Here is a 44,237-nt window from a genome sequence, read left to right on the forward strand (position 1 = left end):
GACGGCGAGGAGACCTGAAGGATCTCCGAGCACAGGTTGCTCATGGTGATCTTGCCCGCGATCGGGTTGGCCCGGTTCACGGTGTCCTCGAACACGATGTACGGGTAGCCCGATTCGAACTGGATCTCGGCCAGAGTCTGGAAGAACTCGCGGGCGTTGATCTTGGTCTTCTTGATCCGCGCGTCGTCGACCATCTCGTAGTACTTCTCCGTGACGGAGACGTCGGAGAACGGCATCCCGTAGACGCGCTCGACGTCGTACGGCGAGAAGAGGTACATGTCCTCGTTCCGCTTGGCCAGCTCGAACGTGATGTCCGGGACCACGACCCCCAGGGACAGGGTCTTGATGCGGATCTTCTCGTCCGCGTTCTCACGCTTGGTGTCCAGGAATCGGTAGATGTCCGGATGGTGCGCGTGCAGGTACACGGCACCGGCGCCCTGGCGGGCACCGAGCTGGTTCGCGTAGGAGAAGCTGTCCTCGAGGAGCTTCATGACGGGGATGACGCCGGAGGACTGGTTCTCGATCTGCTTGATCGGGGCCCCGTGCTCGCGGATGTTCGTCAGCGACAGGGCAACGCCGCCGCCGCGCTTGGAGAGCTGCAGGGCGGAGTTGATGCCGCGGGCGATGGACTCCATGTTGTCCTCGACGCGGAGGAGGAAGCAGGAGACGAGCTCGCCGCGCTGGGCCTTGCCGGCGTTCAGGAACGTCGGGGTCGCCGGCTGGAAGCGGCCCTCGATGATCTCGTCGACGAGTCGCTCGGCGAGGGACTCGTCGCCGCGGGCCAGGTGCATGGCGACCATGCACACGCGGTCCTCGTAGCGCTCGAGGTAACGCTTGCCGTCGAACGTCTTCAGTGTGTAGCTCGTGTAGAACTTGAACGCGCCGAGGAAGGTCTCGAAGCGGAACTTCTTGGAGTAGGCCCGCTTGTAGAGCCCGCGGATGAAGTTCATGGAGTACTGGTCGAGGGTCTCGCGCTCGTAGTACTCGTTCTTGACCAGGTACTCGAGCTTCTCGTCGAGGTCGTGGAAGAAGACCGTGTTGTTGTTCACGTGCTGCAGGAAGTACTGGCGCGCAGCGGCGCGGTCGGCGCCGAACTGGATCTTCCCCTCGGCGTCGTAGAGGTTCAGCATGGCGTTGAGCTCGTGATAGCCCAGCCCCTGCCAGGCTGCGGGGAGTTCCTTGCCGTCCTGGTTCACGGTCGACTCCGCGACTGGTGTTTCCAAAACTCTTCCAATCCTTGACGTACGTTGGCCACGTCTTCTGGCGTGCCCATCAGTTCGAACCTGTACAGCAGCGGCACATCGCACTTCGCGGAGATCTTGCGTGCCGCGAGGCAGTAGGCCGAGCCGAAGTTCGTGTTGCCGGCGCCGATGACGCCTCGGAGCAGGCTCCGGTTCTCCTGCCGATTCAGGAACCGCATCACCTGCGGCGGGATCGAGTGCCTGCCGTCCTCGCCACCGTAGGTGGGGAGGAGAAGCACGAACGGCTCCGTGGCCACCAGCTCTGGCTCCCACCCGTAGAGGGGGATGCGTGCCGCCTCGACCTCGAGCTTGTCGATGAACTTCGCCGTGTTCTCCGAAGTCGACGAGAAGTAGATCAGGTGGCTCTCGGTCTGCGTCGGCCCGTCAGGCAACGGAGGTTGCGGCCTCGGCCAGCTCCTCGATCTTGTCCGGGCGGAAGCCGGACCAGTGGTCGCTGTCGGTGACGACGACCGGCGCCTGCATGTAGCCCATCGCGCGGACCTGCTCCAGCGCGGAGGGATCCTGGGAGATGTCCACGCTCTGGTAGACGATGCCCTTCTTATCCAGCGCGCGGTAGGTGGCGTTGCACTGCACGCAGGCCGGCTTGGTATACACCGTGACGGTCATGGCTGTAATCCCCTTCGTCCCTGTTGTTGGTGGAGTTGTGGTGAAAGTCTGCTGCGACGCGATTCCGCGGCGATGGCCGGGGGCCTCCCCGCTGCACGCGGCCAGTGGCGCGGATCCGGGTCCGTCCGGGCCGTTTCCCGTGCCCTGGCGCCCGACCGGTCCGCCTCGGCCCCGTCGCGATATCGATACTACATCTAGTGCTGACCCCACGGAACGACCCCTAGATCTTGTCTTACAAGTATGTCATTACCCGGCTCCTCGGTCCACAGGAGGTGTGGAGAAACGAGGCCTCCCCTGCCGCGGGAACTCGGCGTTCGCCTCCCGCTGTCCACATCCTGTGCAGACCCCACCCACAACTTGGAACCGCCGCGTGTCGCCACCGCGTCGGCGTGTCGTCCAGGGGCGCTCATCACTCCTCCTTGCGACCGACCTCACCCGTGGCGTAGGAAGAGGCCATGGACTCCCGCACCGCCCCCGCCCACGACCTCGCGCACGCGACCGTGCGCTCCCTCACCCTCTCCGCGATGGAGAACAACGTGTACCTCGTGACCTCCAAGGCGACCGGCGCCCAGCTCCTCATCGACGCCGCCGACGACGCCGGGGCCATCGAGGACCTGATCCGGCTCGGTGCCGGCGATGCCGCCGCACCGGCCCGGCTCGAGGTCATCGCGACGACGCACCGGCACTGGGATCACGTCCGCGCCCTCTCCGCGCTGGCCGGCTCGACCGGAGCCGAGCTGGCGGCAGGCCGGGACGACGCCGCCGCGATCGAGGAGAGCGAGTCCGTCACGGTCGGGCACCGGCTCGCCCACGGCGACACGCTCTCCGTCGGAGACCTCGAACTGTCCTGCGTGCACCTGCGCGGCCACACCCCCGGTTCCATCGCCCTGGTCCTGCGGGACCGGCCCGCCGGCTCGCCCGAGGACGCCGAGGCCGCCACCCTCGTCTTCTCCGGTGACAGCTTCTTCCCCGGCGGCGTCGGCAACACGGGCGGGGACGCGTCCCGCTTCGCCCAGCTGTACGACGACGTCTCGAGCCGCCTGTTCGACGCGTACGACGACGCCGTCGTCCTGCCCGGGCACGGTGCCCCGACCACGCTGGCCGCCGAGCGGCCGTCCCTGCCCGAGTGGCGCGCCCGCGGGTGGTAGCTGCCCGGGCGCGCCCGGATAGGGTGGAGGCACCATGAATCTCATCGACTTGCTGCCCTCCGGCTCCCACGGTGCCACACCGGAGACGACCTACGAGTCCTTCCTGCGGTGGGTCGAGGACCGCGGCATCGGACTCTACCCCGCACAGGACGAGGCCGTCATGGAGCTCGTCCAGGGGAACAACGTCATCCTGGCCACACCCACGGGGTCGGGGAAGTCGCTCGTGGCGGTCGCCGCGCACTTCTACTCCCTCACGCGCGGTGAGGTCAGCTTCTACACGGCGCCGATCAAGGCGCTCGTCTCCGAGAAGTTCTTCGCCCTCTGCGATATCTTCGGCGCCGATAATGTCGGCCTCATCACGGGGGACTCGTCGGTGAACGCCGATGCGCCGATCATCTGCTGCACGGCCGAGATCCTGGCCAACATGGCCCTGCGCGAGGGCGACCAGGCCGACGTCGGGACCGTGGTCATGGACGAGTTCCACTTCTACTCGGATCCGCAGCGCGGCTGGGCGTGGCAGTTGCCGCTGCTCGAGCTGCCCCAGTCCCAGTTCCTCCTGATGTCCGCCACCCTCGGCGACGTGACGCGGTTCGAGGACGAGCTCACCGCCCGCACGGGACGGCACACGACGACGGTCGCCCACGCCGAGCGTCCGATCCCCCTGCACTTCTACTACTCCGAGCAGCCGGTGCAGGAGCAGGTCGAGGAGCTGCTCAGCACCCGCCAGACCCCGGTCTACATCGTGCACTTCAGCCAGCTCGATGCGATCGAGCGGGCCCAGGGCCTGCTGAGCGTGGCGGTCTGCACGCGGGAGGAGAAGGAGCGCATCGCGGAGCTCGTCGGCGGGTTCCGGTTCTCGGCCGGATTCGGCAAGACGCTGAACAAGCTCGTCCGGCACGGCATCGGCGTCCACCACGCCGGCATGCTGCCCAAGTACCGCCGGCTCGTGGAGCAGCTCGCCCAGGCGGGGCTGCTGAAGGTCATCTGCGGCACCGACACGCTCGGCGTCGGGATCAACGTGCCGATCCGGACCGTTCTCATCACCGCGCTGACCAAGTTCGACGGCACACGCATGCGGGCCCTGAACGCCCGCGAGTTCCACCAGATCGCCGGGCGCGCCGGTCGCGCCGGCTTCGACACCGCCGGCACGGTGGTGGTGCAGGCACCCGAGTACGTGATCGAGAACAAGAAGGCCATGGAGAAGGCCGTCGCCAAGTTCGGGGACGACTCCAAGAAGCTCCGGCAGATCCCGAAGAAGAAGGCGCCCCAGGGGTTCGTCTCCTGGAGCGACAAGACCTTCGACCGGCTGGTCTCCGCGTCGCCGGAGCCGCTCACCTCGAGCTTCAAGATCACGCACGCGATGATCATGAATCTCCTCGAGCGCCCCGGCGACTCGTTCGCCGCGGCCCGGCGGCTGCTCACCGAGAACCACGAGACGCCGACGCGCCAGCGGGTCCTGCAGCGCCAGGCGCTGGGCATCCTGCGGGAGCTGCTCGCCACCGGCGTCGTCGTGCGGCGGCCCGAACCGGACGAGTACGGCAACATGCTCGCCCTCACCGTGGACCTGCCGCAGAACTTCGCCCTCAACCAGCCCCTCTCCCCCTTCGCCCTGGCGGCCTTCGAGCTGCTGGACCGGGAGGCGCCGTCGTACGCGCTCGACGTGGTCTCCATCGTCGAGGCGACCCTCGACGATCCGCGCCAGGTGCTCTCGCTGCAGGAGAAGAAGGCGCGCGGCGAGGCGATCGCGCGGATGAAGGCCGACGGCGTCGGGTACGACGAGCGCATGAACGCCCTGGACGAGATCACCTACGCCAAGCCGCTCGCGGACCTCCTCGAGGAGAACTTCGAGACGTACCGCCACGGAGCCCCGTGGCTGGGCGACTTCGAGCTGGCGCCCAAGTCGGTGGTCCGCGACATGTACGAGCGCGCGATGTCCTTCACCGACTACGTGAACTTCTACCAGCTGGCCCGGTCCGAGGGCGTGCTGCTGCGCTACCTGACCGACGCCTACAAGGCGCTGCAGCAGACCGTGCCGCAGGACGCGCTGCGCGAGGACCTCGAGGACCTCGTCGCCTGGCTCGGCGAGATGGTGCGCCAGATCGACTCGAGCCTGCTCGACGAGTGGGAGCAGCTGTCCCGCGGCGACATGCCGGAGGACCACCGCGACGAGATCGTGCCGCCCGAGCCCGAGCGCCTGACGTCCAACGAACGCGCGTTCCGCGTGATGGTCCGCAACGAGATGTTCCGGCGCGTGCAGCTCTTCGCGGACGAGCAGGAGCAGGCGCTCGGCGAGCTCGACGGCCCGGCCGGCTTCGATGCGGACGCCTGGGCCGAGACGATGGACGAGTACTTCGACGAGCACGAGGACATCGACGACGGCCCCGGAGGCCGCGGCCAGGAGTACTTCATCCTCACCCAGGGCCGCGAACGCTGGACCGTGCGGCAGATCTTCAAAGACCCCGCCGGTCACCGGGACTGGGGCATCGACGCCTACGTCGATCTCGCCGCCTCGGACGAGGCTGGCGAGGCGGTCGTGACGATCACCCGCATCGGTCGCCTCGACGGCTGAGGCCAGCCGGTTCGGCGGTCGCGGAGGCGTGAGCCGCGTACCCGTCCCGGTCAGGCCGCCGTGGCCGCCGCGATCATCGTCGCGACGCTGATGCCGGTCCCGAGCAGGGCGTAGGCCGCCACCGGCACCGAGAACACCCACTCCCGCCAAGACCCGGTGGTTCCGAGCACGGGGACGGACACGTGACCGTTGCGGCGCCAGATACTGTTGGCCACCGGGGCGTGGTGGAGGCTCCGCGGCCGCTTCCATCGGACCGGCCACAGCGGGTTCACACCGCCGACGGTGAGCAGGTCCCCGAGGATGTGGGCGGCGACGCCAACGCCTGTGGCGGCGACGAACCAGCGCGGGTCCTCCGGGCTGAACAGTGCGACGGCGGCGCCGCAGACCGCACCGACGACCCACGGGGTGCGCTGGAGCCGGTCCGGGATGAACCGAAGGGCCTTGGCGGCGAGCGAGGCCAGGAGGATCGTGCACAGGCCGGGCCCGACGTCGGCTCGGCCGAGGCCCGGGACGTCGACGTGCCAGAGTCCAGCGATCCAAGCCACCACCATGAACCCGGCGATGCCGACCAGCGAGTGTGTCCCCTGCCGGTGCCCGCCCGCGATCCGCCCGAGGAACGCCGACAGTGCGTTGGTCACGGGCGGCAGCGAGCGGGCGATGGTCGCGTGCCGGTGGTCCGCGTCAGGCAGCAACGCCGCGCCGGCGCAGACCAGCGCACCCGTGGCCACGCCGCCGGGAGCGTCGCCGAAGAGGCCGAGTCCCAGGGTGACGGCCTCCGGGACAGAGCCCCCCAGGACGGGAATGGACTGCAGCCAGTCGAGCCGCACGGTCGCCGAGGACGCCAGCGCGACCCAGGCCGCCGCCCCGCAGGCGGCGTGGTTTCCTCCCAGCACTACGGGGTGAGGACGAAGTCCCAGGGATCAGTGTTGATCCCGCTGACCATGACGTCGACGCCGAAGTCCTGGTCGAGCAGAACATTCTCGAGAGCCTCGGCGGCCGCCGGCAGCCACAGCCACTCGCTGGCGAAGTGCGACACGTCGATCAGGAACGGGCGCTCGCCGCGGGCGGTTTCCCGTGCCTCGGACGCCGGGTGGTGGCGCAGGTCGGCGGTGACGTACACGTCGGCGCCCGAGGCGCGGACGGCGTCGAACAGGCTGTCGCCGGCGCCGCCGCAGACAGCGATCCTGCTGACAACGGCGTCGGCGTCGCCGGCCACGCGGACTCCTCCGGCCACAGCGGGCATCGCGGAGAAGACGCGTCGCGCGAAGTCGCCGAGCGTGGTCGCCTGCTCGAGGCGTCCCACCCGGCCGATGCCCTCCTCGGGCAGACCCGCGTCGGCGACCGCGAGCGGCGCGACATCCGTGAGTCCGAGGATGTCGGCCAGCACGTCGGAGACTCCCCCGACGGCGGAGTCCCCGTTGGTGTGGACGGTGAGGAGGGCGCAGCCGCCCTCGATGAGCTCGTGGACGACCTCGCCCTTCGCCGTGGTGTCGGCGACCGAGTTCACGCCGCGGAGCAGCAGCGGGTGGTGGGTGATCAGCAGGTCGACCTCGCGGCGGACGGCGTCGCGCGCGACCTCCAGCGTCGGGTCGACGGCGAACATGATGCGACGCACGGGGCGGTGGAGGCGGCCGGCCACCAGACCGACTCTGTCCCACTCCTCGGCGAGCGAGGCCGGCCACAGCTCCTCGACGGCGACCAGCACGTCGCCCAGCGTGGGGTTCGACCCGTCCCGCTGCTCCACGGTCCCACCGGCAGTGTCACCGACGTCGTCCGGCGCCGGACCGCCGTCGTCGGTGGCGTCCGCGGCCGGGACGGCGCCGACGTCCTCCGACTGGCCCTCCGATCGGGAGTCGGAGGCCTGGGCTGCAGCCCCGTCCGGAGCGGCCTCCCCCTGGGCAGCTTCGTCCCGAGCGCTGCCCGGGGAACCCGACTGGTCCGGGGCCGGTTCGGGCGACCCGGTTCCGGCGGGGGCGGCGTTCGCCGACGCGGGCTCCGGCGGCGTGGCCTGCGGATCCCCAGACGTGGCGGCGTCGTTGCGCGATTCGTCCTGCATGCGTCTACCGTACCGGCGCGCGGGCGCGCGGGCGCGTTGGTCAGCGGTCGCGCCGCAGTGTGCCACGTCACACCCGGCCACGCCGCCGAGGGAGCGAAGGAATGCCTGCACGGGCCGGCGCGTTGACCCGACTGTGACTGATACGAACAGCGACCCCAGGGGACCGGAGACCTACTATCTCGGCGGAGGCTGCTTCTGGTGCCTCGACGCCGTCTATCGGAAGATCCGGGGCGTCACCGACGTCGTCTCCGGGTACCAGGGCGGGCATACGCCCGACCCGCACTATCGCGAGGTCTGCAGCGGCCACACCGGGCACGCCGAGGTCGTCGCCGTGACGTTCGATCCGGCGGTGGTGCCGAGCGACGTCATCCTGTCGATCTTCTTCACGATGCACGATCCGACCACGCTGAACCGGCAGGGGTACGACGTCGGCACGCAGTACCGCTCCGTCATGTTCTACACCGACGAGCGGCAGCGCCGGACCTTCCATGCCGCTATCGAGCGGCACCAGAGCGACTGGCCGGCGCCCCTCGTCACCGAGGTGTCGAGAGCGCCGAGATTCTACCCAGCCGAGGACATCCACCAGGATTTCTACGCCAAGAACCCGGGAGAGGGTTATTGCCAGGTCATAATCAACCCCAAGTTGAGCAAGGCGAGACAGTATTACGCCACGTGGCTCATGACCCCTCAGCACTGACCGGCGAACTTCCCGGCGACGAATAGGGTGGACGCGTATGTCAGGGCGCGTCAGAGGCACCGCTGCACGTCCCGATCCGAACCATCAGATAGGACAGTTCATGGGCAAGATCTATGACAACGTGACCGAACTCGTGGGCCGCACCCCGCTCGTGCGGCTCAACCGCCTCGCCGAGGGCCTCCCCGGCGACGTCGCCGTGAAGCTGGAGTTCTTCAACCCCGCCAACAGCGTCAAGGACCGCATCGGCGTGGCAATCATCGACGCCGCCGAGCGCGCCGGCGAGCTCCGTCCGGGCGGGACCATCGTGGAGGGCACCTCCGGCAACACGGGCATCGCCCTGGCGATGGTCGGCGCGGCACGCGGGTACCGGGTCATCCTCACCATGCCGGAGACCATGTCCACCGAGCGCCGGGTGATGCTCCGCGCCTTCGGCGCCGAGATCGTCCTGACGCCGGGCTCCGAGGGCATGCGCGGCGCCGTCGAGAAGGCGAAGCAGATCGTCGCCACCACGGAGAACGCCATCTGGGCGCGGCAGTTCGCCAACCCGGCCAACGCCGAGATCCACCGCGCCACCACCGGCCAGGAGATCTGGGACGACACGGATGGCGCGGTCGACGTCCTCGTGTCCGGCATCGGCACGGGCGGCACCATCACCGGCGCCGGCAACCTGCTCAAGGAGCTGAAGCCGTCGGTGAAGATCGTCGCCGTCGAGCCGAAGGACTCCGCGATCCTCAACGGCGGCACGCCCGGGCCGCACAAGATCCAGGGTCTGGGCGCCAACTTCGTGCCGGAGATCCTGGACACCAACGTCTACGACGAGGTGCTGGACGCGACCGTCGAGGACTCGGTCACCACCGCGCGCGAGCTGGGAACCCAGGAGGGCATCCTGGGCGGCATCTCCTCCGGTGCGGCGGTCTGGGGTGCGCTCCAGGTCGCGGCGCGTCCGGAGAGCCAGGGCAAGCTCATCGTCGCCGTGGTGCCGGACTTCGGCGAACGCTACATCTCCACGCTGCTGTACGACGACATCCGCTGACCGAAGGCTAGGCATCCCCACGTGAGTTTCCTGTCCCGGCTGAAAGAGGATCTGGTCGGCGCCCGTGCGCACGATCCCGCTGCGCGCGGCGACGTCGAGAACTTCCTGGCGTACTCGGGCCTGCACGCGATCTGGTTCCACCGCGTCGCGCACCGGCTGTGGCAGCGGCCCGAGCTGAGACTGCCGGCCCGGTTGCTGTCCCAGTTCGCGCGGTTCCTGACGGGAATCGAGATCCACCCGGGTGCCACGATCGGGCGGCGCTTCTTCATCGACCACGGGTCCGGCGTCGTGATCGGCGAGACGGCCGAGGTGGGCGACGACGTGATGCTCTACCACGGCGTGACCCTCGGCGGTCGCTCGCTGGCCAAGACCAAGCGGCACCCCACGATCGGCGACCGGGTGGTGATCGGCGCGGGGGCGAAAGTCCTCGGCCCGATCACCATCGGCGCTGACTCGGCGATCGGCGCCAACGCCGTCGTGGTGAAGGACGCTCCCCCGCACTCGATCGTGACGGGCATCCCTGCGGTCAACCGGCCACGGCGCCCGGAGGAGCACAAGCCGGCCGTCGACCCGGCCGAGTACGTGGACCCGGCCATCTGGATCTGACCGGCCCCTGGTCCCGGACACGAAGGAGCCCCGCGGCATCAGCCGCGGGGCTCCTTCGTGGTATCCCGTCCCACCCGGAGGTGGGACGGGCGCCCGATCCCGGGGGACCTTAGCGGGCGTAGTACTCGACGACGAGGTTCTCTTCGCAGGTCACGGGGACCTCGGAGCGCTTCGGGCGGCGAACGAGCGTGGCCTGCAGCGACTCGAGCTTGACGTCCAGGTAGGACGGCACGGTCGGCAGGACGTCGCGGTGGGCGCCGGCTGCGGCGAGCTGGAACGGCTCGAACTTCTCCGAGCGCTCGTGGACCGCGATGACCTGGCCCTCGGAGACGCGGAAGGACGGGCGGTCCACGCGCTTGCCGTCGACGGTGATGTGGCGGTGCACGACCAGCTGGCGGGCCTGGGCGATGGTGCGGGCGAAGCCGGCACGCAGGACCAGTGCGTCCAGACGCATCTCCAGCAGCTCGACCAGGTTCTCACCGGTCAGGCCGGCGGTGCGGCGGGCTTCCTCGAAGACGCGCGTCATCTGCGCCTCGCGGATGCCGTACTGAGCGCGCAGACGCTGCTTCTCGCGCAGACGGACTGCGTAGTCGCTGTCCTGCTTCTTGCGGGCGCGTCCGTGCTGGCCGGGGCCGTACGGGCGACGCTCCATGTACTTCTCTGCCTTGGGGGTCAGAGCGATGCCGAGGGCTCGCGAGATGCGAACCTTGCGGCGGGCACGGGTGTTGTTAGCCACGTGTCTCCTACTTTCGTTCGGCGGCTGCTTCCACGCTGGCCTCCATGATGGAGAGTTTCGGGGAGCCGCGCCCCGGAGTCCTACAACCGTCGAACCGGCCGGACCGCCGGAGCGGGATGCGGGCACGGTGAAACGACGGCTTGCCAGCCGACGTACCATCCTAGCATGCACGGCCCGCCGGGCCGGGGCGGGCCGTGCGGGTTCAGCGGCCGCGGATGATCTCCCGCAGCCGGGCCAGCCGCTCGGAGATGGAGCGCTCGGCGCCGTTCCCCGTGGGCGCGTAGTAGTCGTGTCCCACGAGGTCGTCGGGGGCGTACTGCTGCTCCGCGACGCCGTGGGGCGCGTCGTGGGAGTACTTGTACCCGGCCCCGTGGCCGAGCTGCTTGGCCCCCGGGTAGTGGGCGTCGCGCAGGTGGGCGGGCACGCCTTGCCCGCGGCCGGCGCGCACGTCGGCGATCGCCGCGTCCAGCGCCTTGTAGGACGCGTTGGACTTCGGCGCCGTGGCGAGATGGACAACGGCCTGCGCGAGCACGATGCGGCCCTCCGGCATGCCGATCAGCTGCACGGCCTGCGCCGCGGACACCGCCATCGGCAGAGCCGTCGGGTCCGCCATCCCGACGTCCTCGCTGGCACTGATGATGATCCGCCGGGCGATGAACCGGGGGTCCTCGCCCGCCTCGATCATCTTGGCCAGGTAGTGCAGCGCGGCATCCACGTCCGAACCGCGAATGGACTTGATGAAGGCGCTGACGACGTCGTAGTGCTGGTCGCCCGCGCGGTCGTAGCGCTGGGCGGCCACGTCCATGGCGCGCTCGGCGTCCTCGAGCGTGACGACGGCGCCGTCGTCGTCCGTCGTCTCCCCGGACTCCTCTACCTCTGGTGCCTGCTCCCCGGCCCCCTGCATCGCGCGGTCCCCGCCGGCGGCGGGACCGCTGAGCGCGACGGCGACCGCCGCCTCGAGTGCTGTCAGGGAGCGTCGCGCGTCGCCGCCGGAGAGCTTGACCAGGTGCTCGAGCGCCTCGTCCGTGAGGCGGACCGAGCCGTTCAGGCCCCGCTCCTCCTCCACGGCCCGGACCAGCAGGCTGCGGATGTCCTGGTCCTCCAGCGGCTTCAGCGTCAGCAGCAGCGAGCGCGAGAGTAACGGGGAGACCACGGAGAAGGACGGGTTCTCGGTGGTGGCCGCGACGAGGACCACCCAGCCGTTCTCCACGCCGGGCAGGAGCGCGTCCTGCTGGGCCTTGTTGAACCGGTGGATCTCGTCGAGGAAGAGGACCGTGGTCCGGCCGTTGAGGTCGCGGTCGGTCAGCGCCTGGCTCATGACGCGGCGGACGTCCTTGACGCCGGCGGTGATGGCGGAGAGCTCGACGAACTTCCGGCCCGGCCCCCGGGCGATCACGTGGGCGAGCGTGGTCTTGCCCGTGCCCGGAGGCCCCCAGAGGATGACGCTCGTCAGACCCGCGGGGCCGGCCTTGGCGCCCTGCGCCAGCTGGCGCAGGGGCGAGCCGGGTCCGAGCAGGTGCTGCTGGCCCACCAGCTCGTCGAGGCTGCGTGGGCGCATCCGGACCGCGAGCGGCGGGAGCGGCCGGGTGCCGCCGTCGTCGGGCGGCCCGCCCCGCTCTTCCGGCTCGTCGTCGAAGGCCGCCAGGCCGCTGAACAAGTCACTCACGCCCCCAGCCTACTCACCCGGCGCCCGCCGGACGGCCGCGTCCGCCCTCGGGCGGAGGGCGGTAGAGTCGCGTGCGGCACACCACGGACAGGACCACCGGGAGGACGAGGATGAAGGCGGTCGCGCAACGCGTTGCGGAGGCACGGGTCACAGTCGAGGGCGAGGTCGTCGGCTCGATCGGGACGGGTCTGCTCGTACTGCTCGGGGTCACGCACGACGACGGTCCGCAGGAGGCCGTGAAGCTCGCCGAGAAGGTCTGGCGGCTGCGGATGCTCGAGGACGAGCAGTCCTGCGAGAGCGCCGGCGCCCCGTTGCTCGTCGTCAGCCAGTTCACCCTCTACGGCGAGGTGCGCAAGGGGCGACGGCCGTCCTGGACCCAGGCCTCCGGACGCGATCACTCGGAACCGCTCTACGAGGCGTTCGTCGCGCATCTGCGCACCCTGGGCGCCCACGTCGAGACCGGCTCCTTCGGAGCCATGATGGACGTCGCCAGCGTGAACTCCGGACCTTTCACACTGATCGTCGACACCGCCGACCTGCCGTAGGCGACCCCGGCGCCGGAGCGGTGTCCGGGGGCGTTGCGGCAGAGGTCCCCGGCACAGAACGACGGCGGCCGCACCACCTCGCCAGATCCGGATGCTGGGTGCCATCCGAGCGGGAGGGGCGCGGCCGCCGTCGTACGCCGTAGTCCCGGCGACGAGTGCCGGACGGACCCTACTGGGCCGCGGCCGCCTTCTCCGCCGTCTCGGCGGACTCCGCCTTCTTCGGCTCCGGCTTGGTGTCCACGCCGGCCTCCTTGCGCTGCTGCGGCGTGATCGGCGCCGGGGCGCTGGTCAGTGGGTCGAAGCCGCCGCCGGTCTTCGGGAACGCGATGACGTCGCGGATCGACTCGGAGTCGGTCAGCAGCTGCAGGACGCGGTCCCAGCCGAACGCGATGCCGCCGTGGGGCGGGGCGCCGTACTTGAAGCCCTCGAGCAGGAACCCGAACTTGGTCTGCGCGGACTCCTCGTCCAGGCCCATCAGGCGGAAGACGCGCTCCTGGACCTCGCGATCGTGGATACGGATGGAACCGCCGCCGATCTCGTTGCCGTTGCAGACGATGTCGTAGGCGTAGGACAGCGCGCTGGCCGGATCCTGGTCGAACGTGTCCAGGTGCTCCGGCTTCGGCGACGTGAAGGCGTGGTGGACGGCGGTCCACTTGCCCGCACCGACGGCGACGTCGCCCGAGGCGACCGCCTCCTCGGCGGGCTCGAACATCGGCGCGTCCACGACCCACACGAAGGCCCAGTCGCCCTCGGCGATCTGGCCGGTGCGGTGGCCGATCTCCACGCGGGCGGCACCGAGCAGCGCGCGGGAGGTCCGGGCCTCGCCCGCGGCGAAGAAGATGCAGTCCCCGGGCGCGGCGCCGACCGTGCCGGCGAGGTGCTCGCGCTCGAAGTCGGTGAGGTTCTTCGCCACCGGGCCGGTCAGGGATCCGTCCTCCTGGACCAGCACGTACGCGAGTCCCTTGGCGCCGCGCTGCTTGGCCCACTCCTGCCAGGCGTCCAGCGTGCGCCGCGGCTGCGACGCCCCGCCCGGCATGACCACGGCGCCGACGTACGGTGCCTGGAAGACGCGGAAGGTGGTGTCCTTGAAGAACTCCGTGAGCTCGGTCAGCTCCAGACCGAACCGCAGGTCGGGCTTGTCCGAGCCGTACTTCTCCATCGCCTCGGCGTACGTCATGCGTCGGATCGGCGTCTCGATGTCGACGTCGATCAGCTTCCAGAGCGCCTTGACGATCTTCTCGCCGAGCGCGATGACGTCGTCCTGCTCCACGAACGAGGCCTCGATGTCGAGCTGCGTGAACTCGGGCTGGCGGTCGGCGCGGAAGTCCTCGTCGCGGTAGCAGCGGGCGATCTGGTAGTACTTCTCGAAGCCGCCGACCTGCAGCAGCTGCTTGAACAGCTGCGGCGACTGCGGCAGCGCGTACCAGGAGCCGGGGGCCAGGCGGGCCGGCACCAGGAAGTCGCGGGCGCCCTCGGGAGTGGACCGCGTCAGGGTCGGCGTCTCGATCTCGATGTATCCCTCGGTGTGCAGGACGTCGCGGGCCACGCGGTTCGCCTCGGAGCGGAGGCGGATGTTGTGGGCCGGCCGCGGGCGCCGCAGGTCGAGGTAGCGGTGGCGCAGGCGCGCCTCCTCGCCGACCTCGACGTGCTCGTCGATCTGGAACGGCAGTGGGGCCGACGTGTTCAGCACGGTCACGGTCTCGGCCATGACCTCGATCTCGCCGGTCGCCAGGGCGGGATTCTCGTTGCCCTCGGGGCGGCGCTCGACGGTGCCGACCACCTGGAGGACGAACTCGTTGCGCAGCGCGTGGAAGTCGTCCTCGTTGCGCACCACCACCTGGGCCACGCCGGACGCGTCGCGCAGGTCGAGGAAGGCCACGCCTCCGTGGTCCCTCCGCCGGGCGACCCAGCCTGCCAAGGTGACGGTCTGGCCAATGTGCTCTGCCCTGAGGGTTCCCAGGTCGTGAGTGCGCAGCACTGCGGTCCTTTCATAAGGGGTGAAGTCGGATCCCGCACGAGTTTACCGCTTCGCACCTGCGCCCTCGTTTACCCTCTGTACACGTGCAGGGCCCATGCTGGGGCGTCGGCCGCGGCGAGCGCTCGCTGCCGGACTGGAGGGGACGGGATGACGGCGAGCAGCGCATCGCGCGGTCGGCTGGAACGCCGGCTGGGACCGGTGGACGCCACGGCCATCGGCGTCGGCTCGATGGTCGGAGCCGGCGTCTTCGTGGTGCTCGCACCCGCGGCCCGGGCGTCCGGCGGGCTCCTGCTCGTCGCCGTCCTTGTTGCGGCCGGACTGGCGCTGGCGAACGCCCTGTCGACGGCGGCGCTGGCGTCCGTGCACCCCACCTCGGGCGGCGCGTACGCCTACGGGCGGCACGAGCTCGGTGCGTGGCCCGGTTTCGTGGCCGGCTGGGGTTTCGTGACCGGCAAGACGGCGTCCTGCGCCGCGATGGCGCTGGCCCTGGGCACCTACATCCAGCCCGGTGCTGCCCGGCTGTGGGCCTCGGCCGCCGTCGTCGCGGTCACGGCCGTCAATCTGCTCGGCGTCACGCGCACGGCCGCCGCAGCGAAGCTGCTCGTCCTGCCGGTCCTCGCGGTGCTCGTCTGGGTCGGTGCGGCAGCGCTCGGCGCCGATCCCGGCTCCGGAGCGTCAGCCGTGACGACGACGCCGGGCCTCGGCTTGTCGAGCGACGCGCCTGCGGACGGCACGGTGACGGGCGTGCTCCAGGCGGCGGGGCTCCTGTTCTTCGCCTACGCAGGATACGCTCGCGTCGCCACGCTCGGCGAAGAGGTCCGGAACCCCCGCCGGACCATCCCGCTCGCCGTAGTCGCCGCACTGACGACGACGGTGCTGCTGTACCTCCTGCTCGCCGTCGCGGTATCCCGGTTCCTGGGGCTGCCCGCGCTCGCGGCCAGCCCGGCACCGGTCGCGGACGCGGCCACGGGCCTGGGCATCCCGGCGCCCGTCGTCGTCGCGGCCGCGTGCGTGGCGATCCTGGGCGCGCTGCTCTCGCTGGTCGCGGGGGTGTCCCGGACGCTGCTGGCGATGGCCCGCGAGGGGGATGTGCCGGCGGACCTGGCGCGGATCGCGTCGCTGCGCGGCCTCTTCTCCCCCGGCCCGCACCCGCCGGTGGACGCCCGGGGTGCGCCGGAGCGTCACGCCGTGCCGTGGGCGGGGCAGCTCGCGGTCGGCGTCGTCGTGCTGCTCCTGGTCCAGGCGGGCGACCTGACCACGGTCATCGGGTTCTCGAGCTTCGGGGTGCTGGTGTACTACGGTGTGGCGAATCTGGCCGCGTGGCGGCTGGGCGCGCGGCGGCCCTGGTACTGCCCACGCTGGGTGCCGGCCCTGGGTGCCGTCGCCTGCACTGCGGTGGCGTTCCTGCTGCCCTCGGCCTCGGTCCTGACCATGCTCGGCGTGTTCGCCGTCGGGATCGTCTACCGGCTGGTGCGGATCGCGCTGCGGCGGCCCGCCGACTGACGCGCGCCGACTACGGACTCGAGAGGAGCAGCCTCGAGAGGAGCACCGGGGCGGTCGACCGAGGCCCGGCTGCCGTGCCCCTCACTGCGAGGATCCGGACCCGTGCAGGCCCGGCCGGATCAGCTCGCGACGATCCGCGGCTCCAGGTCCTCGGCGGGCGGTGTCCAGGACGCCGGATCGGCGGGAACCTGCTCGCCGGAACGGATGTCCTTGACCTCGTGCGCGCCGTCCGAGCCGGTGAACCAGACGAACGGGATGCCGCGGCGGTCGGCGAACTTGATCTGCTTGCCGAACTTCTCCGCGGTCGCGGCGACCTCCGCGCTGATGCCGCGGGCGCGCAGCTGGGCGGCGACATCCTGCGCCTCGGACCAGGCGTCGTCGTTCGTGAGGGTCACGTAGACGGCAGTGGGGACGCTGCGCGACGCGACGGCCGTCTCCTCGGCGAGCATGCGCGAGACCAGCCGGCTGACGCCGATCGACAGGCCGACGCCGGGGAACGTCCGGCTGCCCTTGGTCGCCAGCGACTCGTAGCGGCCGCCGGAGCAGATCGAGCCGAGCTGCTCGTGGCCGACGAGCACGGTCTCGTAGACGGTGCCGGTGTAGTAGTCGAGCCCGCGCGCGATGCTCAGGTCGGCGACCACACGGCCCGGGGCGCGGCGGACCGCCATGGAGACAACCTGCGAGAGTTCGTCCAGGCCCTGCTCGAGCAGCTCGTCTTCCACGCCGAGCGCACGGACCCGGTCCACGAAGGACATGTCCTCGGTGCGGATGGCAGCCAGCGCCAGGGCGGAGTCGGCCTGCTCGCCCGTGGCGCCGAGCTCCTCCATGAGGAGCTCCTTGACCCGCGCGGGCCCGACCTTCTCCAGCTTGTCGATGCTGCGCAGGACCCCCGCGGTGTCGGTGAGTCCGAGCCCGCGGTAGAAGCCCTCGGCGAGCTTGCGGTTGTTCACGCGGAGGGTGAAATCGCCGATCGGCAGGGCCGAGAGCGCCTCCGCGATCACCAGCGCCAGCTCGACGTCGTACTTGAAGGGCAGGCTGCCGTCACCGACGACGTCGATGTCCGCCTGCGTGAACTCGCGGAAGCGGCCGTCCTGGGGACGCTCGCCGCGCCAGACCTTCTGCATCTGGTAGCGCCGGAAGGGGAAGTTCAGGTGTCCGGCGTTCTCGACGACGTAGCGCGCGAAGGGAACCGTCAGGTCGAAGTGCAGGGCCAGTCCGTTCGGGTCCTCGGCCGTCGCCGGTTCGTCGCCCTGCAGCCGCGAGAGGCCGTACACCTCTTTGTCGATCTCCCCCTTGCGCAGCAGCTGCCCGACGGTCTCCACGGCACGGGTCTCCACGCTGCTGAACCCGTGGAGCTCGAAGGTCCGGCGCAACGTGTCCAGGACATGGAGCTCCACGAGCCGCTCGCCGGGGAGCCATTCGGGGAAGCCGGACAGGGAGGCCTTGCGTGCCATGGGCGGGATCGCTCCTGGGTCGTTTCGGTGGCGTGGGCGGGCCGGCGCTTCGACGCCGACGCGCCGGCCGCGATCGACGCGCCGCATCGGCGCGTCCGCGGGCCGGACCGCCTCATTCTAGCGTCATGCCCGCCGCCGGTTGGGTGTCGGAACGCGACTCGGTAGAGTGACGGATGAGACATGAACCCGCGGTGGCCCGGCCATGCGCGGCACGAGTGAAAGAGTTCCAGCGGTGACCGACAGTCAGAAATCCGACGACCAGCAGTCCACAGGACCGACCCCTGCGGCCCCGGCCCCCGCCGCGGCGACGCCAGGGGCGGTGAAGCCCTCGGCGATCAAACCGTCGGCAGTCAAGCCGACCGCGCTGAAGCCGGCAGCGGGCACGAAGCCCGCCGCGACCGCCGACTCAGTGGTCGCGCCGCCGTCGTACTCCACGCCCCTGGAGGAGGCGCGCCGGTTCGCGCGGGTGACCGAGGACGGGCACGTGTTCGTCGTCGTCGACGGCGAGGAGCACGCGGTCGGCCAGTACCCGGACGCGTCGCAGGACGAGGCGCTCGGGTACTTCGTGCGCAAGTACGACGACGTGGTGAACCAGGTGCTGCTGCTGGAGCACCGGGTGGCCGCCAAGGCACCGACGACGGATATGGAGAAGACGCTCTCCGGGCTCGCCGAGCAGGTCGCGGCCCGCGGCATGGTCGGCGACCTGAAGGCCCTCGAGGAGCGCATCGCCAAGGCGCGCGAGGACGTCGCACTGCTGCACGAGGCGGAGAGGCAGGAGCAGGAGAGGGCCCGGGCGGCGCACCTGGCCGAGCGGGAGGCACTGGTCGCCGAGGCCGAGGAGCTCGCCGCGCAGGACCCGCAGAAGGTCCAGTGGAAGCAGGCCAGCCAGCGCATGAACGAGCTCTTCGAGGCCTGGAAGCACGCGCAGAAGTCGGGGCCGCGGCTCGGGCGAGGCACCGAGGATGCCCTCTGGAAGCGGTTCCGCGCAGCGCGCACGATCTTCGACAAGCACCGCCGCGGCTACTTCTCGCAGCTCGATGCCGACCACGCGGAGGCCAAGCGGGTCAAGGAATCGCTGATTGCCCGTGCGGAGGAGCTCTCCACGTCGACCGACTGGGGTCACACGGCCGCCGAGTACCGCAAGCTCATGGACGAGTGGAAGGCCTCCAAGCGAGCCGCCCGCAAGGACGACGATGCCCTGTGGGCACGGTTCCGAGCCGCCCAGGACGTCTTCTTCAACGCGCGGAATGCGGCGAACGCTGCTCTCGACGCCGAGTTCGAGGAGAATCTGAAGGTCAAGGAGCAGCTCCTCGAGGAGGCGCGCGCGATCCTGCCCATCAAGGACCTGGGTGCGGCCAAGAAGGCGTTGGACTCGGTCCGGGAGCGCTGGGACCAGGCCGGCAAGGTGCCGCGCTCGGCCATGCAGCGGATCGAGGCCGGCCTGCGCCAGGTCGAGGACGCCGTACGGGACGCCGAGGACGAGCAGTGGCGCCGGTCGAACCCGGAGACCAAGGCCCGCTCCAACAGCATGCTGGCCCAGCTCGAGGAGTCGATCGCCCAGCTCGAGCGCGAGCTCGACGAGGCGAGGGCCGGCGGCGACCAGCGAAAGATCAAGAAGGCCGAGGAAGCGCTGGAGGCCCGACGCACCTGGCTCGAGACGGTGTCCGCCTCGGCGCAGGACCTCTCCTAGAGCGCCCTGCCACCGGGGTTCCTCCACAGGCCCGCAGGCCCAGGGGCCGCTGTCCACACCGGGACGGCGGCCCCTGGCGTACCGCGAACCGTCCGCGGAGGGTGGAGTCATGACTCACCTCCCGCTCCCGTCCCGCACACGCTCCGGCAGTGGAGCCCGCAGGTCCGGCCTCGCCCCCGCCCCCGCGCCCGCTCCCGACCGCGGCGGCGGCGACGACGGGACGGCCGAGCTGCCGAACGTGTACCGGGCGGGGGCCCCGTTCGGGGTCGGGGAGCTCTCCGCCATGGCCCGGGAGGGCCTACTCCGGGACATTCTCACGAACGTCTGGGTCGAGGCCCGGGCAGGAGACTCCCCTACCGTGCGCGCCCGGGCGGCAGCCTGCGCCGCCGGCCCGGTCGCCTATACGGCCGTCGGAGGCTTCTCCGCGGCCTGGGTCTACGGCTGCGCGCCCGTTCCGCGGCGACTGGAGCTGTACGTCTCGTCCTTCCAACGCCTCCCCCGATCAGCTGCGGAGCGGATGCCGATCCGCTGTCTGGAGCAGTCACTCGAACCGGCGGAGATCCAGAGGGTCGCCGCGGTGCGGGTGGCCACCCCGCTGCGTACGGCGTTCGACCTCCTCTGGCGCGAGGAGCCCGACGACGTGGTGGTGCGCACCGCCAGCCGGCTGATCAGCCTCCGGGCCCTCGCCGTCGACGCCGGAGCGCTGCACGAGGCAGTGGCCGGGTCCAGACGACGGCCCGGGAAGGTGCGCGCCCTGGAACGGCTGGACGAAGCCGTCCGGCGGGCGCCGCGCGTGCTCGAGCGGCCGGCGGCCGATGCGACGGAACAGCCGGCCGGTCAGCCGCGCTGACCCGAAGCCGTGGCCCGGTAGACGTCGTAGACGCCGTCGATGCGGCGCACCGCGTTGAGGACGTGGCTGAGGTACTTCGGATCGCCCATCTCGAAGGAGAACCGGCTGAGGGCTACCCGGTCGCGCGTTGTCGTCACGCTCGCGGACAGGATGTTCACGTGGCTCTCGCTCAGGACGCGGGTGACGTCGGAGAGCAGGGACTTGCGGTCGAGCGCTTCGACCTGGATCTCGACCAGGAAGAGGCTGGTCTTGGTGGGCGCCCACTCGACCTCGACGATCCGCTCCTTCTCCTCGGACAGCGCCAGGAAGTTGCTGCAGTTCGCGCGGTGCACGGAGACCCCGGCGCCACGCGTCACGAACCCGGCGATCTCGTCCGGGGGAACCGGTCCGCAGCAGCGAGCCAGCTTGGTCATGACATCGCCGGCGCCCTTGACGATCACACCCGAGTCCCCCGAGGCGCTCCGCGCCTTGGCCGGGGAGGTGAGCGGAACGTCGTCGAACTCGGAGACCTCGTCCGGCTCGGCCGTCAGGGCGATCAGGTGCTCGATGACGTTCTGGGCGGAGGTGTGGCCGTCGCCGACGGCAGCGTAGAGCGCCGCGATGTCATTGTGCCGGAGCTCGTGCGCGACCGCTGAGAGGGTCTCGTGCGTCATGAGCTTCTGCAGCGGGAGGTGGTGCTTGCGCAGCTCCCGAGTCAGCAGGTCCTTGCCCTTGTCGATGGCCTCCTCGCGCCGCTCCTTGCTGAACCACTGGCGGATCTTGTTCCGCGCGCGGGCGCTCTTGACGAAGCCGAGCCAGTCCTGGCTGGGCCCGGCGCCCTCGGCCTTGGAGGTGAAGATCTCCACCCAGTCGCCGTGGTGGAGCTCGCTGCTCAGCGGCACCAGCTTGCCGTTGACCCGGGCCCCGATGGCCCGGTTCCCGACCTCGGTGTGGACCGAGTACGCGAAGTCGATCGGCGTGGAACCGGCCGGCAGCGCCATGACCTCGCCCTTGGGCGTGAACACGAACACCTCGGCGGCGTTGATCTCGAACCGGAGACTGTCGAGGAACTCCCCCGGATCGCGGGTCTCCTCCTGCCAGTCGAGCAGGCTGCGCAGCCAGCCCATGTCCTGCTGGCCCTGCTCCGGGACGGAGCCCTTGCTGTGCTCCTTGTACTTCCAGTGGGCGGCGACGCCGTACTCGGCGCGCCGGTGCATCTCGTGCGTGCGGATCTGGATCTCCACCGGCTTGCCCTGTGGACCGATGACGGTGGTGTGCAGCGACTGGTACATGTTGAACTTGGGCATCGCGATGTAGTCCTTGAACCGCCCCGGCAGCGGATTCCATCGCGCATGCAGGGTGCCTAGGGTCGCGTAGCAGTCGCGGACCGAGTCGACGAGGACGCGCACACCCATCAGGTCGTGGATGTCATTGAACTCCTTGCCGCGCACCACCATCTTCTGGTACACGGAATAGTAGTGCTTGGGTCGGCCGGTGACGGAGGCCTTGATGCGCGCTTGATGGAGATCCTCGCCGATGAGCTTCCGGACCGTGGAGAGGTACTTCTCTCGTTCCGGCGTGCGGTCACCGACGAGGCGGACGACCTCCTCGTAGACCTTCGGATGCAGCGCGGCGAACGAGAGGTCCTCCAGCTCCCACTTGATGGTGTTCATGCCTAGCCGATGGGCGAGCGGGGCGAAGATCTCGAGGGTCTCGCGGGCCTTCTTGGCACTGGACTCCGGCGAGACGTACCGCCACGTTCGCGCGTTGTGCAGGCGGTCGGCCAGCTTGATGAGCAGCACGCGGATGTCCTTGGACATCGCGACGACCATCTTCCGCACCGTCTCGGCCTGGGCCGCGTCGCCGAACTTGACCTTGTCCAGCTTGGTCACGCCGTCGACCAGCATGGCGACCTCGTCGCCGAACTCTCGGCGGAGGTCGTCCAGTGAGTAGTCGGTGTCCTCGACGGTGTCGTGCAGGAGAGCAGCGGCGAGGGTGGTGCCGGTCATGCCCATCTCGGCGAGGATCGTGGACACCGCGACCGGGTGGGTGATGTACGGGTCGCCGCTCTTGCGCTTCTGCCCCTCGTGCTTGCGCTCGGCGACGGCGAACGCATGCGTGATCAGTTCGAGGTCCTCGCGCGGGCTGTTGGCGCGGACCGTGCGCAGCAGCGGTTCCAGGATCGGGGGCTGCCCCATGGGCGACCGTCCGGCGAAACGGGCCAGGCGGGACATGGTCCGCCCGCGCCGCTGTCCGTCGGCGCTCGTGCGATTCTCGGCCACAGCGTCTCCTTTCGAACACGGTCCGTCAGGTCAACGCACCCCTGACCTGCAGTGGGGTACCCCAAGGTTACTGCAGTGCGGATGCCGCAGCAGACCAGGGGCACCACGGGACGTCAGATGACGCCGCGGCCTTGAGGGGTGCTTGAGCAGCAGGACCCGGTCGCCGGACGAAAGCGGGCCCGCACCGACCAGGACTGATCGGTACGGGCCCGCCGGCAGCAGGCCGGCCTGGGAGGAGCCGGCACCGCTCCCTAGCGTGCGGGTGCCGGCTCCGCCGAGGCACCGCGCCCGGCGTCGACGGCCTCGGCGTGCTCGCGCAGCTCCGGCTCGCTCGCCCGCAACTGGGCGTAGAGGGGGGCCTGAACGAACAGCGTGGCCAGCGTGCCCACGATGACACCGACGAACAGCGCGAGCGCCAAGTCCTTCAGCGTTCCCGCGCCGAGCAGGAAGGAGCCGATGAAGAGGATCGACCCGATCGGCAGGATGGCGACGACGGAGGTGTTGATCGAGCGGACGAGGGTCTGGTTGATGGCGAGATTGACCAGATCGTGGAACGACCGCTCGTGCTGCTCGCGGTAGTCGACCGTGTTCTCTCGGATTTTGTCGAAGACCACCACGGTGTCGTAGAGCGCGTAGCTGAGGATGGTGAGGAAGCCGATGATCGCGCTGGGCGTCACCTCGAACCCGGTGGCGGAGTAGATCCCCGCCGTGACCACGACGACGAACAGCAGCCCGAGCACCGCCGCCGCGGACATCTTCCAGGTCCGGAAGTACGCGGCCATGAGCAGGCCGACGAGCGCCACGAACGCCACGAGGCCCATGAGGGCCTGCTTCGAGACATCCTCGCCCCACGTGGGTCCGATGTAGGTGCTGGTCACGTGGTCGGCGGAGACGCCGTAGGCGTCCGCGAGCGCATCGCCCACGGCGAGGGTCTCGTCGTCGCTCATCCGATCGGTCTGGACCCGCATGGTGTCGCCGGTGATGGCGGTGACCCGGACCCCTTCGACATCGACGACGGAGTCGACGGCCTCCTCCCCGGTCTCCACGTCCGTGTCCGCCACGCCCGAGACGACGAACTCTGAGCCACCGCGGAAATCGATGCCGAGGTTGAACCCGCCCTTGACCACGGGGACCAGGACCGCGGCGATGAGCAGCACTGCGGCGACCATGAACCAGAGTCGCCGCCGGCCGATGAAGTCGTAGGACTTCTTGCCCGTGTAGAGGTCGTTGCCCCACTGTGCGAGATTACGCATCGTTCGCTCCCTTGCCACCGGTGCGGCCGGCGTCCGCTCTCGTGTTCGCCGGAACGGACGCTCGGGCCTCCTCGGAGGCGGCCGGAGCGTCCGGCTCGTCGGCACCCTCCGCGGCGAGGCGCCGCCGCTCGGCGATCGTCAGACGGCGTTCAGCCTCCGCCTCGGACTGGCGCTTGGGCTTCCTCCGGCCCACCGCAGCGTCCGGGCTCACCGGGAGCACCGGGCGGACCAGGCCGGCACCACGGTAGAACGGCGCCACGCCGAGCGTCCGCGGGTCGAGCCCGGAGGCCGGATGCCCCTGGCCGAAGAAGCGCGTCCGGGCCAGGACCTGGAGCATCGGATGAGTGAACAGGAAGACGACCACGAGGTCCGCGATCGCGGTGAGACCGAGTGTGAACGCGAAGCCGCGCACGCTGCCGACGGCCATGACGTACAGGACGACCGCCGCGAGGAGGTTCACCGCCTTCGACGCCAGGATGGTGCGCCGGGCCCGGAACCAGCCGGCCTCGACTGCCGCGACGAGGTTTCGCCCGTCGCGCAGCTCGTCGCGCACACGTTCGAAGTAGACGATGAACGAGTCGGCGGTGAGGCCGATGGCCACGATGATGCCGGCGATGCCGGCGAGCGAGAGCCGGTAGTTCTGGGTCCAGCCCAGCAGCACCAGCGCGAGGTAGGTCAGGATGCCCGCCACGACGAGCGAGGCCAGCGTGACCAGGCCGAGAGTGCGGTACTGGAAGAGCGAGTAGACGGCGACCAGCACCAGGCCGATGACGCCGGCGATCATTCCCATCTGCAGCTGGTTGGCGCCGAGTGTGGCGGAGATCTGCTGCTCGGACTGGATCTCGAAGCTGATCGGGAGGGCGCCATACTTGAGCTGCTCGGCCAGTTTGGCGGCTGTTTCCTCGGTGAAATTGCCCGTGATCTGCGCGCGTCCGTCGGCGATGACGACATTGCTGGCCGGGGCCGAGACGATGACGCCGTCGAGCAGGATGGCGAACTGGTTCTGCGCACCCTGGAGCGCGGTCAGGCGCTCGGTGACCTCACGGAACTGGCGGGTGCCCTCGGAGTTGAACTCGATGTTCACGGCCCAGCCGCCCGAGACGTAGCCCTGCGCGTTGCGCACCTGGCCGTGCGAGGCGTCGGCGATGGTGTCGCCGTCGACCTCGACGGGCCCGACGATGTACTTGGCCTGGTAGGCGGGATCGCACGCGATCGTCGGCGCGTCCGCCGGGGCGGGCTCGACGGAGCGCTCCTGAATGGCCGCCTCACAGTCGTACGCCTCGAACTCGCGGTATAGCTCGGGAGTGACCCAGTTGGTGTCCGAGGCCGTCTCGGGTTCGCCGGTGGGCTGTGGGAGCTCTTCGTCGGAGAGCCGCTGGTCCTCCGGGGTGGGACCGTAGCTGCCGGCCATGATGACCGGGCGGAACTCCATGTTGGCGGAGGCCTGGATCAGCTCGCGGGTCCGGCTGTCCGGGATGCCCGGGAGGGAGACAACGATGTTGCGCCCACCCTGGGTGGTGATCTCGGCCTCGCTGACGCCGGAGCCGTCGACGCGCTGGCGGATGATTTCCACGGCCTGCTCGAGCTGCTCCTGCGTGATCGCCTCCCCGCCGTCGACGCGAGGCGCCAGAATCATCTGGGTGCCGCCCTCGAGGTCGAGGGCCAGCTTCGGCGAGGCCGCCGTCTGACCGGTGGCGACTCCGGCGACGAGCGCGCCGCCGAGCGCCACCGTCAGGACGAACAGCCAGATGAGGGCACGCCGGGCGTGCCGGATGGGTTCGGCCATTGGTGGAGTTACTTTTCCTCGTCGTTCAGGCGGCGCTCGGTCTCCTCAGGGGACTCGACGGCGGGCTCCGCCGGAGCCTGCTCGGTCTCCGCGGCCGCGGCGGGCTCGACGACCTTGGCGATGGCCCCGGAGTGCACGGTGGCCGTGGTGCCCGGGGAGAGCTCGAGCACGACCTGGTTCTCGTCCGGATTCTGCCGGAGAACCGTGCCGAAGAGCCCGAAGTTGGTCATGACCTGGGCGCCGACGTGAAGCTTGGACCGGAGCTCCTCCTGGGCCTTCTTGGCCTTCTGCCGACCGCGGAACATCATGAAGATCATGAAGGCCAGGGCCACGAGCAGGATGAGGTTCATGGGGTTGAAACCGGAGGCCTGCGTCTGTTCTGCGGACGCGGCGGTCAGGAGCGAAGTCAAGAGTCTTTACCTGTTTCTATAGTGGATCGGTACCGATCGGGCCGCGGCACGCGCAAGCGCGGGGCCGCGGCCAGTCTAACGGGCGCGACTGTGACGCGCGGGACCTACGCCGCCGGCGAACGGTCTACTCGTCGAGATCGAGCGCATCCTGCCCCGGGATCGCCTGCGCGGCAGCCGGCGTTGAGCCCGGGGCGGACTGCGGCATGGCCAGGCCGAGGTGGGCCCATGCGTCGGGCAGTGCGATCCTGCCGCGAGGGGTGCGGCCGAGCAGTCCCTCGCGCACGAGGTACGGCTCGGCGACGGTCTCCACCGTCTCGGTCTCCTCCCCCACGGCGATCGCGAGCGTGGAGAGCCCGACGGGCCCCCCTCCGAACTTGGTGCAGAGCGCCTGGAGCACCTGTCGGTCCAGGCGGTCGAGACCGCGGGAATCGACCTCGTACATGTCGAGTGCGGCCGACGCGAGGCGGGCATCGATCTGCTCGACGTTGTGCACGAGCGACCAGTCCCGGACGCGCCGCAGGAGCCGATTGGCAATACGCGGGGTGCCGCGGGATCGCGAGGCGATCTCGGTGAACCCGGCGGAGTTGATCCGCAAGTCCATCAGCATCGCCGAACGTCGGAGCACGAGCTCCAGCTCCTCGACGGAGTAGAACTCGAGATGGCCCGTGAACCCGAAGCGGTCCCGCAGCGGCCCGGGGAGCAGACCCGCTCTCGTGGTCGCCCCGACGAGCGTGAACGGCGGGAGCTCCAAGGGGATCGCCGTCGCGCCGGCGCCCTTGCCCACGACGATGTCGACGCGGAAGTCCTCCATCGCCATGTACAGCATCTCCTCGGCGGGCCGGCTCATCCGGTGGATCTCGTCGAGGAAGAGAACCTCGCCCTCGCTGAGGGAGGAGAGGATGGCGGCGAGGTCGCCGGCATGCTGGATCGCCGGACCGGAGCTGATGCGCAGCGGGGCGCTCATCTCGGCGGCGATGATCATGGCCAGCGTGGTCTTCCCGAGACCCGGAGGGCCCGAGAGCAGGACGTGGTCGGCGGTGCGCTCACGGATCTTGGAGGCCTCGAGCACCAGCGAGAGCTGCTCCCGGACGCGGTGCTGGCCGACGAAGTCGTGCAGGTTCTTCGGCCGCAGCGCCGCCTCGAGCACACGCTCGTCGGGTTCGCTCGTCGCCGCGGTCAAGGGGCTCTCCATCAGCGCATCCTCCCTGCGTGATTCGTCGGTCACGGGTCAGCGCCCGGCCCGCTGCGGTCGCCGACCGAGGTCGGCGAGAAGGGCGCGCAGGATCTGAGGCATCGTCCCGGTCGCGACCAGCTCCGAGTTGTCCGTCTCGAACGCGTCCATGGCCCGGGTCGCGTCCTTCTCGTTCCACCCCAGCCCCGTCAACGCGTCCAGGACCGGCGCCTTCCAACTGCTCTCGTCCGCCGCCGCGACCTGCGCATCAGCGGTCTCTCCAGTCGGGGCCAGCTTCCCGGCGAGCTCGAGCACCATGCGCTGGGCGCCCTTGGTCCCGATGCCCGGGACCTTGGTCAGCGTCTTGGCGTCGCCCTGGGCGATCGCCACGCGTACCTCCTCGGGCGTGAGGACGGCCAGCACCGCCAGGGCAATGCGGGGGCCGATGCCGGAGACGGACTGCAGCGTCTCGAAGACCTCGCGGGCGCCGGTGTCGGCGAACGCGAACAGGGTCATCGACTCCTCGCGCACCACCATGGTGGTATAGAGCGTGGCCTGCTGGCCGACGTGCAGGCCGGAGAGCGTCTGGGGCGTGGCCTGCACCAGCATGCCGAATCCTCCGACCTCGATCACGGCGGAATTGAGCCCGACGTGCTGCACCACGCCCGCTAGCGAACTGATCATGCGTCCAACAACCTCCGGCATCCGAACAAATCTACGAATACCCTACCCTCCGGCAGCCCACGGATGAGGCAGGCGGGCCGGGCACTCAGCGGATCGGGCGGCGCGCCGCGCCTCCCCTGCCGCCGGTTCCCTGGGACGACGCGCCCTTGCGCGCGGCGGCCTCGGCCTGGGCCCACGCCCGCTGGGCGGGTGTGAGGCCGCTGGAGCCGCCGCTCGCGGTCGCGGAGGCGTGCGAGCCCGGCGCGGCGCCGCGCCAGCCGTGCGTGATGGCCAGGGCGGCCGCGTCGGCCGCGTCCGCCGGGGTGGGCGGGGCATCCAGCCGCAGGATCTTCGCGACCATGTGCCCCACCTGATCCTTGTCGGCGCGTCCGCTGCCGGTGACCGCCGCCTTCACCTCGGTCGGGGTGTGGAGGGCGACGGCGATGCCGCGCCTGGCGGCCTCGGCGATGACGATCCCCGACGCCTGTGCTGTGCCCATGACCGTGCTGACATTGGTGTGGCTGAACACGCGCTCGACGGCCAGCGCGTCCGGCGAGTAGCGATCCAGCCACGCCTCGATCCCCCGGGCGATGCCCAGGAGCCGCGCGTCCAGCGACGTGTCCGCGGAGGTTCCGATCACCGTCACGTCGACGAGGGTCGCCCTGCGATTGGCCTCGACGTCGACGACGGCCAGCCCGCACCGGGTCAGGCCGGGGTCCACGCCCACCACCCGCAGGGCCACCGGCTAGTCCTGCTCCAGCTCGGCCATGACGTCGGACGGGATGTCCACGTTGGAGTAGACGTTCTGCACGTCGTCCAGCTCCTCGAGGGCATCGGCGAGCTTGAGGAACTTCCGCGCGGAGTCGGCGTCGAGCTCCACCTTCATGGACGGGACGAACTCGATCTCGTCGCTCTCGTACTCGATACCGGCCTCCTCGAGGGCGGCGACGACGGCGCGCAGGTCCGTGGGCTCGCTGACGATCTCGAAGTTGTCGCCGGCCTCCTGCACCTCGTCCGCGCCGGCGTCGAGCACGGCCAGCAGCAGATCGTCCTCGGTCAGCCCGTTCTTCGGCAGCGAGACGACGCCCTTGCGAGCGAAGAGGTAGCTCACCGATCCGGGGTCCGCCACGGTGCCGCCGCTGCGGGTGATCGCCAGGCGGGTCTCGGACGCGGCGCGGTTCTTGTTGTCGGTGAGGCACTCGACCAGGAGCGCCGAGCCCTGCGGGCCGCGGGCCTCGTAGATGATCTCGGCGTAGTCGACCGCCTCACCGGTCAGACCGGCGCCGCGCTTGATGGCCCGGTCGATGTTGTCGTTGGGCACGGAGTTCTTCTTGGCCTTCTGGACGGCCAGCTCGAGCGCCGGATTCCCGTCCAGGTCCGCCCCTCCGGCGCGCGCAGCGACCTCGATGTTCTTGGTCAGCTTGGCGAAGGCCTTGGCGCGCTTGGCGTCGATGGCGGCCTTCTTGTGCTTCGTGGTTGCCCATTTGGAGTGGCCTGACATGCCTACGCTTCTCCTCTGATGATCTGGATGAATAGCCGGTGGATCCGCCGCTCGCCCGTGACTTCCGGATGGAAGCTGGTGGCCAGCAGATTGCCGGAGCGAACTGCAACGATTCTAGCGACCCCTCCCGCCTCGGCCCCGTCGGCGTCGGGCGCACCGGCGTCCGCACGGTGCTCTGCGGCGTCGTGCGCGTGCCGGTACGTGACCGGGACGGTAGCCAGCACGTCGACACCGTCGCCCACCGACTCGACCCACGGAGCGCGGATGAACACCGCCCGGACGGGACGCGGGCTCCCGGGGTCGACGGCGTCGACGGGTGCGATGTCGAGGTCGGCCTCGAACGAGTCGACTTGGCGGCCGAAGGCGTTGCGGCGCACCAGCATGTCGATGCCGCCGAACGTCTGCTGTGGCACGCCGGAGAGGTCCGTCGCTGGATCGGCGAGGCGGTCCGCGAGCAGGATGAGTCCGGCGCAGGACCCGTAGACCGGCAGGCCCCCGGCGATCCGCTCCTTCAGGGGCTCGGCGACGCCGAACGTGCGCGCGAGCTTGTCGATGGCCGTGGACTCGCCGCCGGGCAGGACCAGCCCGTCGAGCCGCTCGAGCTCCTCCGGGCGTCGCACCTTGACGACGTCGGCGCCGCCCTCCCGGAGGGCGTGCTCGTGTTCGCGTACGTCGCCCTGCAGCGCGAGGACGCCCACGAGGGGTCGCTCGAGCGCCGACGAAGGCGCGGGGTCGAGGGTCTGATTCATGCTTCGTTCCGTTCTCCGAACAGCCCGGACGACTCTGGACCGGTCCGGACAACGTGTTACACCCTAGGCATGCCGGTGCGGACACCGCATCTCCAGACGTAAAATCCGCCGCCCGGCGCGCCACCTGTGAAATTCTTGCTGCATGAGCAATCCGTTACTGCAGCCGAGCCTCCTGCCGTTCCAGATGCCCGACTTCGCGGGGATCACGGCCGAGCACTACGTGGAGGCGGTCCGCGTGGGGATCGAGGAACAGCGAGCGCAGCTGCGCACCATCGCGACGGATGGGTCGGAGCCGACCTTCGAGAACACCATCGAGGCGTTCGAGCTCTCCGGGGAGACCCTGCGCCGCGCCGTCCAGGCCTTCGGCGTCGTGAAGCCCTCGCACGGCACGGAGGACGTGCTCGTGGCTCACCACGAGATCCAACGGATGCTTTCCGCCCACCACGACGACGTCCACCTGGACGGCAGGCTGTACGCGCGTCTCTCCGCGGCACCATCCGACGGCCTCGAGCCCGAGGCGGCCCGGCTGCGGGAGGAGACGCTGCGCCGATTCCGCCAGGCCGGAGCCGACGTCGACCCCGGGACGCAGGAGCGGCTGCGCGAGCTCAATGCGGAGCTCTCGGAACTCTCCACGGAATTCTCCCGGCGGCAGCTGGCGGGCCAGAACGCCGCAGCGGTGCACTTCGAGGACGTGATGGACCTCCAGGGGCTGTCCGAGGCGGAGATCTCCTCGGCGGCCGCAGCGGCTCTCGCCGCGGGATACGGGGGCGGCTACCTCCTGACGCTCGTGCTGCCCACTGGGCAGCCCGCACTGGCCCGCTTGAACCAGGCCTCGTCCCGCAAGCGGATCTTCGAGGCGTCCGTCGGCCGCGGTCAGGCCGGCGAGCACGCCACCCTCCACCTCGCCCGCGACATGGCCCAGCTCCGTGCGGTGCGGGCCGGGCTGCTCGGCTACGGCACGCATGCCGAGTACGTCCTCGAGGCTCAGACGGCCCCGTCGCTGGAGGCTGTCCGGGAGCGTCTCCACGGCCTCGCGGAGCGAGCCATGGCCAACGCCCGTGCCGAGCACGAGCAGCTCGAGCAGTACGCCGAGCTGCCGGTCCGGCCGTGGGACTGGTCCTTCTACTCGGAGCTCGTCCAGCGCGACCGCTACCATCTGGACACCGCTGCGCTGCGGCCGTGGTTCGAATTGAACGCGGTCCTCGAGCGCGGCGTCTTCGAGGCCGCGCACCAGCTCTACGGCCTGACGTTCGCCGAGCGGTTCGACCTGCCCACGTACCACCCGGACGTCCGCGTCTGGGAGGTCTACAACGAGGACGGCTCGGCCCTGGGACTGTTCCTCGGGGACTTCTTCGCCCGTCCCACGAAGGCCGGCGGTGCCTGGATGAACTCGCTGCGTCTCGGCGCGGGAGCCTTCTTCGAGCTGCCGGTGGTCGTCAACAACCTCAACATCGCTCCCCCCGGCAACGGCCCGGCCCTGCTCTCGCTGGACGAGGTCCGGACGCTGTTCCACGAGTTCGGGCACGCCCTGCACGGGCTCTTCTCGACGGCGACGTACCCCTCGTTGGCCGGCACCTCGGTGCCCCGCGACTTCGTGGAGTATCCCTCGCAGGTCAACGAGATGTGGGCCCTGCATCCGAGGATCCTCGAGACCTACGCCTTCCACTACGAGACGGGCGAACCCCTGCCGGAGGGTGCCGCGGACGCCATCGAGGACGCCGCCCTCTGGGGCGAAGGGTATGCGACCACCGAGTACCTGGCCGCCGCGCTCCTGGACCTGGCATGGCATACTCTCACCCCGGGAGAGCACGTCGACGACGTCCCCGCTTTCGAGGACCGCGTCCTCCGCGACGCTGGGCTCGATCCCGATCTGGTGCCGCCGCGGTACCGCACCGGCTATTTCAAGCACATCTTCGACGGCGGCTACGCGGCCGGCTACTACTCGTACATCTGGAGCCAGATCCTGGACGCGGACACCGTCGAATGGTTCGCGGAGCACGGCGGCCTGACCCGCGCCAACGGCGACCGCTTCCGGGAGGAGCTCCTCTCCCGCGGCAATACGCGGGATCCGCTCGACTCGTTCCGCGCACTGCGCGGCCGGGACCCGGAGATCGGTCCGCTTCTCGCCCGCCGGGGCCTGGCCGACTGACCGCGCTGCCGGTCCGCTCGACCGTCGACAAACCATCAGCAACAACTGAACAGAAAGAGCCAACCAGGAACGTGGGCGGAATCTCGGCGGCACAGGCCGCACAAAAGTCGTGGCTCCAGGCCCTCGCGCTGGCCAGCGGCGGGCGCGTCTTCTCCACGCACGGATGCGACTGGGCCTGGCTGCCGACCCGGCGCCGGCTGGTGCTGCTCTTCCCCGAGCATGTCGACATCGGGGGCCTGCGGCCGGCGCTGGCCGAGGGAGCGCGGCTCGGGGCGACGCGCGTGGATGCCTGGGTCAACGCTGCCACCGCCGATGCGCCGCTGCGGGACCTCGGGTTCCGGGACGGCCCGCCGGTGCTCTGGCACGAGGGCGTGCTCGTCCGTCGGCGCCGCGGGCACGGCACCGCCGAGGGCTGGCCGGGACGGGTCCGTCTCTCCCCCGAGGTCCCGGAGGCGTCGGGACGGGACCGAGTGGAGCTGAACGTCGCCACCCACTGGCGCAACAGTGTGGGCGGGCGCCGCCACCCCTCGACCCAGCGCCGCATCGAGCACGCCGTCGCCCGCGAGGACGGACTGCTCCGCGGTCGGGCGTTCGGCCAGTTCACCACCGACGGAGCGGTCTCTGTCCATGGGCTCGCCGTGGCGGCCCCGGCACGTCGCCGCGGCGTCGGGCGCGCCCTGCTGCACGGGCTCGTGGAGTCGCTCTCGAGGTCGAACCTCCATGCGCTCGAGACCGGCCTCGCCGCCGGGCCCGGTGGCGAGGCCGCCGCGTGCGACGACGGCGCGGCCGCCCGGGTGATGGTGGCGGCCTCGCCGTCGTCCGCGGGGTTCTTCGCGTCGAACGGGCTGCAGCTGGTGGGCCGCGGACGACTCCTCCGCCTGGACTGAGGCGAGCCGCCGGTCACCTGCGCGCGCTCGCACCACGGCAGGCACAGAACAGGCCCGTGGACACGAGGTCCACGGGCCCGCCCGGAAGTGGCTTCGGCGCCCTACCAGCCGCGCTCCGCGAGGCGGTGCGGCTCCGGGATCTCGTCCACGTTGATGCCCACCATGGCCTCGCCCAGGCCGCGGGAGGCCTCGGCGATCACCGACGGGTCGTCGTAGAAGGTCGTGGCCTTGACGATCGCATTGGCGCGCTGCGCCGGGTTGCCGGACTTGAAGATGCCCGAGCCCACGAAGACGCCGTCGGCGCCGAGCTGCATCATCATGGCGGCGTCGGCCGGGGTCGCGATGCCGCCGGCGGTGAACAGCACCACCGGCAGCTTGCCGGTCTGGGCGATCTCGCGCACCAGCTCGTAGGGCGCCTGGAGCTCCTTGGCGGCCACGTAGAGCTCGTCCTCGGGCAGGGACCCCAGCCGCTGGATCTCGGCGCGGATCTGGCGCATGTGGGTGGTCGCGTTGGAGACGTCCCCGGTGCCGGCCTCGCCCTTCGAGCGGATCATCGCGGCGCCCTCGTTGATGCGGCGCAGGGCCTCGCCGAGGTTGGTGGCGCCGCACACGAACGGCACCGTGAACTGCCACTTGTCGATGTGGTGGGTGTAGTCGGCGGGGGTCAGGACCTCGGACTCGTCGATGTAGTCGACGCCGAGGGACTGCAGGACCTGCGACTCGACGAAGTGGCCGATGCGCGCCTTCGCCATCACGGGGATGGACACGGCCTCGATGATCGACTCGATCATGTCGGGGTCGGACATGCGGGACACTCCGCCCTGGGCGCGGATGTCGGCGGGAACGCGCTCGAGCGCCATCACGGCCACTGCACCGGCGTCTTCGGCGATGCGGGCCTGTTCGGCGTTGACGACGTCCATGATGACGCCGCCCTTGAGCATTTCCGCCATGCCCCGCTTGACGCGATTGCTGCCGGTGACGGGTGCCTGCGAGGCTTCATTGGTGGACACGAACTACGTCCTTTCACAAGGGCTTGCTGAGTGGGAACGGCGCAGAGGGACGCACCGTGGAGTTCTCACGCGACGGGCGTGACAGCAGGACTCTACAAGAGATCCGGCCCGCCGACGTGATTTGGATTAAGGCCGGTCCGTCACCGCGGGCAACGTGCGACGGCGGTGTGCCCGGCTAACGCTCCGCAGCGACCTGCGCGCGCACCCGTGCCATCCGCTGGGCGATGGTCACCGCGCTGGCCGCGGCCAGGAGGACCAGGACCACGAGCAGGACCGTCGACGGCAGTCCGAGGCCGACGAGCCCGGCGGCGACGAGCGTCGCCACGAGTCGCTCCGCGCGCTCCGCGATCCCTGTCTGGGCGTCGTACCCGAGCGACTCGGCCTTGGCCCGGACGTAGGAGACGATGCTCCCGAGGAACATGCACGCGATCGAGCCGACCCCGACGGCCGGCTCGTCGCCCGAGGTGAAGAACCAGACTGCCAGGCCGGCGAACACAGCGCCGTCGGCGACGCGGTCCAGGCTGGAGTCGAGGAAGCTGCCCCAGCGTGTCTCCCCGTCGGTCCTGGCCCGCCGGCGCTGCCCCTCCGGAAGCCGGGCCATGGTCCCGTCCACCACGTCGGCGAAGGCGAACACGGCGATCACCATCGTGCCCCAGAACAGCTGCCCCAGGGGGAAGAGGACGAGCGCCCCGACGAGGACGCCGGCGGTGCCGGCCACCGTCACCTGGTCCGGCGTGACGCCGCGGGCCAGGAGCCAGCGGGCCAGGGGCGTGAAGAGGCGGGTGAACAGACCGCGCGCGTACTGGTTCAGCATGGCCGCGTCAGACGCTGTCCCACGCGCCGGCGATCTGCTCCCGCACGTCGGCCAGCGTCGCAGGGATCGCCTTCGTCTGGGCGATGATCGGGAAGAAGTTCCCGTCGCCGCCCCAGCGCGGCACCACGTGCTGGTGCAGATGCGCGGCGATGCCCGCCCCGCCGGTCGTGCCCTGGTTCATCCCGAGGTTGAAGCCGGACGGATTCGCGGTCCGGCGCAGCACGCGCATGGCATGCTGGCTCAGCGCCGCGATCTCGGCGGTCTCCTCCACCGTGACGTCCGTGTAGTTGGGGACATGGCGGTACGGGCAGACGAGCAGGTGCCCCGGGTTGTAGGGGAACAGGTTCAGGACCACGAACGCCGTCTCGCCGCGGTGCACAATCAGCGACTCCTCGTCGCTGCGCTCCGGCGCCCGGCAGAACGGACACGAGTGCTCGTCCGTGACCTGCTGCTGACCGGCCTTGATGTACGCCATCCGGTACGGCGTCCAGAGCCGCTGGAAGGAATCCGGCACACCGGGCAGCGAGAAGTCGTCGGTGGCCTCCGCGTCGCCAGCGCCACCGGCGCCGGTCGACGCCGCCGAGCGACCCCCTGGGGCCTCCTCCGGGCCGGTCCCCGACGGTGCGCCCGCCACGCCTAGGCCTCCCTGGCTTCGATCGCCGCCACGATGCGCTCCACGGCCTCGTCCACCGGGATCCCGTTGTCCTGGCTGCCGTCGCGGAACCGGAAGGACACCGCCCCGGCCTCCGCGTCCTCGCCGCCCGCGATGAGCGTGAAGGGGATCTTCTCCTTGGAGGCGTTGCGGATCTTCTTCGGGAACCGGTCGGAGCCCAGATCCGATTCCGCCCGGACGCCGCGGGCCCGCAGTCGGGCGACGACGTCGTCCACGTACTCGTTGAACGTCTCGGCGACCGGGATCGCCCGGACCTGGACAGGCGCGAGCCAGGCCGGGAACGCCCCGGCGTAGTGCTCGGTCAGGACGCCCATGAAGCGCTCGATCGAGCCGAACAGGGCGCGGTGGATCATGACGGGGCGCTGGCGCGATCCGTCGGCGGCCTGGTACTCCAGCTCGAAGCGCTCGGGCAGGTTGAAGTCCAGCTGGATCGTCGACATCTGCCAGGTCCGGCCGATCGCGTCGCGGGCCTGGACCGAGATCTTGGGACCGTAGAAGGCGGCTCCGCCCGGGTCCGGCACGAGCTCGAGCCCGGAGGCCTCGGCGACCTCCTCGAGGGTGCGCGTGGCCTCGGCCCAGACCTCGTCGGAGCCCACGTACTTCTCCGGGTCCTTGGTCGAGAGCTCCAGGTAGAAGTCGTCCAGCCCGTAGTCCTTGAGCAGCCCGAGGACGAAGTTGAGCGTGGTGGTCAGCTCGTCCTTCATCTGCTCGCGCGTGCAGTAGATGTGGGCGTCGTCCTGGGTCATGCCACGCACGCGGGTGAGCCCGTGGACCACGCCGGACTTCTCGTAGCGGTAGACCTGGCCGAACTCGAACAGCCGCAGCGGCAGCTCGCGGTAGGAGCGGCCCCGCGAGCGGAAGATCAGGTTGTGCATGGGGCAGTTCATCGGCTTCAGGTAGTAGTCCTGGCCGGGCTTGACGATCTCGCCGTCCTCGCCGCGCGTCTCGTCCACGTGCATCGGCGGGAACATGCCGTCCCGGTACCAGTCCAGGTGCCCCGAGACCTCGTACAGGTGCCCCTTGGTGATGTGCGGGGTGTAGACGAACTCGTAGCCGGCCTCGGTGTGCCGCTGCCGGGAATAGTCCTCCATGGCCTTGCGGATGATGCCGCCCTTGGGGTGGAACACCGGCAGGCCGGAGCCGAGCTCGTCGGGGAAGGAGAAGAGGTCCAGCTCGGAGCCGAGTTTGCGGTGGTCGCGGCGCTCCGCCTCGGCCAACCGTTCCTGGTACGCCTTGAGCGCCTCCTTGGTGGGCCAGGCCGTGCCGTAGATGCGCTGGAGCTGCTTGTTCTTCTCGTTGCCGAGCCAGTAGGCGGCGGCGGTGCGGGTCAACGCGAACGCATTGGAGATCAGCTTGGTGCTCGGCAGGTGCGGTCCACGGCAGAGATCGCACCAGACGGTCTCGCCGGACTTGCGGTCCACGTTGTCGTAGATGGTGATCTCGCCGGCGCCGACCTCGACGTTCACGCCCTCGCCGGCCTCGTCAGCTTCGGCGGACTTGTCCAGCAGCGCCAGCTTGTAGGGCTCGTCGGCCATCGCGGTACGGGCCTCGTCCTCGCTCACCACGCGGCGCTGGAAGCGCTGGCCCTGGTTCACGATCTTGAGCATCATCTTCTCGAGGGTCTTCAGGTCCTCGGGGGTGAACGGCTCGGCCACGTCGAAGTCGAAGTAGAAACCGTCCTTGATGTAGGGCCCGATGCCGAGCTTCGCGTCGGGGCGGAGCTGCTGGACCGCCTGGGCCATGACGTGCGCCGTCGAGTGGCGCAGGACGTCGAGCCCGTCCGGGGAGTCGATCGTCACCGGCTCGACGACGCTGCCGGGCTCGATGGTGCGGTCCAGGTCGCGAAGCACGCCGTCGACCCGCATCACCACCACGTCCTTGGCGTCGCGGAAGAGCTCCGTGCCGGTGGTCGCGGCCGTCACCTCGCTCGGCTCGCCGGCGGCGGTTACGGTGATCTGCTCTGACACGGTCGGTCTCCTCATTTCGTTGTGGGGCTTCATGACTTGCGGCGTACGGGGACCACAGCCAGCCGCCGTTCAGCCTATCCGAGTGCCCGGCGGGCAACCAACCGGATCGGACCGGCACGGCGGGCCGCCACACGCCCGGGGCGGCGCCCCTTTAAACGCGCACGACGACGTCGCGGGGCGTCGTCGTCGTACCCGGCCCTGGGGCCGCTGGCGTCGGGGACGGGCTCAGCCGAAGAGCGGCTGTCCCACGAAGGGGTCGATGGCCAGCGCCACGAACACGATGGTGAGGTAGGTGATGGAGATGTGGAAGACCTTCATCGCCTTGCGATTCATGTCCACCGGGTCGTGCTCCCGGCGGGCCTCGCGGTAGAGCACGTGGGACTCGTAGACGAACCAGGCCCCGGAGACGGCGGCGAGCACCGTGTAGACGATGCCGGCGTAGCCCATGGGGGCCAGCAGGAGGGAGCAGACCACGGTGGCCCAGGCGTACAGCACCACCTGGATGGACACCGTGCGCGCGCCGGCGATGGCCCCGAGCATCGGGATGCGGGCGGCGAGGTAGTCCTCCGAGTACTTCATGGACAACGGCCAGTAGTGCGGCGGCGTCCACAGGAAGATGAGCAGGAAGAGGATCAGGACCGGCCACTCGAGGGTGTTCGTGACGGCGGCCCAGGCGATCGGGACCGGCATGCAGCCCGCGATCCCGCCCCAGACGATGTTCTGCGAGGTCCGGCGCTTGAGGATCAGCGTGTAGAAGACCACGTAGAGCAGGATCGCCGCGACGCCCAGGGCGGCGGTGAGCAGGTTGGCTCCGGCCCAGAGGACCGCGATCGAGGACACGGCCAGCAGCCAGGAGAAGACGAGCGCTTCACGCGGGGTGACGTCGCCGGTGACCAGGGGGCGACCCTGGGTGCGGCGCATCAGCCGATCCGCCTCGCGGTCGATGTAGCAGTTGAAGGAGCCCGAGGCCCCCGCGGCCATGGCGCCGCCGACCAGGGTGGCGATGACGAGCCAGATGTCGGGGAAACCGCGCTCGGCGAAGATCATCGTCGGCAGCGTGGTTACCAGGAGCAGTTCGATGACACGCGGTTTGGTCAGCGCGACGTAGGCGCCGGCCTTCCGCCCCAGGAACGCACCGAGCGGCTCGCCGGGTTGACGCCGCGCCCGGCCCACGGGAGAGACGTCGCTGACAACGGACTTCACGGACATGCCACTCAGTTCTATGCAGGGAAATGGACAGACACGCCCATCATACCCTTTTACAACGTGTAGAAAACGGTGGATCCGGTGTGACGCACGGCCATCCGTCTCGGCGCGATTCTTCGCCGTCAGCTGATCCGCAGGATCACGCGCGGTCACATGCCCCCGCGGCGGGCCTCTTCCGGCTATGGTGGGGAGCGAAAGCGCCGGAGCCAAAGACGGCCCCTTTGTTGTGGGCGGGCGATACCGAGTCGCCGTGAGTTCGCCGGCGTTCGAGCCTGAACCCTTCAAGAGAGGACCACAACGTGGCGCCACAGTCGGAAGTTATCGAATTGACTTGGACGCAGACGGACGAGCGTGCCGTCGACACCATCCGCGTCTTGGCGGCCGATGCAGTGGAGAAGGTGGGTAGCGGGCATCCGGGCACCGCGATGAGCCTCGCACCCGCCGCCTACCTGCTCTTCCAGCACCACATGCGCCATGACCCGGCCGACCCCGAGTGGGTCGGGCGCGACCGCTTCATCCTCTCCCCCGGCCACACCTCGCTGACGCTGTACCTGCAGCTCTTCCTCTCCGGCTACGGCCTGGAGCTCGAGGACATCGAGGCGCTGCGCAGCTGGGGCTCGAAGACCCCGGGCCACCCCGAGTACGGTCACACCGCCGGCGTGGAGATCACCACCGGCCCTCTCGGCCAGGGGCTCGCCTCGGCCGTCGGCTTCGCCTACGCCCAGCGCCGCATGCGCGGCCTGCTCGACCCGGACGCCGCGCCGGACACCAGCCCCTTCGACCACACCGTGTGGGTCATCGCCTCCGACGGCGACCTGCAGGAGGGCGTCACCTCCGAAGCGTCGTCGCTCGCGGGGCACCAGGAGCTGGGCAACCTCGTGGTGATCTACGACGACAACAAGATCTCCATCGAGGACGACACCGATGTGGCGTTCACCGAGGACGTCCTGAAGCGCTACGAGGCCTACGGCTGGCACACCCAGCGCGTCGACTGGACCGAGACCGGCGAGTACGTCGAGGACGTCCCGGCCCTGGACACAGCCCTGCGCGCCGCGAAGGCCGAGACCGGCCGCCCCTCCCTCATCTCGCTGCGCACCATCATCGGCTACCCGGCGCCGACGAAGCAGAACACCGGCGGCATCCACGGCGCCAAACTCGGCGGCGAGGAGCTCGCGGCGCTGAAGGAGATCTTGGGCTTCGACCCCGAGCAGCACTTCGGGATCGAGGACGAGGTCCTCGCGCACACCCGCCGCGTCGCCGAGCGCGGAGCCGAGGCCCGCCGCGCGTGGGAGACCGAGTTCTCCGCCTGGGCCGAGCGCAACCCCGAGGGCGCCGCGCTGCTCGAGCGCATCGAGAAGCGCGAGCTGCCGGACGGCTGGGAGACGAGCCTGCCCGAGTTCCCGGCCGGGGACTCCATGGCGACCCGCTCGGCGTCGGGCAAGGTCATCAACGCCATCGCGGACGTGCTGCCGGAGCTGTGGGGCGGCTCCGCCGACCTCGCCGGCTCGAACAACACGACGATCGCGAAGGCGAAGTCCTTCAACCCCGCGTCGCGGACCACCGACATGTGGACCGGTGAGCCCTACGGCCGCGTCCTCCACTTCGGCGTCCGCGAGCACGCCGCCGCATCGATCGTCAACGGCATCACGCTGGCTTCGAAGACGCGTGCCTTCGCGGGCACGTTCCTGATCTTCTCCGACTACCAGCGCCCGGCCGTGCGCCTGGCCGCCCTGATGGGCGTGCCGTCCATCTTCGTGTGGACGCACGACTCGATCGGCCTCGGCGAGGACGGCCCGACCCACCAGCCGGTCGAGCAGCTGGCGTCGCTGCGCGCCATCCCGAACCTCGACGTCGTCCGTCCGGCCGACGCGAACGAGGTCGCGTGGTCCTGGAAGACGATCCTGGAGAACCACGAGAACCCGGCCGGCCTGGTGCTCACGCGCCAGAACCTGCCCGTCTACGACCGATCGGCCCCGGGTTTCGGCGCCGCCTCCGGCGTGGCGAAGGGTGCCTACGTGCTCGCCGAGGCGCTGGACGCCGACGGCAATGCGACCACGCCCGACGTGCTCCTGCTGGCCACCGGCTCCGAGGTGGAGCTGGCCGTGGGCGCCCGCGAGCAGCTGGCCGCGGCCGGCGTGGCGGCCCGCGTGGTGTCCATCCCGTGCCTGGAGTGGTTCCAGAAGCAGGACGCCGAGTACCGGGAGTCCGTCCTCCCGGCCGCGGTCCGTGCACGTGTGTCCGTGGAGGCCGGCGTGGCCCTGGGCTGGCGCGAACTCGTCGGCGACGCGGGCCGCATCGTCTCCCTGGACCACTTCGGCGCGTCCGCCGACTACAAGACGCTCTACCGCGAGTTCGGCCTGACGGCGGAGGCCGTCGCGGAGGCCGCCCGCGAGTCGATCGCCGCTGCCCAGTAATCCGTCCCGCGAAGCAGATTAAGGATTCACCCATGAGCAACCCGAACACCGCCGCCCTCTCCAAGGCCGGCGTCTCCATCTGGCTCGACGACCTCTCCCGCGACCGCCTGAACAACGGCTCGCTGCAGACGCTGATCGAGGAGAAGAACGTGGTCGGCGTGACGACCAACCCGTCGATCTTCGCCGCCGCCGTGAAGAACGGCGACGCCTCGTACGCGGAGCAGGTCAAGGAGCTGGCCGCGGCCGGCGCCGACGTCGAGACCGCGGTCTTCGAGATCACGACGGCGGATGTCGCCGCCGCGTGCGACCTGTTCTCCGGCGTGTACGCGGAGTCGAACGGCTACGACGGGCGAGTCTCCCTCGAGGTCGACCCGCGGATGGCCGCCGACACCGCAGCCACCGCCGAGGAGGCGAAGCGTCTCCACGACAAGGTCGGCCGCGAGAACGTCATGATCAAGATCCCCGCGACGGTCGAGGGCCTCGAGGCCATCACGGCCACGCTGGCCGAGGGCATCAGCGTCAACGTGACCCTGATCTTCGCCCTGGACCGCTACCGCGCCGTCGTCAACGCGTTCCAGGAGGGGCTGGAGCAGGCCCGCGAGAACGGCCACGACCTGAGCCGGATCCACTCCGTGGCCTCCTTCTTCGTCTCCCGCGTCGACACCGAGGTGGACAAGCGCCTCGACTCGATCGGCACCGAGGAGGCGGCGGCGCTCAAGGGTCGCGCCGGGCTGGCCAATGCCCGCCTCGCCTACCAGGTCTACGAGGAGCTCTTCTCCACCGAGCGCTGGTCCACGCTCGAGGCCGCAGGCGCCAACCGTCAGCGCCCGCTGTGGGCCTCGACCGGTGTGAAGGACCCGAACCTGCCGGACACCCTCTACGTCACGGGGCTCGTCGCCGAGGGCGTCGTGAACACCATGCCGGAGAAGACGCTCGACGCGACCGCGGACCACGCCGAGGTCACGGGTGACACCGTCAGCGGCACCTACGCCGAGTCGAACGAGGTCCTGGACCAGCTCGCCGCACTCGGCGTGAGCTACAACGACGTCGTCGCGCTGCTGGAGCGCGAGGGCGTCTCGAAGTTCGAGGATGCCTGGGCCGAGCTGCTCGAGGACGTCCGCATTGCTCTCGAGGAAGCGCGGTAGAGATGAGCTCCTTCGACTTCCGCGCCACTGGCGCCGCCCGCGAGGCCGTCGCGGCGAACGTCGAACAGCTCGTCGCCGATCGGTTCGCCTCGCGGCTGTTCGACCACGACGCCACGCTCTGGGGTCCGGATGCCGAGTCCGAGGCGTCGATCCGCCTCGGCTGGGTCGACCTCTTCGCGGCCTCCCGCGAGCTGGTCGACCCGGTCCTGGCTCTCCGCGAGGAGCTCCGGACCGAGGGCGTGAGCCGCGTGGTCCTGGCCGGCATGGGCGGCTCGTCCCTCGCCCCCGAGGTCATCACCGCGACGGCGGGCGTCGAGCTCGTGGTCCTGGACAGCACGGACCCGGAGATGGTCGCCGCGGCCCTGGCCGATCGACTCGAGGAGTCGGTGCTCGTCGTCTCCTCGAAGTCCGGATCCACCGTCGAGACGGACTCGCAGCGCCGGGTCTTCGAGGACGCCCTGACCCGTGCCGGGCTCGACGCGGCGAGCCGCATCGTCGTTGTTACCGACCCGGGCTCGCCGATGGACGAGACCGCCCGAGCCGCCGGCTACCGTGCGGTCTTCAACGCCGACCCGAACGTGGGCGGCCGGTACTCGGCCCTGACGGCTTTCGGGCTGGTCCCCTCCGGGCTCGCCGGCGTCGACATCGCGGCCCTCCTCGACGAGGCCGAGGAGGCCGCCGAGTTCTTGCGCGAGGACGATCCCGACAACGCCGGGCTGGTCCTCGGCGCCGCCCTCGGTGGCACCGATCCCCTGCGCAACAAGATCGTCTTCGTCGACGAGGGCTCCGGCATCGTGGGCTTCGCCGACTGGGCGGAGCAGCTGATCGCCGAGTCGACCGGCAAGGACGGCACGGGGCTGCTGCCCGTCGTCGTCGAGCCCGGGGCGCCGGAGCTGCGGGCCGGGGCGGACGACACGCTGGTCGTGCGTCTCGGACCGGCCGACGCCGACTCCGACTCCGCGGGATCGGACGCGCACGAGGTCCGTGTCGCCGGCTCGCTGGGCAGCCAGCTCATCGTCTGGGAGGTCGCCACCGTCGTGGCCGGCCGACTCCTGGGGATCGACCCATTCGACCAGCCGGACGTCGAGGCCGCCAAGAAGGCTGCCCGCGGCCTGCTCGACGAGCGTCCCGAGCCCGCCCCGGCGGACCTCGTGGACGGCGGCGTCGAGCTGCGCGGCACGGCCGGGCTGCTCGACGGCGTCGACGACCTCGCGGGTGCCCTGCGGCGACTCCTGGCGGAGCTGCCGGCGGACGGCTACCTCAGCGTCCAGGCCTACCTCGACCGTATCGGCCTGTCCGGCCTGTCCGAGGTGCGGGCCGAGCTCGCCGCGGTCGCGGATCGTCCGGTGACGTTCGGCTGGGGTCCCCGGTTCCTGCATTCGACCGGCCAGTTCCACAAGGGCGGCCCGAGCGTCGGCGTGTTCCTGCAGATCACGGCGGCCCCCGCGCAGGATCTCGAGATCCCGGGCCGCCCGTTCACGTTCGGCCAGCTGATCCAGGCCCAGGCGGCCGGCGACGCCACGGTGCTCGCGGAGCAGGGCCGGCCCGTCCTGCGGCTGCATCTGTCCGACCGGGCAGCGGCGCTGGAGCAGTTCCGCGACGCGGTCGCAGCACTGTCCTCGTGACCGGCCGTTCCTGACCGGTGGCTCCGGCCGGCGCCGTCGAGGGGACTCGACGGCGCCGGCCGGAGCCGGTCCGGTCACGCGCTGGCGCCCGCCGGCCGCACTCCGCTTCCGCCCACGGATTGCCGGGACTCGCTCCCCCGGGTCCCCTACAGGA

At 70.3% G+C, this 44,237-nt stretch carries 37 protein-coding genes (1 of these 37 cut by a window edge); 14 read left to right on the forward strand and 23 right to left on the reverse strand.

All coding sequences use genetic code 11. The annotated features are described in order from the left end of the window. The 3 genes in view from nrdE to nrdH are tightly spaced (each overlapping or abutting the next) and all read right to left on the reverse strand, a layout consistent with a single transcriptional unit that may run on beyond the window. On the reverse strand, positions 1 to 1,196 hold the 5' portion of the coding sequence (gene nrdE / locus RIN46_RS04835) for a class 1b ribonucleoside-diphosphate reductase subunit alpha (RefSeq protein WP_309080113.1). The gene continues 946 nt to the left of window position 1, outside the view; the window shows 1,196 of its 2,142 coding nt (coding positions 1-1,196); its start codon is at positions 1,194 to 1,196; the stop codon falls past the left edge of the window. Next, positions 1,193 to 1,633, reverse strand: coding sequence for a class Ib ribonucleoside-diphosphate reductase assembly flavoprotein NrdI (nrdI, locus tag RIN46_RS04840; RefSeq protein ID WP_309079718.1), 441 nt, complete (start codon positions 1,631 to 1,633; stop codon positions 1,193 to 1,195). The genes nrdE and nrdI overlap by 4 nt, the downstream gene beginning before the upstream one ends. Then, entirely contained in the window at positions 1,626 to 1,868 is a 243-nt protein-coding gene (gene nrdH, locus RIN46_RS04845; protein WP_309079717.1) for a glutaredoxin-like protein NrdH, read from the reverse strand. The genes nrdI and nrdH overlap by 8 nt, the downstream gene beginning before the upstream one ends. 455 nt (positions 1,869 to 2,323) lie before the next feature. Between nrdH and RIN46_RS04850 the strand changes: the two genes are divergently transcribed. Next, complete coding sequence (locus RIN46_RS04850) at positions 2,324 to 3,016, forward strand: MBL fold metallo-hydrolase (protein WP_309079716.1); 693 nt, start codon at positions 2,324 to 2,326, stop codon at positions 3,014 to 3,016. 34 nt (positions 3,017 to 3,050) lie between these two features. Beyond that, on the forward strand, positions 3,051 to 5,585 hold the full coding sequence (locus RIN46_RS04855) for a DUF3516 domain-containing protein (RefSeq protein ID WP_309079715.1): 2,535 nt from the start codon (positions 3,051 to 3,053) through the stop codon (positions 5,583 to 5,585). 50 nt (positions 5,586 to 5,635) lie between these two features. Here the strand turns inward: RIN46_RS04855 and RIN46_RS04860 are convergent, their stop codons facing one another. Then, positions 5,636 to 6,478: a metal-dependent hydrolase gene (locus RIN46_RS04860; protein ID WP_309079714.1), complete on the reverse strand. Its 843-nt coding sequence runs from the start codon at positions 6,476 to 6,478 to the stop codon at positions 5,636 to 5,638. Further along, a complete protein-coding gene (locus RIN46_RS04865) occupies positions 6,478 to 7,329 on the reverse strand; it encodes a Nif3-like dinuclear metal center hexameric protein (RefSeq protein WP_309080112.1) in 852 nt (283 codons plus the stop codon). Before RIN46_RS04865 ends, RIN46_RS04860 begins: the two co-directional genes overlap by 1 nt. Before the next feature lie 445 nt (positions 7,330 to 7,774). Between RIN46_RS04865 and msrA the strand changes: the two genes are divergently transcribed. From msrA to epsC, 3 genes are all read left to right on the forward strand, one after another. Beyond that, positions 7,775 to 8,338 (forward strand): peptide-methionine (S)-S-oxide reductase MsrA, encoded by a 564-nt coding sequence (gene msrA / locus RIN46_RS04870; protein WP_309079713.1) that lies wholly within the window; start codon positions 7,775 to 7,777, stop codon positions 8,336 to 8,338. 100 nt (positions 8,339 to 8,438) lie between these two features. Continuing rightward, a complete protein-coding gene (gene cysK, locus RIN46_RS04875; RefSeq protein ID WP_309079712.1) occupies positions 8,439 to 9,371 on the forward strand; it encodes a cysteine synthase A in 933 nt (310 codons plus the stop codon). A 21-nt stretch (positions 9,372 to 9,392) separates the two neighbouring features. Continuing rightward, on the forward strand, positions 9,393 to 9,977 hold the full coding sequence (gene epsC / locus RIN46_RS04880; protein WP_309079711.1) for a serine O-acetyltransferase EpsC: 585 nt from the start codon (positions 9,393 to 9,395) through the stop codon (positions 9,975 to 9,977). A 109-nt stretch (positions 9,978 to 10,086) separates the two neighbouring features. Here the strand turns inward: epsC and rpsD are convergent, their stop codons facing one another. Together rpsD and RIN46_RS04890 are read right to left on the reverse strand one after the other, a co-directional pair. Beyond that, complete coding sequence (rpsD, locus tag RIN46_RS04885; protein ID WP_309079710.1) at positions 10,087 to 10,713, reverse strand: 30S ribosomal protein S4; 627 nt, start codon at positions 10,711 to 10,713, stop codon at positions 10,087 to 10,089. Positions 10,714 to 10,915: 202 nt separating this feature from the next. Next, a complete protein-coding gene (locus RIN46_RS04890; RefSeq protein ID WP_375141824.1) occupies positions 10,916 to 12,379 on the reverse strand; it encodes a replication-associated recombination protein A in 1,464 nt (487 codons plus the stop codon). Between the two features lie 110 nt (positions 12,380 to 12,489). Between RIN46_RS04890 and dtd the strand changes: the two genes are divergently transcribed. Then, entirely contained in the window at positions 12,490 to 12,924 is a 435-nt protein-coding gene (gene dtd, locus RIN46_RS04895; protein WP_309079709.1) for a D-aminoacyl-tRNA deacylase, read from the forward strand. 169 nt (positions 12,925 to 13,093) lie between these two features. Here the strand turns inward: dtd and aspS are convergent, their stop codons facing one another. Further along, positions 13,094 to 14,902: an aspartate--tRNA ligase gene (gene aspS, locus RIN46_RS04900; RefSeq protein ID WP_309079708.1), complete on the reverse strand. Its 1,809-nt coding sequence runs from the start codon at positions 14,900 to 14,902 to the stop codon at positions 13,094 to 13,096. 147 nt (positions 14,903 to 15,049) lie between these two features. Here aspS and RIN46_RS04905 point away from each other — a divergent pair, with 147 nt between their 5' ends. Beyond that, the gene (locus RIN46_RS04905; RefSeq protein ID WP_309079707.1) at positions 15,050 to 16,405 is read left to right on the forward strand and encodes an APC family permease; all 1,356 of its coding nucleotides are present in this window, start codon (positions 15,050 to 15,052) and stop codon (positions 16,403 to 16,405) included. A gap of 119 nt (positions 16,406 to 16,524) precedes the next feature. Here RIN46_RS04905 and hisS read toward each other — a convergent pair whose 3' ends face one another. Next, positions 16,525 to 17,859, reverse strand: coding sequence for a histidine--tRNA ligase (hisS, locus tag RIN46_RS04910; protein WP_309079706.1), 1,335 nt, complete (start codon positions 17,857 to 17,859; stop codon positions 16,525 to 16,527). 232 nt (positions 17,860 to 18,091) lie between these two features. Between hisS and RIN46_RS04915 the strand changes: the two genes are divergently transcribed. Together RIN46_RS04915 and RIN46_RS04920 are read left to right on the forward strand one after the other, a co-directional pair. Continuing rightward, entirely contained in the window at positions 18,092 to 19,549 is a 1,458-nt protein-coding gene (locus RIN46_RS04915; protein WP_309079705.1) for a DUF349 domain-containing protein, read from the forward strand. A 109-nt stretch (positions 19,550 to 19,658) separates the two neighbouring features. Then, positions 19,659 to 20,399 (forward strand): hypothetical protein, encoded by a 741-nt coding sequence (locus tag RIN46_RS04920; protein ID WP_309079704.1) that lies wholly within the window; start codon positions 19,659 to 19,661, stop codon positions 20,397 to 20,399. Here the strand turns inward: RIN46_RS04920 and RIN46_RS04925 are convergent. The 9 genes from RIN46_RS04925 to pdxT all read right to left on the reverse strand — a co-directional run bounded on the left by RIN46_RS04925 (position 20,387) and on the right by pdxT (position 30,193). Continuing rightward, complete coding sequence (locus tag RIN46_RS04925) at positions 20,387 to 22,612, reverse strand: bifunctional (p)ppGpp synthetase/guanosine-3',5'-bis(diphosphate) 3'-pyrophosphohydrolase (RefSeq protein WP_309080110.1); 2,226 nt, start codon at positions 22,610 to 22,612, stop codon at positions 20,387 to 20,389. The genes RIN46_RS04920 and RIN46_RS04925 overlap by 13 nt on opposite strands. 299 nt (positions 22,613 to 22,911) lie before the next feature. Continuing rightward, positions 22,912 to 23,913, reverse strand: a complete 1,002-nt coding sequence (secF, locus tag RIN46_RS04930) for a protein translocase subunit SecF (RefSeq protein WP_309079703.1) — start codon at positions 23,911 to 23,913, stop codon at positions 22,912 to 22,914. Continuing rightward, positions 23,906 to 25,699: a protein translocase subunit SecD gene (gene secD, locus RIN46_RS04935; RefSeq protein WP_309079702.1), complete on the reverse strand. Its 1,794-nt coding sequence runs from the start codon at positions 25,697 to 25,699 to the stop codon at positions 23,906 to 23,908. The genes secF and secD overlap by 8 nt, the downstream gene beginning before the upstream one ends. An 8-nt stretch (positions 25,700 to 25,707) precedes the next feature. After that, on the reverse strand, positions 25,708 to 26,109 hold the full coding sequence (gene yajC, locus RIN46_RS04940) for a preprotein translocase subunit YajC (RefSeq protein WP_309079701.1): 402 nt from the start codon (positions 26,107 to 26,109) through the stop codon (positions 25,708 to 25,710). A gap of 124 nt (positions 26,110 to 26,233) precedes the next feature. Then, positions 26,234 to 27,304 carry a Holliday junction branch migration DNA helicase RuvB gene (ruvB, locus tag RIN46_RS04945; protein ID WP_375141835.1) on the reverse strand — a complete coding sequence of 357 codons (1,071 nt, stop codon included), beginning with the start codon at positions 27,302 to 27,304 and terminating at the stop codon, positions 26,234 to 26,236. A 33-nt stretch (positions 27,305 to 27,337) separates the two neighbouring features. Beyond that, a complete protein-coding gene (gene ruvA, locus RIN46_RS04950; protein WP_309079699.1) occupies positions 27,338 to 27,964 on the reverse strand; it encodes a Holliday junction branch migration protein RuvA in 627 nt (208 codons plus the stop codon). 85 nt (positions 27,965 to 28,049) lie between these two features. Continuing rightward, positions 28,050 to 28,685 carry a crossover junction endodeoxyribonuclease RuvC gene (gene ruvC / locus RIN46_RS04955; protein WP_309079698.1) on the reverse strand — a complete coding sequence of 212 codons (636 nt, stop codon included), beginning with the start codon at positions 28,683 to 28,685 and terminating at the stop codon, positions 28,050 to 28,052. 3 nt (positions 28,686 to 28,688) lie between these two features. After that, complete coding sequence (locus RIN46_RS04960) at positions 28,689 to 29,444, reverse strand: YebC/PmpR family DNA-binding transcriptional regulator (RefSeq protein ID WP_309079697.1); 756 nt, start codon at positions 29,442 to 29,444, stop codon at positions 28,689 to 28,691. Between the two features lie 2 nt (positions 29,445 to 29,446). Next, positions 29,447 to 30,193 carry a pyridoxal 5'-phosphate synthase glutaminase subunit PdxT gene (gene pdxT / locus RIN46_RS04965; protein WP_309079696.1) on the reverse strand — a complete coding sequence of 249 codons (747 nt, stop codon included), beginning with the start codon at positions 30,191 to 30,193 and terminating at the stop codon, positions 29,447 to 29,449. A 142-nt stretch (positions 30,194 to 30,335) separates the two neighbouring features. Here pdxT and RIN46_RS04970 point away from each other — a divergent pair, with 142 nt between their 5' ends. Both RIN46_RS04970 and RIN46_RS04975 read left to right on the forward strand, forming a co-directional pair. Beyond that, positions 30,336 to 32,342, forward strand: a complete 2,007-nt coding sequence (locus tag RIN46_RS04970) for a M3 family metallopeptidase (RefSeq protein WP_309079695.1) — start codon at positions 30,336 to 30,338, stop codon at positions 32,340 to 32,342. Positions 32,343 to 32,413: 71 nt separating this feature from the next. Further along, positions 32,414 to 33,229, forward strand: coding sequence for a GNAT family N-acetyltransferase (locus RIN46_RS04975; RefSeq protein ID WP_309079694.1), 816 nt, complete (start codon positions 32,414 to 32,416; stop codon positions 33,227 to 33,229). A gap of 101 nt (positions 33,230 to 33,330) precedes the next feature. On the opposite strand, the gene pdxS is transcribed toward RIN46_RS04975, so the two are convergent. The 5 genes from pdxS to RIN46_RS05000 all read right to left on the reverse strand — a co-directional run bounded on the left by pdxS (position 33,331) and on the right by RIN46_RS05000 (position 38,902). Next, on the reverse strand, positions 33,331 to 34,239 hold the full coding sequence (gene pdxS, locus RIN46_RS04980; protein ID WP_309079693.1) for a pyridoxal 5'-phosphate synthase lyase subunit PdxS: 909 nt from the start codon (positions 34,237 to 34,239) through the stop codon (positions 33,331 to 33,333). A gap of 175 nt (positions 34,240 to 34,414) precedes the next feature. Next, a complete protein-coding gene (gene pgsA / locus RIN46_RS04985) occupies positions 34,415 to 35,053 on the reverse strand; it encodes a phosphatidylinositol phosphate synthase (protein WP_309079692.1) in 639 nt (212 codons plus the stop codon). 7 nt (positions 35,054 to 35,060) lie between these two features. Beyond that, complete coding sequence (locus RIN46_RS04990; RefSeq protein WP_375141823.1) at positions 35,061 to 35,687, reverse strand: HIT domain-containing protein; 627 nt, start codon at positions 35,685 to 35,687, stop codon at positions 35,061 to 35,063. 2 nt (positions 35,688 to 35,689) lie between these two features. After that, positions 35,690 to 37,708 (reverse strand): threonine--tRNA ligase, encoded by a 2,019-nt coding sequence (gene thrS / locus RIN46_RS04995; RefSeq protein ID WP_309079691.1) that lies wholly within the window; start codon positions 37,706 to 37,708, stop codon positions 35,690 to 35,692. 210 nt (positions 37,709 to 37,918) lie between these two features. After that, a complete protein-coding gene (locus RIN46_RS05000; RefSeq protein ID WP_309079690.1) occupies positions 37,919 to 38,902 on the reverse strand; it encodes a heme o synthase in 984 nt (327 codons plus the stop codon). A gap of 296 nt (positions 38,903 to 39,198) precedes the next feature. Here RIN46_RS05000 and tkt point away from each other — a divergent pair, with 296 nt between their 5' ends. From tkt to RIN46_RS05015, 3 genes are read left to right on the forward strand one after another with little or no spacing between them, the layout of a single operon-like run. Next, the gene (gene tkt / locus RIN46_RS05005) at positions 39,199 to 41,313 is read left to right on the forward strand and encodes a transketolase (RefSeq protein ID WP_309079689.1); all 2,115 of its coding nucleotides are present in this window, start codon (positions 39,199 to 39,201) and stop codon (positions 41,311 to 41,313) included. A gap of 32 nt (positions 41,314 to 41,345) precedes the next feature. Then, complete coding sequence (tal, locus tag RIN46_RS05010; RefSeq protein ID WP_309079688.1) at positions 41,346 to 42,458, forward strand: transaldolase; 1,113 nt, start codon at positions 41,346 to 41,348, stop codon at positions 42,456 to 42,458. Positions 42,459 to 42,460: 2 nt separating this feature from the next. Beyond that, entirely contained in the window at positions 42,461 to 44,083 is a 1,623-nt protein-coding gene (locus RIN46_RS05015) for a glucose-6-phosphate isomerase (RefSeq protein ID WP_309079687.1), read from the forward strand. Positions 44,084 to 44,237: the final 154 nt, after the last annotated feature.

It is taken from the genome of Zhihengliuella sp., from assembly GCF_031178195.1.
In the GTDB taxonomy this organism is placed as follows: Bacteria; Actinomycetota; Actinomycetes; order Actinomycetales; family Micrococcaceae; genus Zhihengliuella.

Bases quoted from the DNA above. Each gene is read 5' to 3' on its own strand.
- nrdH (WP_309079717.1), bottom strand. From the start codon at position 1,868: ATGACCGTCACGGTGTATACCAAGCCGGCCTGCGTGCAGTGCAACGCC.
- RIN46_RS04850 (WP_309079716.1), top strand. From the start codon at position 2,324: ATGGACTCCCGCACCGCCCCCGCCCACGACCTCGCGCACGCGACCGTG.
- RIN46_RS04855 (WP_309079715.1), top strand. From the start codon at position 3,051: ATGAATCTCATCGACTTGCTGCCCTCCGGCTCCCACGGTGCCACACCG.
- cysK (WP_309079712.1), top strand. From the start codon at position 8,439: ATGGGCAAGATCTATGACAACGTGACCGAACTCGTGGGCCGCACCCCG.
- dtd (WP_309079709.1), top strand. From the start codon at position 12,490: ATGAAGGCGGTCGCGCAACGCGTTGCGGAGGCACGGGTCACAGTCGAG.
- RIN46_RS04905 (WP_309079707.1), top strand. From the start codon at position 15,050: ATGACGGCGAGCAGCGCATCGCGCGGTCGGCTGGAACGCCGGCTGGGA.
- hisS (WP_309079706.1), bottom strand. From the start codon at position 17,859: ATGGCACGCAAGGCCTCCCTGTCCGGCTTCCCCGAATGGCTCCCCGGC.
- RIN46_RS04920 (WP_309079704.1), top strand. From the start codon at position 19,659: ATGACTCACCTCCCGCTCCCGTCCCGCACACGCTCCGGCAGTGGAGCC.
- RIN46_RS04925 (WP_309080110.1), bottom strand. From the start codon at position 22,612: ATGTCCCGCCTGGCCCGTTTCGCCGGACGGTCGCCCATGGGGCAGCCC.
- secF (WP_309079703.1), bottom strand. From the start codon at position 23,913: ATGCGTAATCTCGCACAGTGGGGCAACGACCTCTACACGGGCAAGAAG.
- secD (WP_309079702.1), bottom strand. From the start codon at position 25,699: ATGGCCGAACCCATCCGGCACGCCCGGCGTGCCCTCATCTGGCTGTTC.
- ruvA (WP_309079699.1), bottom strand. From the start codon at position 27,964: ATGATCAGTTCGCTAGCGGGCGTGGTGCAGCACGTCGGGCTCAATTCC.
- RIN46_RS04960 (WP_309079697.1), bottom strand. From the start codon at position 29,444: ATGTCAGGCCACTCCAAATGGGCAACCACGAAGCACAAGAAGGCCGCC.
- pdxT (WP_309079696.1), bottom strand. From the start codon at position 30,193: ATGAATCAGACCCTCGACCCCGCGCCTTCGTCGGCGCTCGAGCGACCC.
- RIN46_RS04970 (WP_309079695.1), top strand. From the start codon at position 30,336: ATGAGCAATCCGTTACTGCAGCCGAGCCTCCTGCCGTTCCAGATGCCC.
- pgsA (WP_309079692.1), bottom strand. From the start codon at position 35,053: ATGCTGAACCAGTACGCGCGCGGTCTGTTCACCCGCCTCTTCACGCCC.
- thrS (WP_309079691.1), bottom strand. From the start codon at position 37,708: ATGAGGAGACCGACCGTGTCAGAGCAGATCACCGTAACCGCCGCCGGC.
- RIN46_RS05000 (WP_309079690.1), bottom strand. From the start codon at position 38,902: ATGTCCGTGAAGTCCGTTGTCAGCGACGTCTCTCCCGTGGGCCGGGCG.
- tal (WP_309079688.1), top strand. From the start codon at position 41,346: ATGAGCAACCCGAACACCGCCGCCCTCTCCAAGGCCGGCGTCTCCATC.
- RIN46_RS05015 (WP_309079687.1), top strand. From the start codon at position 42,461: ATGAGCTCCTTCGACTTCCGCGCCACTGGCGCCGCCCGCGAGGCCGTC.